The sequence below is a fragment of the Kitasatospora sp. NPDC002227 genome (assembly GCF_040296285.1).
In the GTDB taxonomy this organism is placed as follows: Bacteria; Actinomycetota; Actinomycetes; order Streptomycetales; family Streptomycetaceae; genus Kitasatospora.
In genome coordinates, this window is record NZ_JBEOWY010000040.1 from 1 (window position 1) to 54,314 (window position 54,314).

The 54,314-nt window shown below is 73.1% G+C and carries 60 protein-coding genes (1 of these 60 running past the window's edge); 20 read left to right on the plus strand and 40 right to left on the minus strand.

All coding sequences use genetic code 11. The features are described from left to right. Positions 1–135: 135 nt before the first annotated feature. The 3 genes from ABT095_RS27965 to ABT095_RS27975 all read right to left on the minus strand — a co-directional run bounded on the left by ABT095_RS27965 (position 136) and on the right by ABT095_RS27975 (position 2,178). Positions 136–327 (minus strand): hypothetical protein, encoded by a 192-nt coding sequence (locus tag ABT095_RS27965; RefSeq protein WP_350532302.1) that lies wholly within the window; start codon positions 325–327, stop codon positions 136–138. A 133-nt stretch (positions 328–460) separates the two neighbouring features. Next, positions 461–997 (minus strand): hypothetical protein, encoded by a 537-nt coding sequence (locus ABT095_RS27970; RefSeq protein WP_350532303.1) that lies wholly within the window; start codon positions 995–997, stop codon positions 461–463. A gap of 170 nt (positions 998–1,167) precedes the next feature. Further along, entirely contained in the window at positions 1,168–2,178 is a 1,011-nt protein-coding gene (locus ABT095_RS27975) for a LuxR C-terminal-related transcriptional regulator (RefSeq protein ID WP_350532304.1), read from the minus strand. 183 nt (positions 2,179–2,361) lie between these two features. Here ABT095_RS27975 and ABT095_RS27980 point away from each other — a divergent pair, with 183 nt between their 5' ends. Next, a complete protein-coding gene (locus ABT095_RS27980) occupies positions 2,362–2,556 on the plus strand; it encodes a hypothetical protein (protein ID WP_350532305.1) in 195 nt (64 codons plus the stop codon). 41 nt (positions 2,557–2,597) lie between these two features. Beyond that, the gene (locus tag ABT095_RS27985; RefSeq protein ID WP_350532306.1) at positions 2,598–2,843 is read left to right on the plus strand and encodes a response regulator transcription factor; all 246 of its coding nucleotides are present in this window, start codon (positions 2,598–2,600) and stop codon (positions 2,841–2,843) included. Positions 2,844–2,852: 9 nt separating this feature from the next. Here ABT095_RS27985 and ABT095_RS27990 read toward each other — a convergent pair whose 3' ends face one another. Together ABT095_RS27990 and ABT095_RS27995 are read right to left on the minus strand one after the other, a co-directional pair. Beyond that, entirely contained in the window at positions 2,853–3,242 is a 390-nt protein-coding gene (locus ABT095_RS27990; RefSeq protein ID WP_350532307.1) for a RidA family protein, read from the minus strand. Between the two features lie 69 nt (positions 3,243–3,311). Beyond that, on the minus strand, positions 3,312–4,055 hold the full coding sequence (locus tag ABT095_RS27995; RefSeq protein ID WP_350532308.1) for a Clp protease N-terminal domain-containing protein: 744 nt from the start codon (positions 4,053–4,055) through the stop codon (positions 3,312–3,314). A gap of 237 nt (positions 4,056–4,292) precedes the next feature. Between ABT095_RS27995 and ABT095_RS28000 the strand changes: the two genes are divergently transcribed. After that, complete coding sequence (locus ABT095_RS28000) at positions 4,293–5,381, plus strand: TolB family protein (protein ID WP_350532309.1); 1,089 nt, start codon at positions 4,293–4,295, stop codon at positions 5,379–5,381. On the opposite strand, the gene ABT095_RS28005 is transcribed toward ABT095_RS28000, so the two are convergent. The 3 genes from ABT095_RS28005 to lysA form a co-directional block, all read right to left on the minus strand. Further along, a complete protein-coding gene (locus tag ABT095_RS28005) occupies positions 5,382–5,960 on the minus strand; it encodes a hypothetical protein (protein WP_350532310.1) in 579 nt (192 codons plus the stop codon). It lies immediately after the preceding gene. Between the two features lie 46 nt (positions 5,961–6,006). Then, positions 6,007–7,611, minus strand: coding sequence for an alpha/beta hydrolase (locus ABT095_RS28010; protein ID WP_350532311.1), 1,605 nt, complete (start codon positions 7,609–7,611; stop codon positions 6,007–6,009). A gap of 115 nt (positions 7,612–7,726) precedes the next feature. Then, complete coding sequence (lysA, locus tag ABT095_RS28015; RefSeq protein ID WP_350532312.1) at positions 7,727–8,992, minus strand: diaminopimelate decarboxylase; 1,266 nt, start codon at positions 8,990–8,992, stop codon at positions 7,727–7,729. A gap of 160 nt (positions 8,993–9,152) precedes the next feature. Between lysA and ABT095_RS28020 the strand changes: the two genes are divergently transcribed. After that, complete coding sequence (locus ABT095_RS28020; protein ID WP_350532313.1) at positions 9,153–9,731, plus strand: DUF4291 domain-containing protein; 579 nt, start codon at positions 9,153–9,155, stop codon at positions 9,729–9,731. Between the two features lie 32 nt (positions 9,732–9,763). On the opposite strand, the gene ABT095_RS28025 is transcribed toward ABT095_RS28020, so the two are convergent. Both ABT095_RS28025 and ABT095_RS28030 read right to left on the minus strand, forming a co-directional pair. Further along, entirely contained in the window at positions 9,764–11,395 is a 1,632-nt protein-coding gene (locus ABT095_RS28025; protein ID WP_350532314.1) for an RICIN domain-containing protein, read from the minus strand. A gap of 164 nt (positions 11,396–11,559) precedes the next feature. Then, positions 11,560–11,799: a chaplin gene (locus ABT095_RS28030; protein WP_350532315.1), complete on the minus strand. Its 240-nt coding sequence runs from the start codon at positions 11,797–11,799 to the stop codon at positions 11,560–11,562. Between the two features lie 215 nt (positions 11,800–12,014). On the opposite strand from ABT095_RS28030, the gene ABT095_RS28035 reads away from it, so the two are divergent. From ABT095_RS28035 to ABT095_RS28050, 4 genes are all read left to right on the plus strand, one after another. After that, positions 12,015–12,266 (plus strand): chaplin, encoded by a 252-nt coding sequence (locus ABT095_RS28035; protein WP_350532316.1) that lies wholly within the window; start codon positions 12,015–12,017, stop codon positions 12,264–12,266. A gap of 128 nt (positions 12,267–12,394) precedes the next feature. Continuing rightward, positions 12,395–12,637 carry a chaplin gene (locus ABT095_RS28040; RefSeq protein WP_350532317.1) on the plus strand — a complete coding sequence of 81 codons (243 nt, stop codon included), beginning with the start codon at positions 12,395–12,397 and terminating at the stop codon, positions 12,635–12,637. A gap of 75 nt (positions 12,638–12,712) precedes the next feature. After that, a complete protein-coding gene (locus ABT095_RS28045) occupies positions 12,713–12,976 on the plus strand; it encodes a chaplin (RefSeq protein ID WP_350532318.1) in 264 nt (87 codons plus the stop codon). Positions 12,977–13,068: 92 nt separating this feature from the next. After that, a complete protein-coding gene (locus ABT095_RS28050; RefSeq protein WP_350532319.1) occupies positions 13,069–13,449 on the plus strand; it encodes a hypothetical protein in 381 nt (126 codons plus the stop codon). A gap of 69 nt (positions 13,450–13,518) precedes the next feature. Here the strand turns inward: ABT095_RS28050 and ABT095_RS28055 are convergent, their stop codons facing one another. Then, the gene (locus ABT095_RS28055) at positions 13,519–14,178 is read right to left on the minus strand and encodes a hypothetical protein (RefSeq protein ID WP_350532320.1); all 660 of its coding nucleotides are present in this window, start codon (positions 14,176–14,178) and stop codon (positions 13,519–13,521) included. A 281-nt stretch (positions 14,179–14,459) separates the two neighbouring features. On the opposite strand from ABT095_RS28055, the gene ABT095_RS28060 reads away from it, so the two are divergent. The 3 genes from ABT095_RS28060 to ABT095_RS28070 all read left to right on the plus strand — a co-directional run bounded on the left by ABT095_RS28060 (position 14,460) and on the right by ABT095_RS28070 (position 15,763). Next, a complete protein-coding gene (locus ABT095_RS28060; protein ID WP_350532321.1) occupies positions 14,460–14,804 on the plus strand; it encodes a rodlet layer protein in 345 nt (114 codons plus the stop codon). Between the two features lie 92 nt (positions 14,805–14,896). Beyond that, the gene (locus ABT095_RS28065) at positions 14,897–15,244 is read left to right on the plus strand and encodes a rodlet layer protein (protein ID WP_350532322.1); all 348 of its coding nucleotides are present in this window, start codon (positions 14,897–14,899) and stop codon (positions 15,242–15,244) included. Between the two features lie 201 nt (positions 15,245–15,445). After that, complete coding sequence (locus tag ABT095_RS28070; protein WP_350532323.1) at positions 15,446–15,763, plus strand: hypothetical protein; 318 nt, start codon at positions 15,446–15,448, stop codon at positions 15,761–15,763. Positions 15,764–15,841: 78 nt separating this feature from the next. Here ABT095_RS28070 and hemB read toward each other — a convergent pair whose 3' ends face one another. From hemB to ABT095_RS28105, 7 genes are all read right to left on the minus strand, one after another. Further along, positions 15,842–16,834: a porphobilinogen synthase gene (hemB, locus tag ABT095_RS28075; protein WP_350532324.1), complete on the minus strand. Its 993-nt coding sequence runs from the start codon at positions 16,832–16,834 to the stop codon at positions 15,842–15,844. A gap of 131 nt (positions 16,835–16,965) precedes the next feature. Next, the gene (locus ABT095_RS28080; RefSeq protein WP_350532325.1) at positions 16,966–18,609 is read right to left on the minus strand and encodes a bifunctional uroporphyrinogen-III C-methyltransferase/uroporphyrinogen-III synthase; all 1,644 of its coding nucleotides are present in this window, start codon (positions 18,607–18,609) and stop codon (positions 16,966–16,968) included. Beyond that, positions 18,606–19,595: a hydroxymethylbilane synthase gene (gene hemC / locus ABT095_RS28085; RefSeq protein ID WP_350532326.1), complete on the minus strand. Its 990-nt coding sequence runs from the start codon at positions 19,593–19,595 to the stop codon at positions 18,606–18,608. Before hemC ends, ABT095_RS28080 begins: the two co-directional genes overlap by 4 nt. Before the next feature lie 44 nt (positions 19,596–19,639). Beyond that, positions 19,640–20,992: a glutamyl-tRNA reductase gene (locus ABT095_RS28090; RefSeq protein ID WP_350532327.1), complete on the minus strand. Its 1,353-nt coding sequence runs from the start codon at positions 20,990–20,992 to the stop codon at positions 19,640–19,642. Between the two features lie 49 nt (positions 20,993–21,041). Continuing rightward, positions 21,042–21,905, minus strand: a complete 864-nt coding sequence (locus ABT095_RS28095; protein WP_350532328.1) for a redox-sensing transcriptional repressor Rex — start codon at positions 21,903–21,905, stop codon at positions 21,042–21,044. Between the two features lie 101 nt (positions 21,906–22,006). Beyond that, positions 22,007–22,738 (minus strand): 3'-5' exonuclease, encoded by a 732-nt coding sequence (locus ABT095_RS28100; protein ID WP_350532329.1) that lies wholly within the window; start codon positions 22,736–22,738, stop codon positions 22,007–22,009. Positions 22,739–22,897: 159 nt separating this feature from the next. Further along, positions 22,898–23,176, minus strand: coding sequence for a glutaredoxin family protein (locus ABT095_RS28105; RefSeq protein ID WP_350532330.1), 279 nt, complete (start codon positions 23,174–23,176; stop codon positions 22,898–22,900). Positions 23,177–23,294: 118 nt separating this feature from the next. Here ABT095_RS28105 and ABT095_RS28110 point away from each other — a divergent pair, with 118 nt between their 5' ends. The 3 genes from ABT095_RS28110 (at position 23,295) to ABT095_RS28120 (ending at position 26,910) form a co-directional block, all read left to right on the plus strand. Further along, positions 23,295–24,215 (plus strand): HAD family hydrolase, encoded by a 921-nt coding sequence (locus ABT095_RS28110; protein WP_350532331.1) that lies wholly within the window; start codon positions 23,295–23,297, stop codon positions 24,213–24,215. Between the two features lie 408 nt (positions 24,216–24,623). Further along, positions 24,624–25,472 carry an ECF subfamily RNA polymerase sigma factor, BldN family gene (locus tag ABT095_RS28115; RefSeq protein ID WP_350532332.1) on the plus strand — a complete coding sequence of 283 codons (849 nt, stop codon included), beginning with the start codon at positions 24,624–24,626 and terminating at the stop codon, positions 25,470–25,472. Between the two features lie 253 nt (positions 25,473–25,725). Next, the gene (locus tag ABT095_RS28120; protein WP_350532333.1) at positions 25,726–26,910 is read left to right on the plus strand and encodes a DUF5667 domain-containing protein; all 1,185 of its coding nucleotides are present in this window, start codon (positions 25,726–25,728) and stop codon (positions 26,908–26,910) included. 102 nt (positions 26,911–27,012) lie between these two features. Here ABT095_RS28120 and ABT095_RS28125 read toward each other — a convergent pair whose 3' ends face one another. From ABT095_RS28125 to proC, 9 genes are all read right to left on the minus strand, one after another. Further along, positions 27,013–27,672: a zinc ribbon domain-containing protein gene (locus tag ABT095_RS28125; RefSeq protein ID WP_350532334.1), complete on the minus strand. Its 660-nt coding sequence runs from the start codon at positions 27,670–27,672 to the stop codon at positions 27,013–27,015. A 37-nt stretch (positions 27,673–27,709) separates the two neighbouring features. Beyond that, positions 27,710–28,720 (minus strand): lysophospholipid acyltransferase family protein, encoded by a 1,011-nt coding sequence (locus ABT095_RS28130; RefSeq protein WP_350532335.1) that lies wholly within the window; start codon positions 28,718–28,720, stop codon positions 27,710–27,712. 7 nt (positions 28,721–28,727) lie between these two features. Next, positions 28,728–29,759 (minus strand): NAD-dependent epimerase/dehydratase family protein, encoded by a 1,032-nt coding sequence (locus ABT095_RS28135; protein ID WP_350532336.1) that lies wholly within the window; start codon positions 29,757–29,759, stop codon positions 28,728–28,730. A 187-nt stretch (positions 29,760–29,946) separates the two neighbouring features. Next, positions 29,947–30,063, minus strand: coding sequence for a 30S ribosomal protein bS22 (locus ABT095_RS28140; RefSeq protein ID WP_425311139.1), 117 nt, complete (start codon positions 30,061–30,063; stop codon positions 29,947–29,949). A 126-nt stretch (positions 30,064–30,189) separates the two neighbouring features. Beyond that, on the minus strand, positions 30,190–30,399 hold the full coding sequence (locus tag ABT095_RS28145; protein WP_104820917.1) for a helix-turn-helix domain-containing protein: 210 nt from the start codon (positions 30,397–30,399) through the stop codon (positions 30,190–30,192). A 258-nt stretch (positions 30,400–30,657) separates the two neighbouring features. Further along, positions 30,658–31,845 (minus strand): acetoin utilization protein AcuC, encoded by a 1,188-nt coding sequence (locus tag ABT095_RS28150; RefSeq protein WP_350532337.1) that lies wholly within the window; start codon positions 31,843–31,845, stop codon positions 30,658–30,660. A gap of 85 nt (positions 31,846–31,930) precedes the next feature. Further along, entirely contained in the window at positions 31,931–33,142 is a 1,212-nt protein-coding gene (locus ABT095_RS28155; RefSeq protein ID WP_350532338.1) for an MFS transporter, read from the minus strand. 92 nt (positions 33,143–33,234) lie between these two features. Then, positions 33,235–33,885 (minus strand): HAD family hydrolase, encoded by a 651-nt coding sequence (locus tag ABT095_RS28160; RefSeq protein ID WP_350532339.1) that lies wholly within the window; start codon positions 33,883–33,885, stop codon positions 33,235–33,237. Between the two features lie 11 nt (positions 33,886–33,896). Next, positions 33,897–34,718, minus strand: a complete 822-nt coding sequence (gene proC, locus ABT095_RS28165) for a pyrroline-5-carboxylate reductase (RefSeq protein WP_350532340.1) — start codon at positions 34,716–34,718, stop codon at positions 33,897–33,899. 175 nt (positions 34,719–34,893) lie between these two features. Between proC and ABT095_RS28170 the strand changes: the two genes are divergently transcribed. From ABT095_RS28170 to ABT095_RS28185, 4 genes are all read left to right on the plus strand, one after another. After that, positions 34,894–36,429, plus strand: a complete 1,536-nt coding sequence (locus tag ABT095_RS28170) for an extracellular catalytic domain type 1 short-chain-length polyhydroxyalkanoate depolymerase (protein ID WP_350532341.1) — start codon at positions 34,894–34,896, stop codon at positions 36,427–36,429. Between the two features lie 73 nt (positions 36,430–36,502). After that, positions 36,503–36,949, plus strand: a complete 447-nt coding sequence (locus ABT095_RS28175; RefSeq protein ID WP_350532342.1) for a hypothetical protein — start codon at positions 36,503–36,505, stop codon at positions 36,947–36,949. 105 nt (positions 36,950–37,054) lie between these two features. Beyond that, positions 37,055–37,462 carry an SCO2583/SCO2584 N-terminal domain-containing protein gene (locus tag ABT095_RS28180; protein ID WP_350532343.1) on the plus strand — a complete coding sequence of 136 codons (408 nt, stop codon included), beginning with the start codon at positions 37,055–37,057 and terminating at the stop codon, positions 37,460–37,462. A 99-nt stretch (positions 37,463–37,561) separates the two neighbouring features. Then, positions 37,562–38,755, plus strand: coding sequence for an SCO2583/SCO2584 N-terminal domain-containing protein (locus ABT095_RS28185; protein ID WP_350532344.1), 1,194 nt, complete (start codon positions 37,562–37,564; stop codon positions 38,753–38,755). Between the two features lie 9 nt (positions 38,756–38,764). Here ABT095_RS28185 and ABT095_RS28190 read toward each other — a convergent pair whose 3' ends face one another. The 7 genes from ABT095_RS28190 to ABT095_RS28220 all read right to left on the minus strand — a co-directional run bounded on the left by ABT095_RS28190 (position 38,765) and on the right by ABT095_RS28220 (position 46,406). Next, on the minus strand, positions 38,765–39,265 hold the full coding sequence (locus ABT095_RS28190) for a hypothetical protein (RefSeq protein ID WP_350532345.1): 501 nt from the start codon (positions 39,263–39,265) through the stop codon (positions 38,765–38,767). A gap of 82 nt (positions 39,266–39,347) precedes the next feature. Further along, positions 39,348–41,192, minus strand: coding sequence for a dihydroxy-acid dehydratase (gene ilvD, locus ABT095_RS28195; protein WP_350532346.1), 1,845 nt, complete (start codon positions 41,190–41,192; stop codon positions 39,348–39,350). Positions 41,193–41,288: 96 nt separating this feature from the next. Then, entirely contained in the window at positions 41,289–42,050 is a 762-nt protein-coding gene (locus ABT095_RS28200) for a class I SAM-dependent methyltransferase (protein ID WP_350532347.1), read from the minus strand. Between the two features lie 44 nt (positions 42,051–42,094). Beyond that, complete coding sequence (locus ABT095_RS28205; protein ID WP_350532375.1) at positions 42,095–42,898, minus strand: sugar phosphate isomerase/epimerase family protein; 804 nt, start codon at positions 42,896–42,898, stop codon at positions 42,095–42,097. A 389-nt stretch (positions 42,899–43,287) separates the two neighbouring features. Continuing rightward, positions 43,288–44,865: an LCP family protein gene (locus ABT095_RS28210; protein WP_350532348.1), complete on the minus strand. Its 1,578-nt coding sequence runs from the start codon at positions 44,863–44,865 to the stop codon at positions 43,288–43,290. Then, entirely contained in the window at positions 44,858–45,436 is a 579-nt protein-coding gene (locus tag ABT095_RS28215) for a DUF6542 domain-containing protein (protein ID WP_350532349.1), read from the minus strand. Before ABT095_RS28215 ends, ABT095_RS28210 begins: the two co-directional genes overlap by 8 nt. A 214-nt stretch (positions 45,437–45,650) precedes the next feature. Beyond that, positions 45,651–46,406, minus strand: coding sequence for an alpha/beta fold hydrolase (locus ABT095_RS28220; protein WP_350532350.1), 756 nt, complete (start codon positions 46,404–46,406; stop codon positions 45,651–45,653). A gap of 89 nt (positions 46,407–46,495) precedes the next feature. Between ABT095_RS28220 and ABT095_RS28225 the strand changes: the two genes are divergently transcribed. Further along, complete coding sequence (locus ABT095_RS28225; protein WP_350532351.1) at positions 46,496–47,455, plus strand: Ppx/GppA family phosphatase; 960 nt, start codon at positions 46,496–46,498, stop codon at positions 47,453–47,455. A 1-nt stretch (position 47,456) separates the two neighbouring features. Here the strand turns inward: ABT095_RS28225 and ABT095_RS28230 are convergent, their stop codons facing one another. The 4 genes from ABT095_RS28230 to ABT095_RS38895 all read right to left on the minus strand — a co-directional run bounded on the left by ABT095_RS28230 (position 47,457) and on the right by ABT095_RS38895 (position 50,423). Further along, positions 47,457–48,410 carry a cytochrome c oxidase assembly protein gene (locus ABT095_RS28230; RefSeq protein WP_350532352.1) on the minus strand — a complete coding sequence of 318 codons (954 nt, stop codon included), beginning with the start codon at positions 48,408–48,410 and terminating at the stop codon, positions 47,457–47,459. A 71-nt stretch (positions 48,411–48,481) separates the two neighbouring features. After that, the gene (locus tag ABT095_RS28235; protein WP_350532353.1) at positions 48,482–48,922 is read right to left on the minus strand and encodes a hypothetical protein; all 441 of its coding nucleotides are present in this window, start codon (positions 48,920–48,922) and stop codon (positions 48,482–48,484) included. Continuing rightward, positions 48,922–50,088: a WXG100 family type VII secretion target gene (locus ABT095_RS28240; protein ID WP_350532354.1), complete on the minus strand. Its 1,167-nt coding sequence runs from the start codon at positions 50,086–50,088 to the stop codon at positions 48,922–48,924. Before ABT095_RS28240 ends, ABT095_RS28235 begins: the two co-directional genes overlap by 1 nt. Before the next feature lie 20 nt (positions 50,089–50,108). After that, positions 50,109–50,423, minus strand: coding sequence for a DUF2563 family protein (locus tag ABT095_RS38895; RefSeq protein ID WP_502885031.1), 315 nt, complete (start codon positions 50,421–50,423; stop codon positions 50,109–50,111). Positions 50,424–50,545: 122 nt separating this feature from the next. Between ABT095_RS38895 and ABT095_RS28250 the strand changes: the two genes are divergently transcribed. Next, complete coding sequence (locus ABT095_RS28250) at positions 50,546–51,166, plus strand: hypothetical protein (RefSeq protein ID WP_350532356.1); 621 nt, start codon at positions 50,546–50,548, stop codon at positions 51,164–51,166. 16 nt (positions 51,167–51,182) lie between these two features. Here the strand turns inward: ABT095_RS28250 and ABT095_RS28255 are convergent, their stop codons facing one another. Both ABT095_RS28255 and ABT095_RS28260 read right to left on the minus strand, forming a co-directional pair. Then, entirely contained in the window at positions 51,183–52,460 is a 1,278-nt protein-coding gene (locus tag ABT095_RS28255) for an SUKH-4 family immunity protein (protein WP_350532357.1), read from the minus strand. Beyond that, positions 52,457–54,314: the 3' portion of a toxin glutamine deamidase domain-containing protein gene (locus ABT095_RS28260; protein WP_350532358.1), read on the minus strand. It continues 1,061 nt past the right edge of the window; 1,858 of the gene's 2,919 nt are visible here — the last part of the coding sequence; its start codon lies beyond the right edge, outside the window; its stop codon occupies positions 52,457–52,459. The genes ABT095_RS28255 and ABT095_RS28260 overlap by 4 nt, the downstream gene beginning before the upstream one ends.

A 54,314-nucleotide genomic window follows, 5' to 3' on the forward strand; every position in this document is an offset into this window, starting at 1 on the left:
GATGGCGGCGGCGACAGCGACGGAGAGGGCGGCCTGGCGGGTGAGGGCGGCGAACTTGGCCGGGGTCTCGAAGTTCATGATGATCTCCTTCTGGTTGAGGTGGGTCGAGCGAGGGGTCGAGCTGCGGGGCTGCGGTCAGATCACGTCCGGGTGGCACTCGCCGCAGGAGTCCGTGGTCACGTGGCCGGCGGTGACGGCGGCCGGCGTGGCGGCCATCGCCTGGGCGGAGGGCGCGAACACCGCGCCACCGATGGCGGCGGCGACAGCGACGGAGAGGGCGGCCTGGCGGGTGAGGGCGGCGAACTTGGCCGGGGTCTCGAAGTTCATGATGATCTCCTTCTGGTGATGGATGTGCCGAACTAGGGTGGTGATGTGGAGAGTTGGCGGCGCAAAAGTGGTGGCGCCGCTGCCGGGGCCCGGCCGCAGGAAGCAGGCCGGGTGCCCGGAGATCAGGGGTGGGTCAGGTGGTTGGCGTGCCCGTCGGGGGCAGGCTCAGCACCAGGGGGTGGACGGCCGGGCGGCCGTCCAGGGTGCAGCTCCAGCCGGGCGGCAGGAGCAGGGACTGCCCGCCGCGCAGCCGGAGGCGCGAGGCCGCCCGTCGAGCGGCGGCGGCAGTGGCCGCACCGACGGCGGGGTGGATCAGCAGGTCGCTGGCCCTGCGGCACTGGAGCAGGAGCAGATCGCCCTCGATTCCCGGCCGAGCCGGATCGGCCGGAAGGGCCGGAAGGGCCGCCCGCCCGGAGGCCCGCCGGAGATCCCGGACGGGGACCGGCAGGGCGTCCGAAGCCCGGCCGAGCAGAGACCCCAGGGCGGCGGCCACCTCGGCGGCGGCCTGTTCAGGCGTATGCATCAGCCCCCGGAGGGTACGGGCCGGCGGCTCGTACTCCGTCCACAGGACGGCTGGACCGCGCCCCAGTTGGGCCTTGACGAAGGCGGCCAACTCGGCGAGGTGGTTGTCGGCGGCACCAGCGTCGACCGGAGGTTGCTCCCACTGCACCTGTACCACCTCGTCTCCGCTCCATCCGGCCTGTTCGGGCCGCTCGCCCCTTCGGCGATGGCTCAATGCTGCGGCAGACGGCTGGACTTGGGAAAGTCACGGGATTCCGGTCCAGGAATGCCTGGACCTGTGCACAGGCCAGGTCCGCCGGGCCAGGAGCGGGGCGTCGGTCAGTCGTCGAGCAGCCCCGCGCGGGCGGCGGCGACACCGGCCTGGAAGCGGCTCTCGGCGCCCAGCTGCTCCATGATGTCGGCGATGTGACGCCGGGCCGTACGCAGCGAGAGGCCGACCCGGCGGGCGATCGTCTCGTCCTTGAGGCCGCCGGCCAGCAGCCGCAGGATGGTGCGGTCGATCTCCTGGGCGACCTGCCCGAGGCCTTCCTCGGCCGCCGTCACGAACGGACGGGCCACCGCCCAGGCCTGGTCGAAAATCTCGCAGAGGTACGCCACCAGCGACTCCTCGGTGACCACCACCGCGCCCATGGAGCCGTCGCGGAGCGGGACGAAGGCCCGGCGGCGGTCGAAGACGATCAGCCGGCCGAAGAGTTCGTGCAGGGTGCGGTATTCGGCACCGAGCTCGGCGGCGGCCTCCACGTACGCCTGGCTGGGGCCGTTGAAGCGGGCGGTGTGGTGGTAGAGGGTGCGCATCCTGACCCCCCGGGCCAGCAGCGCGCGGTCGCGGCGCAGCGCTTCCTGCATGGCCTCGGGCACCCGGGCACCCCCGCCTGGCTGACTGGCCAGCACCTCGCTGCGGCACTCGTCGGAGGCGCGGTCGAGGGCGGCCCGGACTTCGGGGAGGGTGGCGATGATCCGGCAGCCGTCTCCGGACGGCTGCCGGTCGCCGTCGAGGTAGTACGGGAGGAAGCTGGCCAGCCGGGCCTTCCCCTCGGCCAACTGCTGCTGACAGCTGGCTATCTGCGCCTCGATCGGGCCGGTGAGCAGGTCGACGGCGACCGAGGGCCCGACCGCGCGGCCCCGGGCCGGGTCCTGCGGGTCGGAGTGCACCAGGCCCCAGCCGGCCAGCCGGGCCAACGCCGGGGCGGCGGCGGCCGGGGCGAGCCCGATCGAGGCGAGGTGTTCCGCGAGCGCGTCGGGGTCGAGCCGGCCGTGCGCCAGCACCCAGGCGTAGGCGGCGGCATCGACCGGATCGGGGGCCGCGAGGGCCAAAGGCGGTACCGACATGTCCGTTACGTCCCTCGCTCAGGTTGCTGCCAGCGCAATTGGTGAGGTGGCCACTTGATGGAATCCGGGCCTCCTATTGCCCATGCTAGGGACATGTCACCGGCTGCCCCCGGGGATGCCCCCAAGGTCGTCACCTGTCTGCCCGGCCCGCCTCGTCCGGCGTGTCACCCGGAAGGTTCACCCATGAAGCGCACGCTCGTCATCGCCACCCTCGCCGCCGCCCTGTTCGGTTGCCTGGCGCCCACCGCCCCGGCCGCTCCGGCGGTGGCACGGATCGTCGCAGACGACACGGTGGCGCATCCCGCCATCGTCCTGATGGACGGTGACACCTCCTGGGGCGGTGCCTGCGAGACCCCGCAGTGCAAGCCCCTCTCCTGACCCGCACACCCCGGCCGTCCGACCCCCGAAGGAGCCCGACCGTGACCCCGAACGCCGCCGGCCCCGCTGCCTCCAGGACCGAATCGACCCTCAGCCGCCGCGAGTCGGAGGTGCTCGCCCTGCTCGCCCGCGGTGCCACCTACGCCGCCATCGCCCGCGACCTGCGACTCAGCCCGCACACCGTGGACACCTACCTGCGCCGGATCCGCGCCAAGACCGGCGCCACCGGCCAGGTCCAGCTCACCCTGCTCGCCTACCGGCTCCACGGGTTCCCGGCAGCCGCCTGAGCCTCGCCGCTACGCGGGGAGCACCGCGAGGGCGTCGATCTCCACCCGCCAGAGCGGGTGGACCAGGCCCCCGACCTGCACCAGCGAGCAGGCCGGGGGCCGTTCGGCGTCCTGGTGCTCGTCGCGGACCTTGCGGAAGGCGGGCAGGTCCGCCAGGTCGGTCAGGAAGACGGTCAGCTTGACCACGTGGGCGAGGTCGGTGCCCGCCGCCGCGAGCGCGGTGGCCAGGTTCGCGTAGACCTGGCGGAGCTGGGCCTCGGCGTCGCCCTCCCCCACCAGCTGCCCGGCCGCGTCCACCGGCACCTGGCCCGAGACGGCGACCATCGGGCCGGAGAAGAGCACGGCGTGGCTGTAGCCGTTGACCGGCGAGGCCCCTTCGGGCCGGACGAAGTGCTGCATCTGCTCCCCCTGAACGCCGAACACGGCCACCGGCCCGGGCACTCCCGGGCCGGTGGCCATTATGCGAGGTCAGCTCTCCGAGCCGGCCTTCAGGGCGGCGAGGGTCTGGGCGACGAAGGCCTCCACGGCGGGCTTTTCGAGCCCGGCGGTGGCCAACGGGCCGGTGCCCGCCTCCTGTTCGAGCAGGGCGAGCAGGATGTGCTCGGTGCCCACGTAGTTGTGGCCGAGCCGCAGGGCCTCCCGCATGGTCAGTTCGAGCGCCTTGCGCGCCCGCGCGTCGTACGGGATGAGCTCGGGCAGCTCGCCCTCGGCGGCGGCCGGGAGCGCGGCGGCGACGGCCTCGCGCAGCGCCGCCGGGGTGACGCCCTGGGCCTGCACCGCCAGCACGGCAAGCCCTTCGGGCTCGGCGAGCAGGCCGAGCGCCAGGTGCTCGGGGCCGATCTCCGGGCTGCGGGCGGCCTGGGCCTCGTTGTGCGCGGCCGTCACCACGTTGCGGGCGCGCGGGGTGAAGCGGCCGAAGCCCTGGGCGGGGTCGAGCTCGCCCGGCTCGCCCTTGGGGACGAACCGCTTCTGGGCGGCCTGCCTGGTCACCCCCATGCTGCGGCCGATGTCGGTCCAGGAGGCGCCGGAGCGGCGGGCCTGGTCCACGAAGTGGCCGATCAGGTGGTCCGCCACCTCGCCGAGGTGGTCGGCCGCGATCACGGCGTCGGAGAGCTGCTCGAGGGCGTCGGAGTGGACCTTCTTGATGGCATCGATCAGATCGTCGAGCCGTACGGAAGGCGTCAGCTGGAGCGGAGAAGTCGGATTCGCCATGCGTCAACCTTAGGTTGACACCCCCGCGACTGTCAACCATCGGTTGACAGTCGCGGGGGTGCCGGCTCAGTTGCACGGCTGTGACAGGAGAAGGACCCTTCGGGGACGTACCAAGCTGCACACTTCTCATGTCGCACAGAGGACACCGAGCACCAGCGGGCCGCAGGGCCCACCGGGGGGAGCAAGGCTCTGGCGCAATCCACCTGACCGCATGCCAGTTCCTTGGGGGGAACACTCATGTCCGCTCGCGCCCGCCGCCGCTCCGCCGCCATCGCCTTCACCGTCGCCGTCACCAGCGGCGCCGCCCTGATGCTGACCGCCTGCGACCCGTCCGCCGCCCCCGCCGGCAGCTCCTCGGCCAACGCCGCCGCCGGCTCCGCCCCGCAGAGCGCGGCCCCCGCCGCCCCGGCCGCGGCCCGCCCGAGCGCCGCCGCGCCGGCCACCCCCACCACCCGCCCGGCCGCCGACACCACGCCGGCCCGGCAGGCGCCGAAGCCCGAGCTGCCCACCGGCGCGGCCCTGGGCGGCCTGACCATCAGCGACGGCTCGCGGTACGTGGTGGTGAACGGCGGCCGGGTCGACTTCGGCACCGAGGTCCGCGACCTGGCGTGGTCCCCGGACGGTCACCGGGCCGCCTTCGTCAACGGCGCGGGTGACCTGGTGGTCTCCCGTCCGGACGGCAGCGACAAGGTCGTCGTCGCCAAGCACCCGGCGGGCGAGACCTGGTCCCACCCGGCCTGGCAGGTCGCGGCGGCCTCGCCGCAGGGCTACTTCCGCGCCAAGGACAACCTGTTCTTCGTCGCCGCCAAGGGCGGGGTCACCCGGCTGGAGAAGGTGGCCGCCACCGGCGGCACCCCGGAGCCGCTGCGCCTGGGCACCTACTCCGACGACAACGTGCAGCCGAACCCGGAGACCGGCAACCTCTGGCCGTCCGGCGCCGGCGGGCAGGGCTCCGCCGTCTACGCGAACAGCGGGACCGGCGAGGTCTTCGTCCGGGACGAGAACCTGCGGCAGCAGGGCGGCCCGGTGACCAAGGGCTCCGAGCCGGCGCTCTCGCCCGACGGTCACGAGATCGTCTTCGTCCGCTCGGTGGACGGGCACGACCACCTGTTCGCCCTCGACAGCGTCACCTACCCGCTGCCCGCCGCGCGGGACCTGACCCCGCACGCCACCACCGACTACACCGAGCCGGCCTGGTCCGCCGACGGCCGCACCATCGCCGCCCGCACGCCGGACGGCATCGTCACCCTCCCCGCGCACGGCTCCGCCGCGCCCGTCCTGGTCTCCACCGACCACGGCCTGCCGGCCTACCGGAACCAGGGCTGATCAGCTGCGGGCGAGCTCCGCCCGCAGCTCCTCGAGGTGGGTGTCCGCGGTGTCGTGGGGCAGGTACTCGACCAGGTCGAGGAAGCGGAACAGCACCTGACTCGACGTCACCGCGAACTCGTAGTCCGCGAAGCCGACCACCGCGCCGAGCGCGCCCCGGGCGGCGCCGCGGACCACGTGCTCGGTCAGCTCGTCCGGCTGCTCGGCGGTGAGGCCGCGGCGGGCGTTGGGCCGGGCCAGGTAGGGGCAGACCATCGAGGCGTACAGCATGCAGGCCCGGTGGCCGGGGGCCTCCAGGGTCGGGGCGAGGTTGCGGTACGGCCGCCCGGCGGCCAGCGCCTCGCCGATCGCCGCGCTCTCGGCGGCCCCGACCACCCGCCACACCGGCCCGCGCGGCATCAACTTCCGGCAGACCGAGCACAGCCGCTCGCGCGCGCACTCGGCGCTGCGGCCGTGGTCGGTCCGCGCGAACCGGGGTTCGCCGTCCTCCCACGGGGTGATCGCGGGTACGGGGTACCCGCGATCGTCCCGCGGTCGGTCCTGGACGGTGGGCGGCATGGGAACGAGGTCGAAGCGCACCCGCCCATACCTACCACCGTCCGGACCACACGTCAGCAGCGGGCCCTCAGACGGCCGGGAAGGCGTCCGCGTCGGGCTTGAGCAGCTGGCCCGCGGCGGGCACCTTGCCGTCGACCAGGTACGAGCTGACCATGCCGTTCAGCACCTTGCTGCTGCCGATCGCGCAGTGCTGGATCATGTCGACGCTGACCAGCACGGAGTTGCCCAGCTCGCGCTGCATGTTCCGGGCGAACTTGTACTGGGTGGCCGGGTCGTAGAGGTTGCCGATCACCATCACCGGGTTGGCGGTCTTCCGGTTCCACGGGCCGGAGAAGCGCTCCACGTCCTTGGCCCGGGACGGCCAGGTCGCGCACGGCGGCGCGTCGAAGGCCTGGTACCGCCCGAAGGTCGGCGCGTCCTTCTCCCAGGCGCCCGCGACGTTCGCGAAGACCTTGGGGTTGGACGGGTACGGCTTGTCCAGGCAGTTGACGCCGTAGTACGAGTCGTCGGCGGTGTACGCGGTCTCCGGCAGGGCCTCGCGCAGCGCCGCCGGGGCGGGCTGTGCCAGGGCGCTCGCGTCCGCGACCGACGCCGACGGCGCGAGCGAGGGGTGCGCACCGGCCTTGACGGCGGTGTCGAGCGCCTGCAGCGACTTGGCCAGCGGGGCCAGCTTGGACTGCGAGTAGAGCGCACTGGCGACCTGGCCGGTGAAGGTGCTCAGGGTGACGGTCGAGCCGTCCGGCAGGGTCACCGGGCTGGTGCGCAGGTGATCCCGCAGGGCGTCGAACTTCGCCCGGGTGTCACCGTCGCCGAAGGCGCAGCGCGGCGCGCCCGCGGCCTGGCAGCGCTTGAGGTACTCGTCCAGCGCGATCTCGAAGCCGGAGGCGCGCTCGCGGTCGTACTCCAGGCCGTTGTGCAGCCGCAGGTTCGGGTCGACGTTGCCGTCGATGATGACCGCCCGGACCTTCTTCGGGTACATGTTGGCGTAGGTCGAGCCGATCAGCGTGCCGTAGGAGAAGCCGACGAAGTTCAACTGCTTGTCACCGACGGCCTGCCGCATCCGGTCCAGGTCGCGCACCACGTTGATGGTGGACATGTGCGGCAGCAGCGCGCCCGCGTTCTTGCCGCAGGCGGCGGTGTAGTCCTTCATCGCGGCCAGCGTGTCGGAGATCTCGGTCTGCGTGACGGGCACACCGGTCATCCGGTTGCCGACGGCGTCCGCGTCCTCCTGGGTGGTGAAGCACTGCAGCGGGTTGCTGCGGGAGACCCCGCGCGGGTCGAAGCCGACCAGGTCGAAGCGGTCCTGCACGCTCTGCTCGAAGCGGGTGGTGGAGGCCCACAGGTAGCCGCTGCCGCCCGGGCCGCCCGGGTTGAGGAAGAGCGAACCGATGCGCTGGGCCGGGTTGTTGGCCCGGTGGCGCAGCATCGCGATGCCGATCGTCGGGCCCTTCGGGTGCGCGTAGTCGAGCGGCACCTGGTAGGTCGCGCAGTCGAAGGTCTTCGGGTCGGGCTTGGCGGGGAAGGGGTTGCACGGCTGCCAGTCGACCGGTGCGACCTTGGCCTCGGCCACGGCGTCGGGGTCCACGGGCGCCGCCGAGGCCGACACGGCCACACCGGGGACGAGTATCAGAGCGGTCGCCGCCGCCATCGCCACGGTCCTGGTACGGGACAAGGATTCCTCCTGGGGTTCTCATCGAACTCTCAGCTGACCGCCGGTCAGCCTGTCAGTTGATCGTTCGATGAGACAGCCCCGGTGCCAGGCGGACCCTCGCCGTGGCAGGAAACTGTCACGATGCCAAATCGGCCTCCAGCGCCAGGAGTTCTCCGATGCTCTGGCGGCGGCGGATCAGCCGGGTGCGGCCGCCGTCCACCAGCACCTCGGGGATCAGCGGCCGGGAGTTGTAGGTGGAGGACATGCTGGCGCCGTAGGCCCCGGTGTCGTGGAAGACCGCGAGGTCGCCGATCCCGCAGGCCGGCAGCGGCACGGACACCACCTCGCCGCCCGCCTCCTGCGTGAAGACGTCGCCCGACTCGCACAGCGGGCCGGCCAGCACGGTGTCGCGCGGCCCGCCGGCCAGCGGCTCCCCGGCCCGGCCGAGCAGCGTGACCCGGTGCCGGCTGCCGTACATCGCGGGCCGCATCAGGTCGTTGAAGCCGGCATCCACCAGCACGAAGTGGTTGCTGCCGACCGGCTTCTGGGCCCGGACCTCCGAGACCAGCACCCCGGCGTTCGCCACCAGGAACCGCCCGGGCTCGATCTCCAGCCGTACGGGGTGGCCGAGTTCGGCCGCCAGCTCCCGGCGGGCGGCGTCCCAGATCCGGTAGTACCGCTCGGTGTCCACCTCCGGCTCCCCGGGGGCGTACGGCACCGAGAGCCCGCCGCCGGCCGAGATCGCCCGCAGGTCGTGGCCGCTGAGCCGGGCCTGCTTGAGCATGGTCTCGCAGACGGCCTCCAGGTGGCCGTAGTCGACGCCCGAGCCGATGTGCATGTGGAAGCCGACCAGGTCCAGCCGGTGCGCGGTGACCAGGTCGAGCGCCTCGGCCAGGTGCTCGTGCCAGATGCCGTGCTTGCTGTGCTCGCCGCCGGTGTTGGTCTTGCGGCTGTGACCGTGGCCGAAGCCGGGGTTGATCCGGATCCAGACCTTGTGGCCCGGGGAGGCCTGCCCGAGCTGATCGAGCATCTGCGGGGAGCCGGCGTTGACCGGGACGCCCAGCTCGACCACCCGGCGCAGGGTCGGCCGGTCGAGCAGGTCGGCGGTGAGCACCAGCGGCTCGTCCTCGCCCTCGGGGCGGTACCCGGCGGTCAGCGCGCGCTCGATCTCGCCGAGCGAGACGGCGTCCACGTGCACGCCCTGCGCACGCATCAGCCGCAGGATGTGCACGTTGGAGCAGGCCTTCTGGGCGAAGCGGATCACGTCGAAGCCGCGCAGCTTCTCGATCTGCGCCCGGATCGCCCCGGCGTCGTAGACCCAGGCCGGGGTCCCGTACCGCTCGGCGGCCTCGGCCAGCAGTGCGCCGTCGATACCGCCCGGGAAGCTCCCCGCACCGCCCATGCCCTGCCCCGATCGCTCACGGCGGCCGGCGGCCGCGCCACGGGCTCGATCCTGCGCGACAAGGGGCCTTCGCCGCCGAACTGTCCACCAGCCGGATGCCGTCCGTCCCACGCCTGAAAAACTTGTTGTCCGAGCGGGCCGCTGCGGCAGGATGAGCGGTATGCCCAGACCCGTACGCCAGATCCGCGCCGCTCACGACGAGCGGACGATCACGGTCTACCAGGCCTTCTCCCCCGAGATCGCCGGCCCGGCGGCCGAGCTCGGCAGCTTCCCCGCCGCGTTCAACCGGGAGCGGATGACCTGGATCAAGCCCTCGTTCCTCTGGATGATGTACCGCAGCGACTGGGGCCGCAGCGCCGGCCAGGAGCGGGTGCTGGCGGTGACCATCCGCCGCCAGGGTTTCGAATGGGCACTCGGCCAGGCCGAGTTGAGCGGCTACGAAGCCGAGCTGCACCGCTCCCGGCAGGAGTGGCGGCGGGCCGTACGGCGGGCTCCCGCCCGGGTCCAGTGGGACCCTGAGCGCAACCTCGCCCTGCAGCCGCAGCGCTGCCGATCGCTCCAACTGGGCCTGCGCGGCGAGGCGGTCGAGCGCTACCTGGACGAGTGGATCGAGCGGATCGAGGACGTCAGCGCGCTGGCCGAGCGCGTCCGGCTGGAGCGGGACGCGGCGCTGCTCCCGGCCGAGCGGCCCTACCCGCTCCCGGCCGAGCTGGCCGCACGGATCGGGGCCGACGGCTGAGACTCCGGCCGCCGGCCCCGCCGTCATGACACTCAGCCGTGCAGGTACACGATGCCGAGCTTGGTCAGCTGCCACTGCTGGGCGCTGGAGCCGGAGTCGGCGGCCAGTGCGACCAGCGGGTTGCCCTGGGCGTCGGCCGCCGGGCCCGCGGTGGCCACCTTGGACTGGTCCTGCGAGTCGGCCAGCTCGTAGACGCCGGTGGCGGTCTGCTTGAAGACCCAGTGCTGGTTGCCGCCGCCGTTGCAGCCCCACTGCTCGAGCCGGGTGCCGGGGGCGGTGGAGGCGCCGGTGGCGTCCAGGCACATGTTCCGGTTGCCGCTGAAGTCCAGCTCGTAGCTGCCGCCGGCCTTGGCCTCCAGGACGAAGGACTGGTTCAGCCCGCCGGTCGCCGGGTACGTGATCGCGGCCCGGCCGTTGGTGCTGTCACCGTAGGTGCCGCCGCCCGTGAGGTCGAGCGCCTTGCCGGTGGCCAGGTTGGTCAGCTGGTACCAGGCACCGTCCTCCGGCCTGTCCGGGAAGGGCTGGCCGGGGGTGAGCGGTTCGATGGAGGTGCCGTCCTGCTGGTTCAGGGTGCAGAACGCCTCCTTCTGGTCCGGCTGCTGGTAGAACTGCGCCAGGCAGCCGCCCTCGCCGTGGTAGCCCGCGACCCGCAGGTGGTAGGACTGCCGCACCATGTTCATGCAGACGCCGGGGATGGAGATCTGCGAGTCACAGCCGTTGCGGGTCTTCTCCGAGGTGTCGATCACGTCGCCGTTGGTGTACTCGTACGGCGAGCTGGTCCACTCCGCGCAGACCTCGTGGCCGTAGCTGACCCGGCGCTGGTCGAGGTAGCGCACCCCGGGCACCTGCGAGGCGGCCGTCCGCAGCGCGTCGCTCAGCTGCGGCACCACCCAGTTGTGGCCCCAGGCCAAGTCCTCGGGGAAGGCCGGGCAGCCGTCGGCGATCTTGCCGATGTAGTCGTTGCGCCGGATGTCCGGGGTGATCGGGGTGAAGTAGGACTGGAACACCAGCTGGTAGGAGGAGTCGTCGTACCCGGCGGTGCGCATCGTGTTGCGCACGTCGGTGAGGGCGGCGACCACCTTGGGGACCACCTTCACGGCCCGCTGGCGGATCGAGTCGCTGCCGATGGTGTCGCGGCAGCCCTGGGACTGCGGGATCGGGAAGTACTGCGCGAGGCAGCTGAGCATGATCCCGCTGAAGTCGAAGTCGTCGTTGGCGCCGATCGTGACGACCACCATCTTCACGTTGTACTGGGCGGCGGTCTGGGCGAGTTTGACGTCCTGCTTGGGCTCGCCGAAGTCGCCGCTGCCGCCGCCGGTGATCTTCGCCAGCTCGGGGTCGCTGACCAGGTCACCGGTCTGGGCCCCGGAACAGGCCAGGTCGACCGGGGTGACGCCCGGCAGGCCGGTGACGTAGATCTCCGACCTGTCGTGCCGGTGGCAGTAGTTGGTGGGGGTGTCGGTACCGGCCTGGTAAGCGTCGCTGGTGTCGGTGCCGGCGCCCTCGCCGGAGATGGCGCTGTCACCGAGCGCCACGATCGCGGCCGGGCGGCCGTCGCGCAGCGAATCCGCATGCGCGGCAACCGAGTTGGGGATGGTCGAGAGAGCGAAGGCGGCTATCAGTCCGGCTGCGGTGAGCAGCGCGCGGGGCTTCGACCTGATCACGCGTGACTCCTTGCTGGGGTGGGGGGAACCGCTACAAAGATGAGCCAGGCTCACATGCTAGGTACTGACAAGTAATGCAACAAGAGTTGTGACAGCGAGCAGTTCGGGACAACGCGAAGGCCGCCGCCCCGAGTTGGGGGCGGCGGCCTCGAAGCGGCGTGAGGTCAGCCGACGTTGGCGCAGGAGTTGCCGAACGCCGGGTTCAGGGCGCCGATCACGCTGACGCTGTTGCCGCACAGGTTGACCGGGATGTGAATCGGAACCTGGACGTTGTTGCCGGAGATCACACCGGGGGAGTTGGCGGTGACGGCCTCGGCCTCGGAGCTGGCCACGGCGGAGCCCGCCCCGGCGGCGACCAGACCGGCGACGGCGGCGCCGACAGCGGCGGCCTTCTTGATGCTCATTTGATCTCCAGTGAGTAGTCAGGGGGGTGGAAACGGACGTGCGCCATCCTCAACGGGAGCCGGCTCCAACAGTTGTGCCCCGCAGGGGACATTCACCCGCAGGTAGCAATCAACGGCATTCGGGTGATCACGAAAGGCACCCGTTTCCCCTCGGGCACTGCGTCGTTCTTCCTGGCGAAACAGGCTTCACCCAACCCCAGAAATGAGAAGGCATCATGCGCAAGCTCGCCTACGGTGCGTTCGGCTCCGCGGCCACCGCGGCCCTGCTGCTCGGCGGCGCCGCTGCCGCTTCGGCCCACGCCCATGGCGCGTCGGCCGAGGCCGCCACGGTGAACTCCCCGGGCGTCGGCTCCGGCAACAGCATCCAGGTCCCGGTGGACATCCCGGTCAACCTGTGTGGCAACACGGTCGACGTGATCGGCGTGCTGAACCCGGCCTTCGGCAACTCCTGCGCCAACGTCTACTGACCCTGGCGTGCCGACGGCCGCCCCTCGGGCGAGCTGAGCAGATGCCCCCAGTACATCGGGCGACGGCCACCGCCGCGCCCGGCACCCGACCGGTGACGGCCGGGCAACAGAGCGAAGGAAGAAACACCATGCGCAACTTCAAGAAGGCTGCCGTCCTCTCGATCGCCGCCGCCGGCCTGGTGCTCGGCTCGGCCGCCGCGGCCACCGCCTCCTCCGAGGCCGAGGCCGTCACGGCCAACTCCCCCGGCGTGCTCTCGGGTAACAGCATCCAGGTCCCGGTGCACATCCCGCTCAACGTCTGCGGCAACACCGTCAGCGTGATCGGCCTGCTGAACCCGGCGTTCGGCAACTCCTGCGCCAACGTCGGCTGACCGAGCCCCCACTCGACGGTGCCCCGCTCCGGCGGGGCACCGCTCTCCGCACCATCAACTAGGAGAACCACTCCCATGCAGAACGTGAAGAAGACCGCCGTCATCTCCGCCGCCGCCGCCGGCCTCGTGCTGGCCGGTGCGGGCACCGCGCTCGCCTCCGCCGAGGCCGAGGGCGTCACCGCGGGCTCCCCCGGTGTCATCTCGGGCAACAGCGTCCAGGTTCCGGTGCACATCCCGGTCAACCTCTGCGGCAACAGCGTCAACGTGATCGGCCTGCTCAACCCGGCCTTCGGCAACTCCTGCGCGAACGTCGACGCCGGCAACGACGACGACTGCTGAGTACGCCCCCGCGTGACCCACTGCCCCTCGGCCACCCCAGGCCGGGGGGCAGTTCGGCTTCCGACCGACCACCGCCCCCGGAAGGATTTCTGATGACCCGTAGGACCAGCGGGCTGGGCCTGGCCGCCGTCGGCGCGGCCCTGCTGCTCGGCACGGCCGCCGCACCGGCCGCCGAGGCCGCCGACCAGCCCGAACTGCCGACGCCCTCGGCGCACCTGTCCAAGACCGACCTCGCGGCCGGCCTGCACGGCACCACGAGCGCCCTCGGGTACGCCTTCGCGCCCGCCAAGTCGCTCCGGCTCGACCCGTTCGCCCAGTCCTCCGCCGACATGCTCAACAACGTCGTCGCGGTCAAGCCCGACCAGGGTCTCGCCCCGGTCAGCACCGAGACCGTCACCGGCCCGCTCAGCAACGGCGGCGGCGCCAAGGACCTGGTCGGCGTCGGCCCGGCGCTCGGCCTGCTGCCGGGCTGAACCGCCCCAGGGCGTACGCGGGGCCCGGCACCAGGGGAGACGGTGCCGGGCCCCAGCCGCGCCGGGCGGTCAGTCCGTGGCGTTGAGCACCTCGGCCGTGGTGCCGGTGGCGGTGGCGGCCAGGTCCTCCATCGCACCGGTCACCGAGATGTGCTTGTCCGGGCTGCCCAGGGTGGCCTGGGCGCCGGGCACGGCCTGGACCGGAGCCGTGATCACCTGCGGGTTGAGGTCGCCGAAGGCGATGTCGCCGTCCTGCCGCCCGTCCGGACCGTCCACCAGGGACAGCGGCTGGCCCATCGTCAGGGCGGGGCCGGCGGTGTGCAGCGGCGCGGCGGGCGCGTCCAGCAGCAGCTTGCCCAGCTCGGCGCTGCGGTCGGCCGCGGGCAGCGGCACCGCGGCCTCCAGGGACGGGCCGACCCGGCTGGTGTTGACGGCCGGCACCACGTGGTCCGGGATGAGCTGGTGCTTGGCGTGCTCCTCCGGCACCGGCGGCATGACCAGCGAGGTGGGGATGCCACCGGAGATCTTCCCGCCCTCGGGCAGCACCCCCAGCTTGTCGGTCGCGCCACCCAGCGGGATCTCGAACGGCACCTCCCTGGTGGACAGCTCCTTCTCGACCGCCGCGACCTGACCGGGCGTCATGTCCGCCGCGGCGGCCAGCCCGGGGGCGGCGACGACACCGGCACCGGCCGCGAGAAGCAGGGCACCTGCCCGCTTGGAGAGCTTCATTCGATTCACCGTTCTGTCTGTCGGTCTGTCGGTAGCTGGGGATCTGCGAGAGCCGCAATCAATCGCTCAACGAGACAGCCACGGGCGGATTGCGAGGGTTAACCGGTTCGGACTAATAGTCAGACCGGCGAGTGGGCCGAAGGGTGATCCGGAAAGAGTCCTCCGGAAATCCGCGTAACTTTCCCGGCGGTCATTCTTTGATTGAGGTGTCGCAGCCACGGCGGCGGCAGGGTCGGGAAATCCGCCCCTCGGCTCGCCGGAAATTCAGAGAGGTTCTCCCCATGCTCAAGAAGACTTTCGCGACCGTCGGTCTGGTCGCCGCCGCCGTGGCCGCCGCGGCTGCGCCCGCCAACGCGATCGGTGACCACGACGGTTCGGCCGGCTCGATGCAGGGCAACGGCGGCACCAACGCGACCGGCACCTGGGGCAGCCACAGCCCGAACTTCCACTTCGCCGACAACCCGAACATCTGCCTCCCCGAGATCCACAACATCGGTGTCGCGGTGCTCGGTGTCGCGGTGCCGGTCGAGGTCAACGCCCTGAGCAACCAGCCCCACCAGACCTGCGTGGTCGGCGAGGGCACCCAGGGCAGCGGCGACGGCGGCGTCTCCCACCTGGTCGGCTGACCAGTCGGTCCCCAGAACGGCCGTACCGCCAGTCCGGCCCGCTCTTCGAACCACCCCGCTCCACTCATCCAAGATCCGAAAAGGACAGAACAATGATCAAGAAGGCTCTCGCCACTCTCGGCGTTGCCGCTGCCGGTCTGGCCATGGCCGCCTCCCCCGCGATGGCCATCGTCGACTCGGACGGCTCCGCCCAGTCCACCCAGGGCAACGGCGGCACCAACGCGACCGGCACCCAGGGCAGCCACAGCCCGAACTTCCACACCCTCGACAACCCGAACATCTGCCTGCCCGAGGTCCACAACATCGCTGTTGCGGCGCTCATCGGTGTCGCGGTGCCGGTCGAGGCCAACGTCCTCAGCAACCAGCCGAAGCAGATCTGCGACGTGGGCCAGAACACCCAGGCCTCGGGCGACGGTGGCGTCAGCCACCTGATCGGCTGATCTGCCGCAGCACCAGCCGCAGGGCCCGGGGGAGCGTCCCCCCGGGCCCTGCGGCCTTTCGCCGTCCAGGCCGAGGCGTCACTCCGGTGCCTCGGCGCGGCACTCCGCCAGGCCGTCACCTGATGTGACAGCCTGCTCACACAGCCTTATCACCGCAGCTCAGAACCCCTGCCGGGTGAGCTGCACGAGAGAGGACAGACCATGAAGAGCAAGCTGGGCAAGGCCCTGCTCGTCACCGTCGGCGCGCTGGCCCTGGCCGGTGTCTCGGCCCCCGCGTACGCCCACGTCGCCGCCGGTGGCGGCGGCGAGTTCTTCGCCACGGCCGAGTGCCCGTTCCTCGCGGGCGAGCAGCACGGCTGGGGTGCGACGGACCACGTCTTCGCCGCGGGCGAGCAGCACGGCTGGGCCACCGACCACTCGATCGGCGGCGGTCAGGAGGGCATCGCCATCATCCACGACCACCACGGCGGCATGATGGGTGGCGGCGACATGGGTGGCGGCGGCGAGGACGACTGCTGACGCAGCCTCACCGAGAACTCCGGAGGCCGGGCCCCGCTGTGGGGAGCCCGGCCTCCGGCCTGTCGTCGTACGGGGCCCTCAGCGAATCCCGGCGGTCAGCATCCGGGCGGCCTCGACCGCCCAGTAGGTCAGGATCTGCTCGGCGCCCGCGCGGCGGATCGAGGTGAGCGTCTCCATGATCATCCGCTCGCGGTCCACCCAGCCGTTGGCGGCGGCCGCCTCGACCATCGCGTACTCGCCGGAGACCTGGTACGCGGCCACCGGCACCGGGGAGGCGTCGGCGACCTGCCGCAGGATGTCCAGGTAGGCCATCGCCGGCTTCACCATCACCAGGTCGGCGCCCTCGGCGACGTCCTGCTCCAGCTCGCGCAGCGACTCCCTGGCGTTGGCCGGGTCCTGCTGGTACGACTTGCGGTCACCCTTGAGCGAGGAGCCGACGGCCTCGCGGAACGGGCCGAAGAAGGCGGAGGCGTACTTGGCGGTGTAGGCCAGGATGCCGGTGTCCTGGAAGCCGGCCTCGTCCAGCGCGCGGCGGATGACGCCGATCTGACCGTCCATCATCCCGGACGGGCCGACCAGGTGGACGCCCGCCTCGGCCTGCACCAGGGCCATCTCCCGGTACCGCTGCAGGGTGGCGTCGTTGTCCACGCTGCCGTCCTCGGCCAGCACGCCGCAGTGCCCGTGGTCGGTGTACTCGTCCAGGCAGAGGTCGGACATCACCACCAGGGCGTCGCCGACCTCGGAGACCACGTCCCGGATCGCGACCTGCAGGATCCCGTCCGGGTTGGTGCCCTCGCTCCCGACGGCGTCCTGCACCTCGGGCACCCCGAACAGCATGATCCCGCCGAGGCCGGCCTCGGCGGCCTCGACCGCGGCGCGGCGGAGGGTGTCGCGGGTGTGCTGGACGACTCCCGGCATCGAGCCGATCTCGCGGGGCTCGGTGATCCCCTCCCGGACGAACGCCGGGAGGATCAGCTCGGCCGGGTGGAGCCGCGTCTGCGCGACGAGACGCCGCATCGCGGGGCTCTGCCGCAGACGGCGCGGCCGCACATGGGGGAACTCAGCGGGCATCACTTTCTCCTCTTACAGCAACCAGAGCAGGGGCGCGAGGCTGTGCTTGATTCACTGCGTGCGCGCGCAACCGTGCACCTTCGTGAGTGCCTGGTCGCGCAGTTCCTCGCGCCCCTGGGTGGTGCAACTGACTAGCGAGCTTTCCTGCGGCTCCCCGGCCGCCGCTCACTCGGACGGTACACCGGCTCGCCCGCCGCGACGGCGGTGTCGCGGCGGCCCGCGCCGAACTCCGCCAGCGCCTGGGCGAGAGCGGCCGCGGAAGGCGCGGGCGCCATCACGTCCACCCGCAGGCCGTGCTCCTCGGCCGTCTTGGCCGTGGCCGGGCCGATGCAGGCGATGATCGTGACGTTGTGCGGCTTGCCGGCGATGCCGACCAGGTTGCGGACGGTCGAGGAGGAGGTGAAGAGGACGGCGTCGAAGCCACCGCCCTTGATCGCCTCGCGGGTCTCGGCCGGCGGCGGCGAGGCGCGGACGGTGCGGTAGGCCGTCACGTCGTCCACCTCCCAGCCGAGCTCGACCAGGCCGGCCACCAGGGTCTCGGTGGCGATGTCGGCGCGGGGGAGCAGGACGCGGTCGATCGGGTCGAAGACCGGGTCGTACGGCGGCCAGTCCTCCAGGAGGCCGGCGGCCGACTGCTCGCCGCTCGGGACGAGGTCGGGCTTCACACCGAAGTCGACCAGGGCCTGGGCGGTGGTCTCGCCGACCGCGGCGACCTTGATGCCGGCGAAGGCACGGGCGTCGAGCCCGTACTCCTCGAACTTCTCCCGGACGGCGCGCACGGCGTTGACCGAGGTGAAGGCGATCCACTCGTAGCGGCCGGTCACCAGGCCCTTGATCGCCCGCTCCATCTGCTGCGGGGTGCGCGGCGGCTCGACCGCGATGGTCGGGACCTCCTGCGGGACGGCGCCGTAGCCGCGCAGCTGGTCGGAGAGGCCGTGGGCCTGCTCCTTGGTGCGGGGCACGAGGACGTTCCAGCCGAACAGCGGCTTGGTCTCGAACCAGGAGTGCGAGGACCGGTGCGCGACCTGCTCGCCGACCACGGCTATGACCGAGGTGGCGGGGTCGACCGGGGCCGAGACCGGCGAGGGCAGCACGCGGGCGGCCTTCAGGTCGGCGGCGATGGTCGACAGGGTGGCGGTGAAGGTCCGCTGGCGGGTGGTGGTGCCGGAGAGGGTCGCGCAGAGCGCGGCGTCCGGCTTGCGGCCCTGGGCGACCAGCGCGTTGGCGGTCGCGGGCAGCTGGCCAAGCGTGGTGCGGACCACCAGGGTGGTCTCCGGCGCGCCGAGGTCGAGCAGGGCGCCCGCGAGCAGCGCCGCGCCGTCCACGAAGCGCACGTCCGCGCCCTGGCTGCCGCGCAGCGGGACACCGGCGTAGGCCGGGACGCCGACGGACTGGGCGACGCCGGGGACGACCTCGAAGGGGATCTCGGCCTGGGCGCAGCGCAGCATCTCCTCGGCGGCGCAGCCGTCGAGGCCCGGGTCGCCGTCGACGGTGCGGACCACGTGCTTGCCCGAGCGGACGGCCTCGGCGACCAGCTTGGCCACGTCCAGGCCGTCCTCCTCGCACGGGGTGTGCACCTGGATGCCCGCCGGGCAGTGGGTGCGCACCGCGGCGGCGGTGAGCGGGTCGGCGATCAGGATGTCGGCGGAGGCCAGCACGTCGACCGCGCGCAGGGTGAGCAGTCCGGGGTCGCCGGGGCCCGCTCCGAGGAAGGTGCAGCGACCTGCCGGGGTGGCCGGCGTGGTGGTCGGGCTGGTGGCGGCGGTGGGGCTCATCGGGCGCGCTCCCCCATGAGAGTGGCCGCACCCGCGTCGAGCAGCCGGGCGGCGAGCGCGTGGCCGAGGGCCGTCGCCTGCCGTTCGGCCGTCTCGTCGAGGAGCAGCGGGCCAGTGGCGGTCATCTTCAGCAGGGTGGCGCCGTCGACGGTGCCGACCACGCCCTCCAGCCGCAGTTCGGTGCCGTCCCAGGCCGCGAGGGCGGCCACGGGGGCGGAGCAGCCGGCCTCCAGGGCGGCCAGCAGGGCGCGCTCGGCCGTGACGGCGGCGCGGGTGGGGGCGTGGTCGAGCGCCGAGAGCCCGGCGGCCAGCTCCGGGGAGACGCACTCGATGGCGAGCGCGCCCTGGCCGGGGGCCGGGAGCATCAGCTCGGTGTCCAGGTGCTCGGTGATCTCGGTGCTGCGGCCGAGCCGGTTGAGGCCGGCGGTGGCGAGCACCACGGCGTCCAGCTCGCCCTTGGCGACGTAGCCGATCCGGGTGTCCACGTTGCCGCGGATCGCCACCGTCTCCAGCGCCGCGCCGCGCTCGGCGGCCCAGGCGTTGAGCTGGGCCATCCGGCGCGGGGAGCCGGTGCCGATCCGGGCGGTGTGCCCGGCGGTACCTTCCGCGCGGCTCTTCTCCACCAGCTCCTCGAGCGTGAGCCCGTCGCGGGCCACCAGGGCGTCGCGCGAGTCCTCGCGCTCCGGCACGGCGGCCAGGATCAGGCCCTCGGGGGCGGCGGTGGGCAGGTCCTTGAGGGAGTGCACGGCCAGGTCGATCTCACCCGCGAGCAGTGCGTCGCGCAGGGCGGAGACGAAGACGCCGGTGCCGCCGATCTGGGCCAGTGCCTCACGGGAGGTGTCCCCGTAGGTGGTGATCTCCACCAGCTCGACGGGCCGCCCGGTCACCCGGATGACCTCGCGGGCGACCATGCCCGACTGCGCCATGGCGAGGGCGCTGCGGCGGGTGCCGAGGCGCAGCGGCGCGGCTGACTCTTGACCATTCATCAGGTGATCGTCCCGGTCGTGCTCGTGGGGGTCTGTCGGGTGGTTCATCTGGGGCTCCCGCCGGTGACGGGAGTGGGGGGTCCGGCCTGGGCGCCGATGGGGGTGCCGGAGACAGCCTGCACCGCAGCGAGATCCAGGTCGAACAGCTCGCGCAGCGCGTCGGCGTACCCGGCGCCGCCGGGCTCGGCGGCCAACTGCTTGACCCGCACGGTGGGGGCGTGCAGCAGCTTGTCGACCACGCGCTTGACCGTCTGCGAGACCTCGGCGCGGGTGCGCTCGTCCAGGTCGGGCAGCCGGGTGTTGAGGCGGCCGAGCTCGCTCAGCACCACCTCGGAGGCCATCGCGCGCAGCGCGACGACGGTGGGCGCGATCCGGGCGGCCCGCTGGGCCGCGCCGAAGGCGGTGACCTCGTCGGCGACGATGCCGGTGACGGCGTCCACGTCCCCCGCGCCGGGCGCGGCGGCGTCGGCCTCGGAGAGGCTCTCCAGGTCGACCAGGAGCGCGCCGGGCAGCTCGTGCAGGGCGTGGTCCACATCGCGCGGCATCGCGAGGTCGAGGAAGGCCAGCGGGGTGAGGCCCTCGCGGGCCGCCGCCGCGTCGGCGACGTCCTCGGCGGTGATCACCACGCCGGCCGCGCCGGTGCAGGAGATCACCAGGTCCACCTCGCCCAGGGCCTTGGGCACCTCCGCGAAGTCGATCACGCTCGCGTGCGCGACGTCGAGGATCTCCGCCAGCCGCTCGGCCCGCGCCCTGGTCCGGTTGGCGATTCTGAGCTCGCCGACGCCCGCGCGCACCAGGGTGGCGGCGGCCAGCGAGCTCATCGAGCCGGCGCCGACCACCAGGGCCCGCATGCCGGCGATGTCACCGGTGGTCCTGGCGATCTGGTCGAGCCCGAAGGTGACCAGCGACTGGCCGGCCTTGTCGATCCCGGTCTCGCTGTGCGCCCGCTTGCCGACCCGCAGCGCCGTCTGGAACAGCTCGTTCAGGCCGCGCCCGGCGGTGTGCTCCTGCTGGGCCCGGGCCAGCGCGTCGCGCAGCTGGCCGAGGATCTGGCCCTCGCCGACCACCATCGAGTCCAGGCCGCAGGCCACCGAGAAGATGTGGTGGACGGCGCGGTCCTCGTAGTGGACGTACAGGTGGGAGGTGAGCTCCTCCAGGTCCACGCCGCTGTGGTGGGAGAGCAGCAGGGAGAGCTCGGCGACGCCCGCGTGGAACTTGTCCACGTCGGCGTAGAGCTCGATCCGGTTGCAGGTGTTGACCAGGGCGACCTCGCCGACCGTCTCGTTCGCGGCGGCGTCGCGCAGCAGCAGGGCCGGGGTGTCACCGGTCAGCGCGGCGCGCTCGAGCACCCCGACGGGGGTGGTGCGGTGGCTCAGTCCAACGACGAGAAGACTCATGCCCGCCCCTTGTCCGTACAGCCGCTGTGGTTCTGGTCGCGATGGCCGCTCATGCGGGCATCACCGCGGAGAGGTCGCCCTCCTGGCCGGGCTTGCCGCCCTTGCCGGAGTCGGGCTTGGCCGGGCCCCCGCCGGCGGCGCGGCGGAGCTTGGCGGCGGCGGCGCGGACCGGGCCGGGGGCGCGGTCGAGCACCGAGTCACCCCGGTCGGGCTCCTCGCCGGCCTTGCGCTGCTCGTGGAAGGCGAGGATCTGCAGCTCTATCGACAGGTCGACCTTGCGGACGTCCACGCCGTCCGGCACCGACAGCACGGTGGGCGCGAAGTTCAGGATGCTGGTCACACCGGCCTCCACCAGGCGGTCGCAGACCTGCTGCGCGGCGCCGGGCGGGGTGGTGATCACGCCGATCGAGACGTGCTGACCGGCGACGATCTCCTCCAGCTCGTCCATGTGCCGCACCGGCAGGCCGGCGGCGCTGCCGCCGACCACGGCCGGGTCCGCGTCGAGCAGAGCGGCCACCCGGAAACCGCGGGAGGCGAAACCCCCGTAGTTGGCCAGCGCGTGCCCGAGGTTCCCGATGCCGACGATGACGACCGGCCAGTCCTGGGTCAGGCCCAGCTCGCGGGAGATCTGGTAGACGAGGTACTCGACGTCGTAGCCGACCCCACGGGTGCCGTACGAGCCGAGGTAGGAGAAGTCCTTGCGCAGTTTGGCGGAGTTGACCCCGGCGGCGGCGGCCAGCTCCTCGGAGGAGACGGTCGGCACCGAGCGCTCGGAGAGCGCGGTGAGGGCCCGCAGGTAGAGCGGGAGCCGGGCGACGGTCGCCTCCGGGATGCCCCGGGCACGCGAGGGTCGGCGCGAGGCGCCCTGGTCGGGCCCCTGCGAACTGCTCTGTGGTGATCGGCCGATTGCCACGGTGCTCCTGTGGGTGAAGCTGGGCTTTGGCAGCCAGGCTATGCGTTTGTGAACGTGTGCACAAAGATGGTGTCCGATTTGTCCCCGCACAGTGATGCGCATCACTCGCCATCCAGTGCGGTCAGCACCAGGGCCGGGTGCTCGCCGCCCTGCGGCCACGGGCCGAAGGCGGCCTCCCGCCGGATCAGCGCGGGCAGCCCCGGGCGGGGGCGGGGCACCGGGCGGTTCAGCCGCGGCCAGGGCACCTCGGCCGCCGCGCGCAGCGGCTCGGCCCAGTCGGCGGGCGGGCAGTGCAGGGTACGGACGCAGTGCCGCAGCAGATCGGCGGTGGCCCGGGCGTCACCCAGGGCGGTGTGCGCCGGGTACCAGCCGAGCCCGGCCGCCTCGACGCAGGCCGCCAGGCCGTACCCGCCGGCCCCGGCCAGGTGGCCACGGGCCAGCCGCATGGTGCACAGCAGCGGCACCGGCGGCAGGACTATCCCGATCCGGGCGAACTCGCGGGCCAGGAACGCCTGGTCGCAGCTGACGTGGTGGCCGACCAGGACCCGGCCGGTCAGCCGCTCCAGCAGGTGCGGGGCGACTTCGCGGAAGCGCGGGGCGCCGACCACGTCCTCCTGGGCGATCCGGTGCACATGGGTCGGCCCGACCGGCCCGAGCGGGTCGAGCAGGGTGGAGAACTCGCCCTCGGGCCGCAGCTGCTCGTCGAGCAGCACCACCGCGACCTCCACCACCCGGTGGCGCCACGGGCTCCGGCCGGTGGCCTCGATGTCGACCACGGCGTAGCCACGGCTGCTCCCCCAGCGGGGAACGGCCAACTGCCGACCAAGAGGCATGAAGCACTCCTCTGTCTCCAGGCCCCCGGCGGACAAAACGTTTAGATCGTAAGCCGACCAATGCAGGAGGAGAAAAGCCTTTCAGGCACACCACGGCAACGATTCGGCGACTCACCCCCGCCGTCCGGCGGGGGCGCACGGGGGCGCCAGGCGGCGCGGCTAGGCTCCGAGCGCCGAGCGCAGGCGCTGCTCGTCCACCCGCCAGAAGTCGTGCTGCCGCCCGTCCACCAGGGTCACCGGGATCTGCTCCCAGTACGCGCGGTACAGCTCCTCGTCCTCGGTGATGTCCTTCTCCTCGAAGGCGGCGCCCAGCTCACCCGTCACCTTGAGGATCACCTCGCGGGCGTCGTCGCACAGGTGGCAGCCGGGCTTGCCGATCAGGGTGACCGTGCGGTCGGCGGGCTTCTTCTTGGGGTCGCGTCGCAGCAGTGGGCTCACCGGCCCATTGTCGGCCACAAGGACAGGCCCTACGGGCCACACCCCGGACGCGGGCTGTTAACGACTGGGGCATGCCGCGGCCATGGGGGGATTAAGCCGGGCTGACTATGCTCGGTGCATGGCCGCGTTGCGAAGGCTCACCCAGGCAAGGCGTACCCCGACCGAGCGGACCGCCCTCGCGGGCGAGGCCGCCGCCGAGGCGGCCGAGGCCGCGCTCCGGGCCGTGCCCCGGCGCGCGCCCAAGGAGGACCACACCCCGACCCCGGGTGATCCGCAGGCCGCCGCCTTCTTCGACTGCGACAACACCATCCTGCGCGGCGCCGCGATCTTCTACCTCGGGATCGGCCTCTACCGCCGCCGCTTCTTCAGCCGCTGGGACGTGGTCCGCTTCGCCTGGCAGCAGGCCTCCTTCCGCCTGCTCGGCTCGGAGGACCCGGCGCACATCGCCGACGCCCAGGACACCGCGCTCGGCCTGGTCGCCGGCAAGCGGACGGCCGAGCTGGAGCAGATCTGCGAGGAGATCTTCGAGCAGGTCATCGCCGAGAAGATCTGGCCGGGCACCCGGGCGCTGGTCCAGCTCCACCTGGACGCGGGGCAGCGGGTCTGGCTGGTCACCGCCGCACCGCTCGAGGTGGCCCGGATCATCGCCCGCCAACTCGGCATGACCGGGGCCCTGGGCACCGTGGCCGAGGCCGTCGACGGCGTCTACACCGGCCGGCTGGTCGGCGGCCTGCTGCACGGCGAGGCCAAGGCCGCCGCCGTCTCCGCCCTGGCCCGGCGCGAGCAGCTCGACCTCTCCCACTGCGCGGCCTTCAGCGACTCCGCCAACGACATCCCGATGCTCGCCCTGGTCGGCCACCCGTACGTGGTGAACCCGGACGCCACCCTGCGCCGCCACGCCCGCCGCATGGGCTGGCGCATCCGCGACTTCCGCACCGGCCGCAAGGCCGCCCGCATCGGCCTCCCCGCCGCAGCCGCCCTCGGCATCCTGGCCGGCCTCGCGGCCATCACCCTCGCGGAGCGGAGGAAGCGGCGGTAGGCCGCGCCCGGTCACGCAACGTCACGCTTACGGGCGAAAAAACCGACCTGCTCCGATCCCGCTCGGGCCTGACCGATTCCGATCGTTCGACTCCTCGCCAAACTCGGCGGTTGCCGAGCGCCTGGACGGGGAAACCGCCGCCTCACCTGCCAAATCTGTCACTTGGGGTGCACACTCGATCACTTGGAGCGGAACCTCGCCTGCCAGGTCCGGTCAGTTCCAGCTGAATATGCACGCGAAGCGGATCTCAAACGACCACTTCGGCCACAGGGTGTAGCTGTCATTGCACAAAGCGTTATTCTCTCCTGGATGCACGCCACCCACGCGTCCCGTGTGACGGGGGGTCAGGAAGTGTGCTCTCCGCGCAGGCGGAGGTGATCCGTCCACAGTTCTGCCTCTGGGAGTCCCGTGTACCCACCCGTCCGGAACGACGCGCCTGCCACCTCCCGCCCGTCGCCCGCCCCCCTGCGCTCCCGTGCGCGCGTCGACCGGCTGTGGGCCGCGATCCGCGAGTTCGAGCTGTACGTGCCCCAGGTGGCGCCCCAGCCGGCGCTCGCGGGCGGCACGTTCGGGGCGGCCCCGCCGGGCGCGCTGCTCCGCTCGACCGCCACCAGCGGCACCGGGACGGCCGGCTCCCGCAGCCGCGGCACCACCATCGGTGGCAGTCGCAGCCGCGCCCGCACCACCCCCAGCCCCGGGTTCGAGACCGAGCACAACCCGATCATGGAGCTGGTCGAGAAGGCGCAGAACGGCGAGAGCGAGGCCTTCGGCCGCCTGTACGACCACTACTCCGACACCGTGTACCGGTACATCTACTACCGGGTCGGCAGCAAGGCCACGGCCGAGGACCTCACCAGTGAGACGTTCCTGCGCGCGCTGCGCCGGATCGGCACCTTCACCTGGCAGGGCCGGGACTTCGGCGCCTGGCTGGTGACCATCGCGCGCAACCTGGTCGCCGACCACTTCAAGTCCAGCCGGTTCCGGCTCGAGGTCACCACCGGCGAGATGCTCGACTCCAACGAGTGCGAGCGCAGCCCGGAGGAGTCCGTCCTGGAGTCGCTCTCCAACGCGGCCCTCCTGGACGCCGTCCGGCGCCTCAACCCGCAGCAGCAGGAGTGCGTCACGCTCCGTTTCCTGCAAGGGCTTTCGGTCGCGGAGACGGCCCGGATCATGGGCAAGAACGAGGGGGCCATCAAGACCCTCCAGTACCGCGCCGTCCGTACCCTGGCACGTCTGCTGCCCCCCGACGCGCGGTGACTGCGCCGATAACGATTCATGTCGTCCGGCCGTCATCGGCGCAGGTCGGACGACACGTGCGGGTGAATGAGCGATCACATGATCAGCCGTGCGTAACCAGCACCGGGCGCCGCTCGTTGGCCAGCATGCAAACCCCCACCGGCCCAACGGTCAAGCAAGGTCAGGGACTGTCACCCGATGGTGTGGTTTTGGCTTGCCGGAGCAACCGTCCGGTGGGCCGGGGTGTCGACAACGACGAAGGGAGGTGTGGCCCGTGACGGCAAACGTGCTGGAGCACCGGCGGGCGAAGGCCTTCGCCGAGGCGCTGGAGGCCCACCGGAGGGAGCATCTGGCGGTACCGGACGACGGTGCCGCCGAGGCGAGTTCGCCCACCGGCGCACTCGCGGAGCTGCTGTCCGTGGCGGACGAGCTGGGTGGCCTGCCCAGGCCCGAGCTGAGCGGGGAGGCCCGGGCGGTCCAACGCGCCCGGCTGATGGCCGCGTTCGAGCAGGAGTGGGCCGGCGGCCAGACGGCCCGGGTGCCGCAGCAGCGCAAGCACCGGGGCATCCGGGCGGCGCGGCGCGGGCGTTGGGGGCGCAGGCTGGCAATCGGCGGCCTGGTGGCCGGAGTTGCCGTCGGCGGCTTCACCGGCGCGGCCTTCGCCAGCTCGAACGCCCTGCCGGGGGACGCGCTCTACGGCATGAAGCGCGGCCTGGAGGGCCTGCGGCTCGACCTGGCGGGCTCGGACACCGAGCGCGGCGAGCTGCTGCTCGACCAGGCGTCCACCCGTCTCGAGGAGGCCCAGAGCCTGCTCGGCCGGGCCGGCACCACCTCGGGGCTGAGCCCCGATTCGGTGGAGCAGGTCCGCCGGGCGCTGGACGACATGCACGCCGAGGCCGCCCGCGGGCGGGACTTGCTGCGCTCCGTCTACCGCAGCAACGGCTCGCTGGCGCCGATGCGCAAGCTCGCCACCTTCGCGGACGGGGAGGACGGCCGCTGGGCCGCGCTCCAGGGCCAGCTGCCCCCGCAGCTCACCTCCCAGGCCAGCAAGGTCGACCAGCTCTTCGGTGACATGAACGAGGACGTCGCTCCGCTGCACCTCGACCAGCCGCAGGGCAAGCCGGCCTCCCAGGGCACCGCCCCCGCCCCGTCGCTGAGCGGCCCGGCCGCCCAGGACGAGCCGCAGACGAGCGAGGCGCCCACGGCGGCGGGTGGCGGTGGCAGCGCAGCCACCAGCCAGCAGCCGCAGCAGGGCGGCGTGGTGGGCGATCTGGTCCACTCCCTGACCGGCCCGCTCACCGGTGGCGGCACGGCCCCCACCGGCAACGGAGCAGGCGGCCCGTCCGCCAAGTCCGCCCCCAGCTCGGCGCCTTCGGCCGCCCCGGCCACCCCGGAGGGCGGCCAGGGCCTGACCATCCCGCCGCTCCTGCCCGGTCTGCTGCCGGGCCTTCTCGGCTAGGGGAAGTTGCACCCACCCAGGGGCGCGGGGAACTGCGCGAAGTCGGATGGCGACGACCTGTTGCCTCCCGCAGCGCGCAGGGCCTCGCGCCCCTTGCCGTGGCTACCGTCGTGTCCCGCAGGTGGGGCAGAAGGCGGAGCCGTCCGGGACGGTCGCCTGGCAGGACGTGCAGTTGCTGGGCTGGGCCAGGCGGTAGCCGCAGGCGCCGCAGAAGGCCGAGCCGTGGGTCTCGTGGTTGCACTGGGGGCAGACCAACTGCCGGGGTGCCGAGACGTCGTAGGCCTGGCCGGCCTGCTGGCCGGCCCCGTAGGCGTTCTGCGTGACCATGTCGTTGACGCCCCGCTGCCGGGCCGCCTCGGCCTCCGCCGCCGTGTCCGGGGCGCAGTTGTGGCAGAGCCCGACCTGCGGGCTGTAGCAGCGCTCGCACACGTACGAAGTGCACCGCGCGCAGCGCTTGAAGTGCCCCTGGGCCTGGGTGATGGCCCGCTGGAACGCGGAGTCCCGCGAGTTGCCCCAGGTGGCGCCCGCGAGGCCGTCGGCCGCGTTGGAGATGGTGCCGCCGTTGCCGCCCAGCACGCTCCAGGCGGCGGAGACGCCCTTGCTCACCCAGCTCGCGGCCCGGCCGGTGGTGAAGGCCTCGAAGCCCGAACGCCAGGTGTCGTAGCACCGGGAGCAGTGGAACTCGAACTGGAAGCCCGCGCCGGTGCCGTACTGCTCGCACAGGTCACGGTAGTTGTTGCTGAAGTAGATCTCGTTGCTCATGAGCCGAACGCCCCCACAGAGGTGACCAGAGAGAGGCTCAGAAGAATACCGATCGCCGCTGCATCAGCAGCTTGTAGAGCGTGTGCTGAATTGTTTCCCGCACCTCGTCGGTGAGGTTGAAGACCAGCATCGGGTCGTCCGCGGCCTCGCGCGGCAGGCTGTCGGTGGGGATCGGCTCGCCGAACTGGATGGTCCACTTGGTCGGCAGCGGCAGGGCTCCGAGCGGGCCGAGCCAGGGGAAGGTGGGGGTGATCGGCAGGTAGGGCAGGCCGAGCAGGCGGGCCAGCGGCTTGAGGTTGCCGATCATCGGGTAGGTCTCCTCGGCCCCGACGATCGAGCAGGGCACGATCGGCACCTGGGCCTTGATCGCGGAGGCGACGAAGCCGCCGCGGCCGAAGCGCTGCAGCTTGTACCGCTCGGCGAAGGGCTTGCCGATGCCCTTGAAGCCCTCCGGCCAGACGCCGACCACCTCGCCGCGCTCGAGCAGGGCCTGGGCGTCCTCGTTGCAGGCCAGGGTGTGGCCGGCCTTGCGGGCCAGCTCGCCGATGCCGGGCAGCACGAAGACCAGGTCGGCGGCGAGCATCCGCAGGTGACGGCGGTTCGGGTGGTGGTCGTGTATGGCCACCTGGGTCATCACGGCGTCCAACGGGATGGTGCCGGAGTGGTTGGAGACGATCAGCACGCCGCCCTCGGCCGGGATGTTCTCGATCCCGCGGACCTCGATCCGGAAGTACTTCTCGGCGACCGGCCGCAGCACCGAGAGGATGACCTCCTCGGTCAGCTCCTGGTCGAAGCCGAACTCGTCCACCTCGTAGTCGCCGGTGAGCCGGCGGCGCAGGAAGGCCAGGCCGCTCGCGGCGCGGTCCTCCCAGCCCTTGCCGAGGGCCCGGTCGGCGGCGGCGCCCAGCGGGCCGGCCAGGGCCCCGCCCACCGCGCCCGCGATCTTCTCGGCCAGGCCGGCGCCGGACGTCCCGGTGCCCTGCCAGCTCGGGGCGGACTCGATCGGGATCACCCGCGCCTCGGCGGCCTGCTCTCTCGCGGCGGTCATCGCAGCCTCAGCTCCTCGGCAGGTGGTGGGTGTGGTCGGTGGGGAGCAGCCCGGTCAGCCGGTCGGTGACGGCGGTCAGCCGCTCGGGCGGCAGCAGGCCGGAGCGCTGGGCGGCGGCGAACTCGGCGAAGGTCTCGGCGGTGGAGCGGCGCGGCAGGCCGTCGAAGGCCGAGCGCAGCGCGGTGGTGTCCACCACCCGGCCGTGGGTGAGCAGCTGGAGCTGCTCGGGGGAGATGTCGGCGATCCGGGTCTGCCGGGCCAGCGCGGCGACCACCCCGAGCGCGGGGGCCGGCAGCGGCACGGTGGGCCGCCCGAGCCGGCGGGCGCACTGGGAGAGCAGCAGCACGCCCTCCCCGGCCACGTTGAAGGTGCCGGGCCGGTCCTCCTGGGCCGCGATCCGGAGCACCTCGATCACGTCGTCCTCGTGGACGAACTGCAGTCGGGGGTCGTGGCCGAGCACGGTCGGCAGGACGGGAAGCGCGAAGTACTCGCCGAGCGGGGTGTCCCCGGCCGGGCCGAGGATGTTGGCGAAGCGCAGCACCGTGACGGCGCAGTCCGGGCGGCGGCGGGCGAAACCGCGCACGTAGCCCTCGGCCTCGGTGGCGTCCTTGGCGAAGCCGCCCCGGGGCAGGTTCTTCGGCAGCATCCGCTCGCCGAGCACGGCCGGGTCACGCGGGGCGGAGCCGTACACGCCGGTGGTGGACTTCACCACCAGCCTGCGCACCCCGGGGGCCTTCTGGCAGGCGCCGAGCAGCTGCATGGTGCCGATGACGTTGCGCTCCTTGACGGCGGCGCGGCCGCCGGGGCCCACCGCGCTGACGTCCAGGTGCACGACGGTGTCGACCTCGTGCTCGGCGATCACCCGGGCCACCGTGGGCCGGCGCAGGTCGAGCCGGTGGAAGACGTAGCCGGCCTCGCCGGCGGGCTCGCGGGCATCGACACCGACCACCCGGTCGACCCCGGGGCACCGGCTCAGCTCGGCAGCGAACCGGTCGCCGAGGCGCCGGGCGACCCCTGTGACGAGCACGACCTTGCCCACCTGCAGCACCCTCCTCGCACGCTCCCCCGGCCTTCGGCCGGGAGGTCCCCCCGGCAGCACCGTACCGCGCGGACGATTGAGCGCCGCTAACGCGGGCCCGGATGTCTGAAGTCTCCGAGAGCCGCGGAGACAGCACTGCCCGCCCCGGCTGGTGCCGAGGCGGGCAGAAGAAGCGTCTACCGCAGTATTACTTCTTGTTGCGACGCTGAACGCGAGTCCGCTTCAGAAGCTTGCGGTGCTTCTTCTTGGCCATACGCTTGCGACGCTTCTTGATGACAGAGCCCACGGAACAACCCTCGCTCACTGAGACTCGCGCCCGTGAGAGACGGAGTCCATACGACTGACGGAGGGCCTAGCCTACCTTCCGTGCGCCCAGCACCGTAATCGTGTCCCCAACGAGTGGGAAACCGGTGGTGGACTACGCGGACTTCTAGGCGCTCTCGAGGCGCACGTAGGACTCCTTGAGGTAGTCGTGCACCGCCTGCTCGGGCACCCGGAAGGAGCGGCCCACCCGGATCGCCGGGAGCTCTCCGCTGTGCACCAGGCGGTACACCGTCATCTTGGACACCCGCATGACCGAGGCAACCTCGGCCACGGTCAGGAAGACGACCTCCTGCAGGGGGCGTTCGCCGGAACTCATGACCCTCACCCGACCCTTAACCCGTGTGCAAGGCACCGGCTTCCCCTCCGGTGACTCCACCGGCACACGTGTATCCCCAGAGTAGTTATGGGTGGTACCAGTGGGAAGAGGGAGAAGCCCAGTCTCTGTACGGTGCGAGATGCGTCTGTTGCAGTACGTAGTCACTCGACGGGTTGGCGCAATCCGGGTACGCACCGAGCTCCACCGGCGCGGGCGCCGGGCGTGCACGCCCTCACCCCTCGGTGCGAGCGGGGCCGGTCAGGGCAGCAGGCCGTGGTGCGGGTAGACCGCGCGGCGGGCGGCGAGGATCGCCTGGTCAAGGCGGTCGCCGGGGTCGTAGCCGGCGTCCTCGAAGTCCCGCCAGTGCGGGGTCGCGCCGTCGGTCATCCGGGCGGGGGCGGTCCGTCCGGTCGTACGCCGCACCTCCGCGCGCCAGGCCTCGGGGGTTTCGGCGGCCGGGTCGAGGGGGTGGCCGGCGGCGGTTGCGACCAGGTGCGTCCACGCCCGGGGCACCACCTCCACCACCGCGTACCCGCCCCCGCCGAGCGCCAGCCAGCGGCCGTCGGCGTGGGTGTGGGCCAGCTCGTGCACGGCGGCCGCCGCCACCCGCTGGGCGTCCAGGCTGACGGCCAGATGGGCGAGCGGATCGTCCACATGGGTGTCGGCACCGTGCTGGCTCACCACCACCTGCGGCCGGAACGCCGCCAGCAGGCCCGGCACCAGCCCGTGGAAGGCCCGCAGCCACCCGCTGTCACCCGTCCCGGCCGGCAGCGGCAGGTTGGCCGCCGAACCGGGCGCCCCCGCGCCACCGGTCTCGGTGGCCCAGCCGGTCTCGGGGAAGAGCGAGGCGGGCGTCTCGTGCAGCGAGACCGTGAGCACCCGGGGGTCGTCCCAGAAGGCCTGCTGCACGCCGTCGCCGTGGTGCACGTCCAGGTCCACGTAGGCGACCCGCTCGGCGCCCAGCTCGAGCAGCCGGGCTATCGCGAGGGCGGCGTCGTTGTACACGCAGAAGCCCGAGGCCCGGTCGGGCATCGCGTGGTGCAGGCCGCCCGCGAAGTTCACGGCGTGCCGGGCCGAGCCCGCCCAGACGGCCTCGGCGGCGGCCACCGACTGGCCGGCGATCAGCGCGGCGGCCCGGTGCTGTGCGGCGAAGGCCCAGTTGTCGTCGGTGCCGAGGCCGTGGCGCGGATCGCTCCGCGAGGGGTCGGCGGCCACCCGCTTCACCGCCTCGACGTACTCGGCGGAGTGCACCAGCCGCAGGGTCGAATCCCCCGCCGCAGGGGCAGCCTTCACCGCCACCCCGGGCGCCACGTCGAGGCCGAACGCCTCCACCAGCCGCATGGTCAGCGCCAGCCGCGTCGGGTCCATCGGGTGCCCGGGGCCGAAGTCGTACCCGGTGACACCCTCGTCCCAGTACAGCTGAAGGCCACACTCAAGCTCGGACATGCCACCACCGTAGCCCTAGGCACCGGAGCAAGTTGCACCGCCTGGGGGCGCGAGGAACTGCGCGAGGCGGTAGACCTCAGGCCTGTCAGCTTCCGACTTCGCGCAGTTCCTCGCGCCCCTTGGTGAGTGCAACTGTCCCTCCGCCGAAGTGCGAAGCCAGTGGCAGGACCGCCAGGACCAGCAGCATCGGCGCCAGCATCGCCAGCCGGTACGACGCCGCGTCGGCGATCGCGCCGACCAGCGGTGCGCCGATCAGGAAGCCCACGTAGTTGAAGAGGTTCAGCCGGGCCACCGCCGCGTCCGAGTCGGCGGGGAAGAGCCGGCCGCCCGCCGCGAAGACCTGGGGGATGATCGCGCAGATGCCGAGCCCGAGCACGGTGAACCCGGCGATGCCCGCCCACGCCCCGGGCGCGGCTGCGGCCAGCAGGAAGCCCAGCGCCGCCACGGCGGAGCCGGCCCGCACGACCACCCCAGCCCCGAACCGCTGCACGGCCCGGTCCCCGACCGTCCGCCCGAGCAGCAGCGCGACCATGTAGCCCAGGTAGGAGAGCTTGGCCAGGTCGTCCGGGCTGCCCAGCCCGTCCGTCAGGTACTTGACGCTGTAGTTGGAGACCGAGGCGTCCGCGATGTACGCGAAGGCCATCACGGCGCACAGCGGCAGCAGCGGCCGCCACGGGATCGACCGGGCCGCCGCCTCGGCGGCCTCGCGGACGGCGTCGCCCAGCTCGGCCCGCCCGGCGAAGCGGGTGCCGACCAGCAGCGCCAGCGGGACGAGCACGGCGGCGGTGAGCCCGAACAGGGTGCGCAGGCCCAGGTCGTAGTGCGAGCCGAGCCCGGCGATCGCCGCGCCGAGGATGCCGCCGAGGCTGAACGCGGCGTGGAAGCCGAGCATGATGCTGCGCCCGTACCGGCGCTGCAGGCCGACCCCCAGCATGTTCATGCTGGCGTCCAGCGCACCGACGAGCAGGCCGAACCCGCCGAGGGCGAGCGCCAGTTGCCACAGGGTGTCGCCCAGGCCGGCCCCGGCCAGCGCCAGGCAGACGGCGGGCTGCACCACCCGCAGCACCGAGCGGGCGCTGCTGCGCCGCACCAGCCACTCCGAGCTGATCGAGCCGACGCCCGCCAGGATCGGCACCGCCGCCAGGAAGACCGGCAGCAGGCCGTCGCTGAGGCCGTACTGTTTCTGGATCTCGGGGATGCAGGTCACCAGCACCGCGAAGGTGGTGCCCTGCAGCAGGAAGCTGACCGCGAGCGCGGCCCGCGCCTGCCGTAGGCGCGGGGTGATGTCCTCCGCCATGACCAAACCTCGCTACTCGCCGGTACGTTGATGTTGGCGAGAGCGTAGGTGCTGGAACGGATTTGCGGGAGGGGTCCGGCAGGCAGAGTTGTTCAGACCAGGAGCTCCAGCACCTGGTCCAGACCGGTCAGCAGGCCGGTGGCCCCGGCTCCGGTGAGCTTGGCCGGGTCGGTGAGCGCCGCGTAGCCGTACACGTCCATCCCGGCGGCCCGGGCGGCGAGCACGCCGTTGCGGCTGTCCTCGATCACCAGGCAGCGGGCCGGGTCCGCGCCCAGGGTGCGGGCGGCGTGCAGGAAGAGGTCCGGGGCGGGCTTGCCGACGCCCACGTCCTGGGCGCTGAAGATCCGCTCCTCGGCGTGGTGGGCACGCAGGCCGGTGAGGTCAAGGGCGGTGCGGATCCAGGAGTGGTGCGCCGAGGAGGCCAGGCAGTACGGCACCCCGTCGCGCTGGAGCGCCTTCAGCAGCTCCTCCGCCCCGCGCACGGGCGCAAGCTCCCGCCCGAAGGCCGCGAACACCCGCGCGTGGAACAGCTCGTCGAAGCCCTCGGGCAGCTTCGCGCCGTACCGCTCGGCGACCACGTCGTGCACGGTGTGCGCGGCGCAGCCCATGAAGTCCCGGTACGAGTCCTCGATCGTCGTCGGGTACCCCAGCTCGGTCAGGTACTCGGCGAGCACCCGGTTGGAGATCGGCTCGCTGTCCACGAGCACACCGTCGTTGTCGAAGATCACCAGGTCGTATCGCATGATCCCTGAGATTACTTGCCGCCGGAGGCGAGCTCCCGCGAGCGGTCGCGGGCGGCCTCCAGGGCGCCGAGCAGGGCGGCCCGGACGCCGTGGTTCTCCAGCTCGCGGATGGCGGCGATGGTGGTGCCCGCCGGGGAGGTGACGGCCTCGCGGAGCTTGACCGGGTGCTCGCCGGAGTCCCGGAGCATCACCGAGGCACCGATCGCGGACTGCACGATCAGGTCGTGGGCCACGTGCCGGGGCAGGCCGAGCAGGATGCCCGCGTCCGTCATCGCCTCGACCAGGAAGTAGAAGTACGCCGGGCCGGAGCCGGAGAGCGCGGTGGCCGCGTCCTGCTGGGCCTCGGGCAGGCGCAGCGCCTTGCCGACCGAGCGGAAGATCTCCTCCGTGCGCAGCAGGTGCGCCTCCGTCGCGTGCGAGCCGCCGGAGATCACGCTCATGCCCTCGTCCACCAGCACCGGCGTGTTGGGCATCACCCGGACCACCGGGGTGCCCGCCGCCAGCCGGGCCTCGAACCAGGCGGTCGGGATGCCGGCCGCCGCCGAGATGACCAGCCGGTCGGCGCCCACGTGCGGGGCCAGCTCCTCCAGCAGGGTGCCCATGTCCTGCGGCTTCACCGCGAGGATCAGGGTGTCCGCGAGCTTGGCGGCCTCGGTGTTGGAGACGACGGTGGCGCCGTAACGGGCGGTCAGCTCCTCCGCCCGCTCCGGGCGGCGGGTGGTGACCAGGACGTCGGCCGGATCGGTGCCCGCGCGCAGCAGCCCGGAGAGCAGGGCCTCGCCGATCTTGCCGGTGCCGAGGAACGCGATCTTCTGTCCGGACCCGCTGCTCATGTCCGCTCCTTCGTGTCGGTACGTGCCGCCATCCTCGCACCGGCCCGCACCGGATCGCGGCTGCGTCCACGTGGTGAGCCGCCACCGCGCCGCGCCGCCGGGTGTCCGCCCGTACCGTCCCCGCGCCTTCCCGCCGGCCGTACCGTCGCGGCACCCCCACAAAGGAGCAGCCCCCATGACGCGTACCGGAAAAGGGTGGCCCGCCCTGGCGCTGCTGAGCCTGCTCGCCGGGCTGCTGGCACTGCTGCCCGGCCGGGCCCAGGCCGCCACCCTCACCCAGGTCACCGGCTTCGGCTCCAACCCGGGTGCGCTGCGGATGTACCGCTACGTGCCGGACGGGCTGCCGAGCGGCCGCCCGCTGGTGGTCGCGCTGCACGGCTGCACGCAGTCCGCCGCCGCCTACGACGACGCCACCGGCTGGACCCGGTGGGCCCGGCAGTGGGGCTTCGCCCTGCTGCTGCCCGAGCAGACCAGCGCCAACAACCCCAACAGCTGCTTCGACTGGTACACCCCGGGCGACTTCTCGCGTGACCAGGGCGAGGCGCTCTCGATCCGGCAGATGGTCGACCGGATGGTTTCCGACTACGGCAGCACCTCGGTCTACGCGACCGGCCTGTCGGCGGGCGGCGCCATGACGGCGGCCCTGCTGGCCGACTACCCGGACGTGTTCGCGGGCGGCGCCGTCGTGGCCGGGCTGCCGTACCACTGCGCCACCACCGTGGTCGAGGCGAGCACCACCTGCATGACCACCGGCCGCAGCCAGACCCCCGCCCAGTGGGGCGACCTGGTCCGCGGCGCCGACCCGGGCTGGACCGGGCCGTACCCCAAGGTCTCGATCTGGCAGGGAAGTTCGGACTCGGTGGTGAACCCCGCCAACCTCACCGAGCTGATGAAGCAGTGGACGGACGCCGACGGCACCGGGCAGACCCCGGCCGTCTCCGAGACCGTCGCCGGCTACCCGCACCAGGTCTACGCCGACGCGAACGGGCAGGCCCGGGTGGAGACTTGGTCGATCACCGGAATGGACCACGGGCAGCCGGTGGACCCGGGCAGCGGGGCCGCCCAGTGCGGCACGGCGGGCGCCTACCTGCTGGACGTCAACATCTGCGCCTCCTACTGGATCGCCAAGTTCTGGGGCCTGGACGGCAGTTCGACCACTCCGCCGCCCACCACTCCCCCGCCCGCCACCGGCTCGGTGACCCTCGCCGACGACACCGCCCACGACGGCTACGTCAAGGCCGCCGCCGACGGCAGCTCCCCGAGCGTCGGCACTCTGGCCGACTACCTCGGCCTGGCCGTCGGCCGGGGCGCCGACGGACTGCAGAACCGCGCCCTGCTCTCCTTCGACACCTCCGCCCTGCCGGCCGGCGCCGTGGTGACGGCGGCCCGCCTCACCGTCGGCTGGGCGAGCGGCAGCGGCAACCCCTTCGGCGCCGCCCACCTGGTGGTCGACACCCGCACCGGCTGCTTCGGCACCACCTGCGCCACCGCGCCCGAGGACTGGCAAGCCGCCCCCACCACCCCGGCCACCGCCACCCTCGCCCCCTTCACCTCCGGCACCCGCACCTCCACCGACTTCACCCCCGCCGTCACCCCCGGCACCCCCCTCCAACTCCGCCTGCGCTTCGACCAGCCCCTGCCCACCACCGCCTACCTCTTCCTCCAGCGCGGCACCCACGCCACCCTCACCCTCGACTACCGGCTCCCCTAGGGGCTGTGTGGCGGGGAAAACTCAGGGTCGGCCCCTATGGCTTCCGGCCTGCGGCAGGAGCACCGTGGAAGGCATGGGACACGGAGATTTGTCGCGGAGTGAGAGCAGGCAGCTCGCCGTCGCATCGGCGACGCTCGGGCCCTGGAAGACGGCGGCCGGGGTCGGCGCGGTGGTCGGCGGGGCGGCGCTCGGGATCGACCTGATCACCGGGCACTGGTCGACGGACATCCTGGCGGGGCCGGTCGGGCTGGCGCTGTTCTTCTTCTTCCTGGTCGGCACCGTCGGCGGCCGGGTGCGGGAGAGCGGCGACCGGCGGCTGCACCGCTGGGCCGAGCAGCACCCCTGGGAGTCGGCGCTGCCGGCCGCCGGGGCGCTGCTGGTGCTCAACACGCTGGCGCTGACCCTGCTGGGCAGCTGGGGCCTGTTCGGGGCGGTCTTCGCCTCGCTGCTCCCGGCCGGCCTGCTGCTGGTGATCGCCGGCGTGGTCGGCTCGGTCAAGCAGGCCCGCAAGGCGGGGTAGGGCCCGGGGCGGAAAGCGGAGGTACCGGTACGCATTGCTCACCGGGCCTCCGCATTCTGCTGCCTTCACTCCCGTTCGGGCCGGAGTGATCTGCATACTGGCGGCGTGCCGATCGCCGATGACCCAGACGCCCGCCCCGAGCCCGACCCCTTCGACGGCCTCGTGCTGGACGAGGACTTCGTCCGCGCCGCGACCGTCAAGGAGCAGTCCGGCCGCGCCCGGATGCTCGCCGCGAAGTGGAAGCGGGAGCCTCCGGAGCCCGTGCCGCCGCACGGCCACCCGGCCCCCCAGCCGCCCGGCCCCTCCCGCCGCCTGGGCGACCGGCTCGGCCGGCACTGGAAGACAGTGCTGATCGTGCTCGCCGTCTGCGCCATGGCCGTCCTCGGCCTGCAGCTGGGCGGCACCGCGAAGCCCGCCCCGACGCCGGCCCCCAGCACGGTGGTCACCACCCCGTCCGCACCGGCCGACGGGCCCGCGACCCCGACCGCCACGGCCGTCCCCAAGCTGATCTGAGGCGCGAACCGGGCGCTACCACCACAGAACGATCACGATGGCCGCCCAGCTCTCCCACCCACCTGCCACGGTGTCTGCGCACCTCTGCATACTGACCGCGTGCCGACCACCGAAGACCCAGACCAGCGCCCCGCCGAGGACCCGTTCGACAGCCTCGTCCTCGACGAGGACTTCGTCCGGGCCGCCTCCGTCAAGGAGCAGTCCGCCCGTGCCCGGATGCTCGGAGCTCGCTGGAAGAAGGAGCCCCCGCAGGACACGGCCTGGCGTTCGCCGACCGAGATCCGGCGCCGCCGGTTCGGCCGCCGGGCAAAGGTGGTGAGCCCGTGGGGCAGGCGGAAGCGGAACTGGCAGACGCCGCTGTACGTGGTGCTCGCCGCCGCCGTCGTGCTGGCCGCACTCAACACGAGTCGGCTGCACGACTGGTACGCGGACCGCTTCGGCGCGCAGGACGACACCACCAGCACGGTTGCCGCCAAGCCCGGCCCGAAGCCCTCGCACACCGTCGCCCCCGAGACGGCGGCGCCGACAGCCGCCCCGTCCGACGTCCCGGAAGGCCAGCCCACCGTGGACCACCCCTGGACGGGCTCCCCCGCCGCCGACTGGCCGGTCGGCGCGGCAGCGATCGTGCTGCCGCAGGCCAAGGCGATCGGCGCCTTCGACGCGGACGAGGTCACCGCACGCCTCCAGCGGGTCAAGGACTACCTGGTCGCCACCAACCTCGATCCGGCCGCACTCGCCGGCGGCTCCCCGCAGGCCGCCCTCGACGTGATGGACGACCAGGGGCGGGCCCACCTGGAGAACGCGCTGGGCAAGCCGACCAAGGAGCTCAACCCACTCGGCTGGGTCACCCGGATAGCCCCGAAGGAAGGGGTGCTGGTCGGGTCGACGGTGAAGGTCCAGGGCTGGACGAAGATCGAGGGTGACGGGGCGAACGGGCTGCTCGTCCACACCGACTACACGTACGTCTACCCGGTCCGGCCGAGCACCGACTCGCACCCGAGCGGCTCCACCTGGACCACCCGGGTGATCGAGCGGCGCGCCATCGACTTCCGCTTCTACGACCCCGCGCACTACCGGGTGGACCCGGAGAAGCTCTACCAGGCGCAGTCCAACAGCGACAGCGCGGGCGCCGCCTGCAACGACGACGACGGCTTCCTGCACCCGGACTTCCCCAAGTACAGCTTCGGCGACTCGATGCCGACGGCCACCGGCACCCCGTCCGACCCGTACGACCACACCAAGCCGCTCACCCCGGACCCGAACCCGACCTGCGGCACCGCCTCGCGGGTCTGACGCCCTGCCTCAGGCCTTCCGCTTCCGGTCCGGGCGGCCGGTGCGGCCCGCCTGGCGGCGCTCGTACGCCTGGACGGCCTGGTCGTAGCTCGCCCGCTTGACCGCCTCGCCCGGGGCCTCGACCAGGCTGCGGAGGAAGTAGGCGAGCAGGGAGCCGACGCAGCCGATGGCGAAGAGCGCGCCGAGGGACTTCTCCTCGGCCATCCAGCCGGTCAGGTTCTCCCGGCCCTCGGTGAGCAGCTTCCACATCCGCAGCGCCGCCAGGCAGGAGCAGACGGCGATCGCCGCGACCAGCAGCCCGTAGACGAACCCGCCGGCGTCGGACATCCGCACCCCGTCGACGCCGAACTTCAGCACCACGGCCACGGCGGCGGCCGCGAGCAGGGCGCCGACCGGCACCAGCACCCGCCGCAGCCGGTAGTCACCGCCGCGCTCGACCCAGCTGGTGCCGAACCAGCGGATCGGCTCGGGGGCGGGGGAGGTCTTGCGGGCGCTCTGCTGCTCGGTCACGGTTCCGATTATTACGCGGTGGCTCACTTGCACTACTTAGGGGCGCGGGGAACTGCGCGCCCCTAAGTAGTGCAACCGCAGGTCAGCCCAGACGGCTGACGTCCCGCACCGCGCCCTTGTCGGCGGAGGTGGCCATGGCGGCGTAGGCCCGAAGCGCTGCGCTGACCGGGCGGACGCGGTCCTTGGGCCGGTAGCCGGTGCCCGCCTCCAGCTTGAGGCGGCGCTCGTGGAGCTCCTCGAAGGAGACCTTGAGCTCCACCGTCCGGGCGGGGATGTCGATGGCGATGATGTCGCCGTCCTCGACCAGGGCGATGGTGCCGCCGGAGGCGGCCTCCGGGGAGGCGTGGCCGATGGACAGGCCCGAGGTGCCGCCGGAGAAGCGGCCGTCGGTGATCAGCGCGCAGGCCTTGCCGAGGCCGCGGCCCTTGAGGAAGGAGGTCGGGTAGAGCATCTCCTGCATGCCGGGTCCGCCCTTGGGGCCCTCGTAGCGGATGACGACCACGTCGCCCTCCTTGACCCGCTTGGTCAGGATCGCGTCGACGGCGTCCTCCTGGGACTCCAGCACGACGGCCGGGCCGCTGAAGGTCCAGATCGACTCGTCCACCCCGGCGGTCTTGACGATGCAGCCGTCCTCGGCGAGGTTCCCGTACAGCACGGCGAGGCCGCCCTCGACCGAGTACGCGTGCTCCACCGAGCGGATGCAGCCGCCGGCCGCGTCGGTGTCCAGCGACTCCCAGCGCTCCGACTGCGAGAACGCGGTCGCCGAGCGCACGCAGCCCGGGGCGGCGTGGAAGAGCTCGACGGCCTCCTCGGTGGCGGCGCCGCCGCGGATGTCCCAGTCCCCCAGCCACTGCTCCAGCGAGGGCGAGTGCACGGTGTGGACGTCCTTGTTGAGCAGCCCGCCGCGGTGCAGCTCACCGAGGATGGCGGGGATGCCGCCGGCCCGGTGGACGTCTTCCATGTAGTAGCTGCCGTTGGGGGCGACCTTGGACAGGCAGGGCACCCGGCGCGAGATGGCGTCGATGGCCCGCATGTCGAAGTCCAGCTCGGCCTCCTGGGCGGCGGCGAGCAGGTGCAGGATGGTGTTGGTCGAGCCGCCCATCGCGATGTCCAGGGCCATCGCGTTCTCGAACGCGGCCCGGGTGGCGATCGCGCGCGGGAGCACCGAGGCGTCGTCCTCGAAGTAGTGGCGCTTGGTGATCTCCACGATGGTGCGCCCGGCGTCCTCGTAGAGGGCCTTGCGGGCGGTGTGGGTGGCCAGCACCGAGCCGTTGCCGGGCAGGGCCAGGCCGATCGCCTCGGCCAGGCAGTTCATCGAGTTCGCGGTGAACATGCCCGAGCAGGAGCCGCAGGTCGGGCAGGCGTTCTCCTCGATGATCGCGATGTCCGCGTCCGAGACGTTCTCGTTCACGGCGTCGGAGATCGCGTTGACCAGGTCGAGCTTGCGCACCGTGCCGTCGACCAGGGTGGCCTGGCCGGCCTCCATCGGGCCGCCGGAGACGAAGACCACCGGGATGTTGAGGCGCAGCGCGGCCATCAGCATGCCGGGGGTGATCTTGTCGCAGTTGGAGATGCAGACCAGCGCGTCGGCGCAGTGGGCGCTGACCATGTACTCGACCGAGTCGGCGATCAGGTCGCGCGAGGGCAGCGAGTAGAGCATGCCGTGGTGGCCCATGGCGATGCCGTCGTCCACCGCGATGGTGTTGAACTCGCGGGGGATGCCGCCCGCCTCCTTGATCGCCTCGGAGACGATCCGGCCGACCGGCTGGAGGTGGGTGTGCCCGGGGACGAACTCGGTGAAGGAGTTGGCGACCGCGATGATCGGCTTGCCGAAGTCCTCGCGGGCTACGCCGGCGGCCCGGAGGAGCGCCCGGGCGCCTGCCATGTTGCGACCGTGGGTGACCGTACGGGACTTCAGCTCGGGCACTGTGACTCCACTCCTTCGGTGGCGGCTGTCGACAGCCGTGGGTCTGACGAGCCTACGCCCGCCGTCCACCCGGCGGACGCGCCGTCCGGCATGCGGTCACCCCTTGGTGGCCACGGTGAGGTCCAGGCGGTACGGCTCGACGATCCGCCCGTCCGGGAAGAGCCCGAGCAGGACGGCCCGCTCGTGCTCCAGCAGCCGCTCCCGCGCCTCGGGCTCGACCACGGCGAAGTAGGACTTGGACCGCAGATCGGTGATCGCGCTGTCCACCGTGACGGTGCGCTCCCAGTGCAGCACCGCGGTGGCGGTGGTCAGCTCGTAGGCGTCGAGCGGCTCGGTGACGGCGTTCATCGTGCCGTAGTAGTGGTACGAGGGCAGGGTGGCCGCGAAGCGGTCCTCCTGCTCCTGGAGCCAGGGCGCCGCCTCACGGTCCTTGAGGTTCCACCACAGGGCCAGCGAACCGCCGGGGCGCAGCACCCGGACCGCCTCGGGGACCGACTTCGCCGGATCGGTCCAGTGGAAGGCCTGGGCATACGTGACCAGGTCGGCCGAACCGTCGTGGAAGGGCAGCTCGTCACCGCCGGCCTTGACCACCGGGAAGCCGGGGGTGACGGCGCGCAGCTGGTCGGCCATGCCCTGGCTGGGCTCGACGGCGATCACCCGGGCGCCGCGCGCGGTCAGCAGGCGGGTGGCGATACCGGTGCCCGCGCCGACGTCCAGCACGTCGGCGTCCTTGAGCGGCCGCCCGGTGAGCCGCTCGATCTCCTCGAACAGCGCGTCGGGGTAGGAGGGCCGGGCCGCGTCGTACTCGGCGGCGACGGCGCCGAAGGACTCGGCGTGCTGCTGGTGGACGTCCGTCATGTTCTCCCCCAAGGAACGGTGTACGACCAGCCTAGCCAGCGGGCTCAGCGCCGGCGGGCCGGGGTGGCGAGGTGCAGGCGGGTGAAGGCGAGGGCCTCGGCCAGATCGGCCTCGCGTTCGGCGGGGGAGGTGGCGCGCCGGGTGTTGACCTCGAGCACCACGTGGCCGCCGAAGCCCGTCCGGGCGAGCTGCTCCAGGAGCTCGGCGCAGGGCTGGCTGCCCCGGCCGGGGATCAGGTGCTCGTCCTTGCCGGAGCCGAGGCCGTCGGCCAGGTGGATGTGGGCCAGGCGCTCCCCCATCCGGTCGACCATGCCGAGGGCGTCCACCCGGGAGGTGGCGGCGTGCGAGAGGTCGATGGTGAAGTGCCGGTAGTCCTCCTCCGTGACGTCCCAGCCGGGGGCGTAGGCGAGCATCTCGCGGTCCCGGTAGCGCCAGGGGTACATGTTCTCGACGGCGAAGCGGACGTCGGTCTCGCCCGCCATCCGGCCGATGCCCTCGACGAACTCCCGGGCGTAACCGCGCTGCCAGCGGAACGGCGGGTGCACCACCACCGTGTCGGCGCCCAGCTTCTCCGCCGCCGCCCGGGCCCGGACCAGCTTGGTCCACGGGTCGGTGGTCCAGACCCGCTGGGTGATCAGCAGGCAGGGGGCGTGCACGGCGTGGATCGGCATCCGGTGCGCGTCGGCCAGGCGGCGCAGCGCCTCGATGTCCTGGCTGACCGGGTCGTTCCAGACCATCACCTCGACCCCGTCGTAGCCGAGCCTGGCGGCCAGTTCGAAGGCGGTGACGGTGTTCTCCGGGTAGACGGAGGCGGTGGAGAGCAGCACCTTGGTGTCGGGCACGTGCAGTTCGGGGTGCGGCGGCAGGACGAGCCGGTCGGTGGTGCGCAGCAGCGGCGCCGCCTTGGCGGCCCGAGCGCGCTTGACGGCCTTGACCGCCTGGACGGCCTGCGAGGTCTTCGCCGACTTCACGGCCTTGGCGGACTTCACGGCGGTGGCGGCGCGGGCCGCCTTCACGGCCTTCACGGCCTTGGCCGCCCGCTTGGGCTCGGCCTCCGGGCCGCCGTCGCCCTGCGCGGCGGCCCGGCGCCGGCGGGCCGCCCGCGGCTGCTCCTCGGCGCCACGGGCTTCCCGCGACCTGTCCTCGTCCGCTGGTTCCGCCACGGGAAACAGCGTATGCGGCCCTCCGGCCGAATGGGACCGCACCCGCCCGACCCCGGTCACTCTGTCAAAGGGGGTCAGTTGACGCAGGGGATACCGCCCGCCTTGACGGCCGGGCCCTGCATCGGCAGCGAGTCCGAGGACTGCCCGGGCCCGTCCGGACCGCCCGAGGCGGAGGGGGCCGCGCCGCCGGGGGCGGTGTAGTTGGCGCCGAGGGTGACGGTGACGTGCCCGGCCGCCGTGCTGCCCAGCGGGGTGGCCGTGGTGCCGTAGCGGGCCGCGACCGCCTCCGCCGCGGCCTTGGCGCCGCTGCCGTACGTGACGGTGGTGGCCTTCGGGCGGGTGGTGGCGGTGCCGATCCGGCCCTCGGTCAGGCCGAGCGCGGTGAGCGCCTTGGACTCGGTGCCGGCCGCGCGGGCGACCGAGGAGCCGTTGAACACGTCGACCGTGCCGCTGAGCCGCTCGGGCGAGGAGCCGGCGCTCTCGGCAGCGGCCGAGGGGCCGGCCGAGGAGGGCGCCGAGGAGGGCGCGGCGCTGCCTGCGGGCGCCGGGTCGTGGCCGGTCAGCTGGCGGACGATCCGCTTGATCAGGTCCGGGTCGACGGTGTTGACGTCCTCCCCGTTGATCGTCTTGAAGCCGGTGATCGGCAGGGTGTTGAACTCGACGTTGCCCCCGGTGAGGTTGGGCGCCTGCTGGGCGAAGTCGAGGATGTTCCAGGAGTCGTCTATCACCACGTCCTTCTTCACCACGTCGAAGAGCGACTGCAGCTTGCCCAGGTCACCGAAGATGCCCTGCTGCTTGAGCTTGTACTCGACGGAGGAGATGAAGGCCTGCTGCCGGTGGGTGCGGTCGAGGTCGCCGCCGGGCAGGTTGTGCCGCTGGCGGACGAAGGAGAGCGCGTCGGCGGCGTTCAGGCTGGAGATCCCGGCGGGCAGCTTGAGCCCGGTGCCGCCCCCTTCGTGGGTGGCGGTGCGGGCCACGATCGGGTCGCTCACCGCGTGGTTGAGGCAGACCTGGATCGGCTCCAGCGCCTTGGCGATGTCGTAGAAGCCGATCAGGTTGACCTCGGCGAAGTGGTCGATCGGGATGCCCAGGAACTGCTGCACGGTGGCCAGCGTGGCCGCCCGCCCGGCCTCCCGGCTCTGCCGCTCCAGCTGGGCCTTGGAGAGCCCCTTGCCGCCGAGCTTGGCCTCGGCGCGCGACTTGGCGATGTCGTACGCCTCCTTGATCTTGTGCATCCTGCCGTCGGCGCCGACGGTCTGCACGTAGTCGTCGCGCGGGATGGACAGCGCGGTGACCTTGCCGCCGTTGGCGGGGATGTGCAGCACCATCAGGGTGTTGGTGTTGTAGCCGCCGATGTCGCTGGAGGAGCCCGCGTGCAGCTCCTCGGAGACCACCTGCGAGGGCAGGTCGTTGCCGTCCATGTCCTTGCGGCTGTCCAGGCCGATCAGCAGCAGGTTGACCGAGTTGTCCAGGTGCGGCGGGGCGCCCTTCTTGAGGCCGTTCAGCGCCCCGGACTTGGTCAGGCCGTCGTTCAGCGCGTGGTACTCGTACCAGGTGAAGCCGCTGGCTCCGAGCACGGCGGCCGAGACGGTGCAGGCCAGGGCGCGGCCGAGCAGCAGGCCGGGGGCACGGCGGGAGCGTCGGTCAGCCACGGCGGGCCCCCTCGCCCCGGCGGCCGTCCTCGCCGCGCCGGCTGACGGCGCGGCGGACGGCCGCCCGGCGCAGCCGGAACAGCACCACGAGCAGGGCGGCGGCCAGCGCGGCGAGCATCACCGGGAAGCCGTCCACGGCCCAGCCGATCGCGCCGGCGCCCACCGCCTTGGCGCCCTGGTACTTCTCGGCGTCGCCGACCAGCTCGGCCACCGCCGTCACGGCGAGCACCACCGGCGGGGCCGCCGGCACCACCCACCACCAGCCGGGGCGGGACACCACTGCGGTGGCGGCGCCCGTGCCGAGCACCGCGCAGACGGCGAAGACACCGCCGACCCCGGGGCCGGTCGCCTCGTCCACGGCCGCCCCGAGCAGGGGCAGGCCGAGCAGCAGCAGGGTGGCCGGCGGGCCGGTCCGGCGGCGGGCCTGCGGGCGGGGGCGGCGGCCCGGGGTACGGCCCGCGGGGTGTGGCGCGGGCCGGCCGCCGTGCGCCGCTCCGGCCGGCGCGGGCACCCGCTGCTCGCGCCGGAGCGCGGGCGCCGGGGCGGCCTGACTCCTCCGCTGGTCACTCACGTCACTACCCCTGTCCGGTCGGCCGACGAACGCGGCGGCAGCCGTCGGCCCGGCCGCCCGGGCCGGGGCAGCCACCCCTTCCAACCCGGACGCCGGACACGCCGACGCCGGTTGCGCCGGGCCCGCTGCCCACCGCACCCTTAACGACCCCGTGCACGGTAGGTGTCAGAACCGCCCCCGTCCCCGAGCCGCGCCGGGGCGGCCCCCGGCCGGGCTAAGAGCCGAGGAACGCTTCGAGGGTGGTGGCGAAGGCGACCGGGATCTCGTACATCGGGTAGTGGCCGGAGTTGGCCAGCACCTCCAGCTCGGCGGCCGGGTAGTGGGTGAGCCAGGTGCCCTGCATCGCCTCGGGGGTGAGCGCGAGGTCGTGCTCGCCGACGAAGACCTTGACCGGGAGCTTGGCCCCGGCGATCCGGTCGGCGAAGTCCTGGGTCGTCCAGTCCTCCAGGTAGGCCTGGACCGCCTCCGGGCGGGAGGTGGCCACCGACTGCGCCGTCATGCTGTCCAGCCAGACGCCGGTGGCCCGCTGCCCGGTGACCAGGTCGAGGATCGCCCTGCGGTTGGCCGGCTGCGCCGCGGCGCCGTGGAACAGGCCGTACGCCTCGCCCTCGAGCACGTACGCCGAGGCCGGCACCGGCGCCACCCCCACCAGCTTGCGCACCCGCTCCGGCGCCTCGGCCAGCACCCGCTGCGCCGCCTTGCCGCCCATGCTGTGGCCGATCAGCGAGAACTGCTGCCAGCCCAGCTGGTCGGCCAGCGCCAGCGCGTCCGCGGCGATCTCGGCCAGTGTGAACTCGCCGGCCACCTCGGCCCGCTCGCCGTAGCCCCGGTAGTCCAGGAAGGCGTAGCTGAACCGCTCGCCGTCCAGGTGGTCGAGGAACGCGCCCCAGCCGGCGGCGGTGCCGAACCAGTCGTGCAGGGCGATCACCTTGTGCGGGCCGGTGCCGACGGTGCGGTGGCTGATCGTCATGAAGCTGCTCCCGAGGGTGGCGTAAAGGTCGGCAGGGAGCTACCCATGCGGCTCCGGCCGCAACCGGGGATCGCGTAGCGTGGGCGGTTATGCGACTCGGTGTGCTCGACGTAGGTTCCAACACCGTCCACTTCCTCGTGGTGGACGCCCACCCCGGTGCTGCCCCGCTGCCCGCGTACTCGCACAAGGCGGAGCTGCGGCTCGCCGAGCTGCTGGACGCGGACGGCGCGATCACCGAGGGCGGGGTGAGCAAGCTGGTCGGCATGGTCGCCTCCTCGATCCGGGTGGCCGAGGACAAGGGCGTGGTGGACCTGCTGCCCTTCGCCACCTCCGCCGTCCGGGAGGCGGCCAACGGCGAGGCCGTGCTGCGGCGGGTCGCCGAGGAGACCGGGGTCGAGCTGCGGGTGCTCTCCGGGCAGGACGAGGCCCGGCTGACCTTCCTCGCCGCGCGCCGCTGGTTCGGCTGGTCCTCCGGGCGGCTGCTGGGCCTCGACATCGGCGGCGGCTCGCTGGAGATCGCCTGCGGCCTCGACGAGCAGCCGGACGTGGCCTGCTCGCTGCCGCTGGGCGCCGGGCGGCTCACCGCCCGCCTGCCGGGGGACGTCGCGGACCCGGACGACGTCCGCGAGCTGCGGCGCTACATCCGGGCCGAGATCGCGCAGGTGGCCGGCGAGTTCGCCCGGCTCGGGGCGCCCGACCACGCGGTGGCCACCTCCAAGACCTTCAAGCAGCTGGCCCGGATGACCGGCGCCGCCAGTGCCGAGGCCGGTCCGCTGGTGCCGCGCCGGCTGAGCCGGGCCGGGCTGGGGGCCTGGGTGCCGCGGCTGGCCGCCATGACGGTGGCCGAGCGGGCCCGCATCCCCGGGGTCTCCGAGGGCAGGGCCAGACAGCTGCTCGCCGGGGCGCTGGTGGCCGACGCCGCGATGGACCTCTTCGGCCTCGACGAACTGACCATCTGCCCCTGGGCCCTGCGCGAGGGCATCATCCTGCGCCGCCTGGACGCCCTGGACTCCCCGTCCGAACGCCGCCCGGCGCTGACCACGGGCTGAGTCAGCGGCGGTAGCGGTCGGCGAAGCGGGGGTCGGTCTCCCACCAGGGGCGGTCGCTCTCCGGCTCCTCCTGCTGAACGGGTACGGCGACCGCCTCCTGGGCGTCCAGGGCGCGGTCGACCTCCACCGTCCGGGCCCGCTCCTCGCGGATCACCCGGACGATCAGCGCGACCATGAACGGCAGCCCGGCGATGTCGCCGAGGCCCCAGAGCACGGCCCCGCCCCACTGCTGGTCCAGCTGCGGGCCCATCCCCCAGGGGCGGGCCAGCTGGGCCCAGTAGTCGGGCACCAGCTGGTGCGAGCCGAAGACCAGCACGAAGCCCAGCGCCGCGTCGAAGATCACCTCGACCACGGTGATCACCACCCCGACCATCGGGTGGTAGTGCCGCCCGACCGGGTCGAGCTGCAGCCGGGGCCAGAAGTAGGCCAGGCCGAACAGCACGAAGGACACGTGGAAGACGGTGTTCCACAGGCCCGAGGTGAGCGAGAGCCGGTACCAGTCGGTGAAGTAGAGCAGCCACGGCGGCACCACCAGCACCACCGTCGACACCAGCGGGAACATCAGCACCTTGGAGACCCGCCCGCGCAGCGCCGCGAGCACCCGCTCCCGGCCCTGTTCCCCGGCCAGCTCGGCCAGCACCGTCACCGGCGCGCCCATCGCGAGCAGCAGCGGCACCACCATCAGCAGCACCACGGCCTGCACGGCCCGGTCGGTGAAGAACAGCTTCTCGTACACCCCGAGCCCCGAGCTCACGGTGAACAGCCAGAGCACCACCCCGAGCACGAACGCCAGCGTCCGGCCCGGCGCCCACGCCTGCCCGCGCGCCCGCAGCCGCCCGAGCCCGGCCAGGTACCCGCCGAGCCCGAGCAGCGCGAGCGCCGTCACCACCGGCTCGAACTGCCACTCGGTGAAGACCCGCCCGAGCGACCACTCCGGCGGCAACGTCCCGATCACAACCATCACACCCTTGTACTCCGGCCAGCCCGTCGATTCTGGCACCAGGCCGGCCGGAGTCCGGACGGCCCCTACGGCCTACCGGGGGTGTGCGGACCGAAGCAGACCAGGTAGTCCCGGCGCTTGTGGCCCGAACGGTACGAGCCGGAGTGCTGCCCGATGGTGCCCGGCACGCCCTGGCAGCTGCGGGTGATCGGCAGCACGTCGAACCGCTTCAGGACGATCGCGTTGGCGGTCGGCGCGGAGCACTTCACCACCTTCTGGAAGTGGCGGCCGGCCGCGTCGTACTGCACGCAGTTGCCGGTGATCGGGCCCTTGCTGCCCTTGAACAGGAAGGAGTAGGCGGACCACCCGGCGAGCCCGAGCACCAGGACGCCCAGGAGGACGAAGCAGCCGCAGCCCTTCCCGAAGAACCGCTTCTTCTCCGGCGGCGCCGACGGTGGCGGGGTCTGGTACGGCGGGCCGAACTGCGGCGAGCCGTACGGGTCGCCGGGGGGCATCGGGTTGCTCATCAGCCGAAGGCCGTCTCTATCCGGGACCGGTCCACCCGGTACGGCTGCGGGTCCTCGTCACCGAGCGCGTCCCCGACCACCGTGCCCTGGAGGCGGTAGCCGATCTCGCCCTCGACGGCCTGCTTCACGGCCGGGTCCCTGCGCGTGTCCTGGACGACCCCGAGCACGGAGTCCTTCACCGCGCCGGCGAGCCCCGTCGGCCGCTCGTCCTCCTCGCCCTCCGGCGGCTTCGGGCCACGGCGCAGCCGCCCCTCGGCGGAGACGCGGTCGTCGTCGGCGTCGCCGAAGAGCGTGTGCTTGACCCCGTCCTCGACGTGGCTGGTGAGCTGGTCGGTGAGGTAGCCGTCCAGCTTGCCCGCGGCCTTGCGGGCCGCGAGGTCGGCCAGCTTGCCGCCGACGCCCTCGAGGGACTTGGCCTCCTTGGCATCCTTGGCGATCTTGCCCAGGCCCTCGCCGCCCTTCTCCACGTCCCGGACGGCATTGAGGGCGGTCTTCACCTCCTTGAAGGCGCTCAGCGCCTCCTTGGCGTCCTTCAGGCTGCGGACGGCCTTGACGGCGGTGTTCAGCTCCTTCAGCGCCTCGACCAGCTTCTCCAGGCTGGTCGCCAGCTCCTCGGAGACCTTGGCGACCCGGGCGATGAAGGCGGAGATCTCGACGGCGTCCAGCATCGCGCCCGCGATGGCGCCGAGGCCGAAGGTCAGCACGGTGATCACGGCCTCGGCCGCCAGCGAGGCGGCCAGCGCCTCGATCGCCTCGCTGATGATGTCGACCACCATGCCCTCGGCGAGCGCGCACATCGTCGCCGCCTGGTTGATGATCTGCGCGGTCTGATCCATGCCCTCGGCGGTGGAGTCGAGCGCCTCGACCACCTCGCCCATGTGCCGGCCGAAGGCGTCGGAGGCGTCGCCCTCCCACTGCGCGGCCACCGAGTTGCCCTCGGCCCGCAGCTGCTCGGAGACCGCCCGCACGGCCCGCGCCTGGGCCTGCCACTCCTCGGCGGCCGCGTTCAGCGCGTCGAGGTCACCGGTGACCTTCTCCAGGTAGTGCATCAGGCCGCTCGCCTTGAGCGCAGCCTCCACCTTGCCGTCCAGCCAGCCCGTCAGCCCGCCGTGGGAGGGCTTCTGAGCCGGGGTCAGCGGCGCCGTGGGCTGCGGACAGGGTGCCATGGTCCAGGCGTAGGCCTCGCTCACTGCGCACCCCCGAGCCCCTGGGCGAGCTGCTGGTCGTGCCGGCCGTAGCTGTCGACGGTGGCGCTCAGCCCTTCGCCCGTCATCCCCAGCGCCTCCACCAGATCCGCCAGATTCTGCACATTGGCCTCGGCGTGCTGGGCGTACATCTGGTGCAGATGCCCGGCATTGGGCAGATGACCGAATGCGCCCCCCGGGAGTGATATGCCCGCTATTGCCGAACGGGCTTGTGACAATTGCCCGTTCTGCTCCCCCACCACCGAGGCATATCGCCCCAATGCTTCAGTATGCACCCGAAATCCCGTGCCCCCCATGGGCGTTGCTCCCACTCTTCAGTTCCGTCGAAAGCAGCACATCGTACTGGATGACGGGCAAAGGGCTTCCCTCTAAGGTAGTTCGGTCGCACTGAACTAGGAGATTCACCCTGAACCCGCACGTGAACCAACAACTCCGCCACGGCGAGACCGTTTTCGGCAGCTTCGACCTCGCCCTGGACCGGCTGCTGCCGCTGTACTTCGACCCGGAGCGGTTCGCGGGCGATGTGCTGCTGATGCCGTTCCGCTGGCTCTGGGACGGCATCCGGTCCGTCCTGACGGCCGCGATACCCCCATGGGTGCGCGAACTGCTCGGCCTGGACCGGCGCTACCGCCAGTACGGCCTCTACCCCTGGAGCCGGTTCTACCGGACGGTCCGCCGACCGCTGCACGGCGGCTCCTGGCACGGCGGGCGGGGGAGCACCGCCGGGCGGCTCTGGCTGGCTGTCCGCACCTCGCCCGCGCGGCTGTCGCCCGACCACCGCGACTTCACCCTGGTGCTGACCGACCAGCGCCTGCTGGCCTTCAGCCGGGTCCGCCTGAGCGACCCCCGGCCGGTCTTCGAACTCCCCCGCGGCTCCTACCGCCTGCGCCCGGACACGCCTGGCTCCTGGTGGAACCGGCGGATCGACCTGGCCTTCCCCGACGGCTCCTGGATCGCGCTCAGCGCCGCCTCCTGGTTCTTCGGCTACACGGACCAGGAGGAGGCGAAGGTGAAGGCGCTCACCGACCTGCTGCGCTGAGAATGGTCGGTCTGAGTCAGAGCAGCCCGTCCCAGAGCTGCTCGACGATGACGGCCCACCAGTTCTCCGGGTCGGCGAACACCGTACGGTCCAGCCCGGCCAGGCCCCACTGGAGTTCGGCCACGGCCGGGCCGGCCGCGTACGGGTGCAGGCCGGCCAGCCGGGGCAGGCGCTCGGCGAACAGGGCCAGGCAGCGGACGAAGGCGGTGAGGTCGGCGTTGACGTAGCGGGCGGTGGCGTCCTGCGGGTCGACGGCGTGCAGCCGGCCGGCGGCGGCGTCCACGGTGAGCTGGGCCCAGCCGTCGGTGCCGATCACGTGGTGGCCGAGCAGGGCGGACCACGCGGCCTGGGTGGCCCGGCCTCCACCACCGCCCTCGGCGAGGTGCGCGGTGGCCTCGGGCAGCACCGGGCCGACCTTGCTGCCGTCCGCGATCCCGTCCGCCAGCGGGTGGTGCACGGCGAAGAAGCGCGGCACCTCGACCGGCAGGCCGACCCGGGTGAGCACCCCGGCCGCTCCCTCCGGCAGGTCCGCCGCGAGCACCTCGGCCGGGCCGAACCGCCGCAGGCCCTCCGCGCCGAACAGCGCCGCCAGCCGCGCGGCCAGCTGCTGCTCGCCCTCCGGCTGGGCGGGCGGCACCGCGAGCGGGAAGGGCACCCGGTTCGGCCGCGGGTCGGCCTTCACCTGCCGTACGGCCTCGGCCCGCTGGTCGAACCGCGGGCCGTAGAGCAGGCCGTGGCTGAGCCGCGCCTCGGGCAGCTCGGCCGCCAGGTCGGCGGCGGTGTAGTTGCCGGGCAGCATCGGCAGCCGCAGGTCGGTGTGCACGCTCTGCACCTGCTCGGCCTTGACGCCCTGCTGCTGCAGCTGCCACCAGCCGCGCAGGGCCGGGTGCGGGCGGCCCGGCTCGGAGCGCAGGGTGAGGGTCTGCGGCTCGCCGGCACCGTCCAGGTAGCCGAACAGCACCTGGGCCCCGGGGCCGGTGACCGGCGGCAGCGCCGGGTCGTAGCGGCCGGCGCCCAGCTTGTCCCGGTAGAGCCGGACGATCTCGGCCACCGGGGCGGACGGCCAGACGCTCAGCTCGCCGGTCGCCCGGTCCACCACCGCACTGGCCGCCCCGATCTCCTCGGGCGCCCGCCGCCCGCCGGTCAGCGGATCGACCTGCACCGCCGCCGGCTCGGGCCACACCACCCAGCCGAGCTCGAACTCGTGACTGCGGACCGCACGCGCCCCCTCCTGCGGCAGCTCGCCGTTGATCCAACGGTGAGCGATGTCCAGCGCCTGCTCGCGGGTGGTCATCGGTGCTTGCTCCTGGTGCGATGGGCGGTCAGCCGCGAGCGCGGCGGGGCGGGCTGGTCCTCGGGGGCCGCCGCGGGAGCGGCGGGGGCCACCGCGGCGAGGGCGCGGACGCCGTCGAGGTCGAGCGGGCGGGAGTCGGCGTCCAGCGCGATCGCCCACAGGCCCTGCTCGGCGGGGTGCAGCGGGGCGGCGCCCTGACGGCCCGACTGGAAGTCGAGGTAGGTCAGGCCGGAGCCCGCGAGCACCGCGTTCCAGGTGTGCGAGCGGCCGTACTCGTCCAGGGTCAGCAGCACCGCCTGCGCACCCGAGCCGGAGCGCCGCAGCGCCAGCGCGAGCTGCTCGAAGGCACCGTCGCCGTCGCCGAGGTCGCGGAAGCGGGTGCCGAGCTCGCGCTCGATCCGGTCCCGCCCGCCGCGCTCGCCCGCCGGGCCGTCCGGCAGCCGGGGCGCGGCGCAGGTGGGCTGCCCGGCGAAGGTCCGCACGCCGGAGAGGGCGAGGTCCACGCTGGTGTTGGCCCGGCCGCTCTCCCGGGGGCCGCCGCCGTTCAGCGCCTCGGCCCAGTCGCCCGCCCGCGGGTCCGGGTGGGTGGCGTAGCCGCCGTCGGCGGCCCGGGGTACCCGGCGCTCGACCTCGCGCTGGTGCGCGGGGTCGACCGGTCCGAGCCCGCCGGGCAGGCCGTACGGGCGGCCGTCGCTCTCCACCGCGCGGCGGCGCGGCTCGGCGGGCATCGCGGCCGGCAGGCGGTAGGCATTCACCACCAGGTAGGCGGCCGAGACCTGGCCGGGCTCGACCGGGGCGGTCCACGCGGCGGGGCGCCGGACGTCACCCTGCTCGTAGCCGCGCAGCGGGGCCGGGCCGGTGTGCGGGCCGCCCGGCACGACCGGGGTGCGGGCGGCGCCCGCCCGGGCGTCCTGGACGGGGATGTTGACCAGCGCACCGGTCTGGGTGCTGCCCACCGGGGCCGCGCCGGGCGTGCCGGAGCCGGCCACCGGGCCGAGCGGCACCGCGCCACCGGGCGCACCCGGTGCTCCGGCGGCTCCGGGCACCACCGGCGGCGCGGTGGGCGCGACCGGCCCGAGCCCGGCACCGGCCGGCGGTGTCACGACCGGGCCCGCGCCACCCATGGGGCCCCCGACCGGCGGCATGCCGCTCACCGGGCCGCCGCCGAAGCCGCCGACCGAGCCGCCGCCGAGGCCGCCGTTCAGCCCGCCGCCCAAGCCGCCCAGACCACCCGAGCCGCCCGGGCCAGCACCCGGGTCGGGGCGGTAGCCGCCGGAGGCGGAGGCCGGTGCGTCGACGGCGCCCCACGGGTCGCCGGCCGGCGTCGGCGCGGTGGCCGCGGGCGGCGGCGCGACCAGGCCGACCGAGTCGGTGTGCACGGTGGGCGGGCCGAGCGGGGCCGGGGGCGTGTAGGGCGTGCTGTCCTCCCCGCCGCCACCGCCGCCGTAGCCGCCACCGCCGCCGCTGTAGCCGCCGCCGTGTCCGTAGCCGTTGCCCTGGGAGTTGCCGCCGCCGCGGTGGCCGTAGCCGTTGCCGTTGCCGTTGCCCTGGTAGTTGCCCTGGGAGTCCCCGTCACCGGCGGAGACGTCCACCGACAGCGGGGCGGCGGAGGGCGAGAGCGGGGCCGACACGTCGACGTGGACGGGCCCGAGACCGACCTTCAGGTGCGGGTTGCCGGGCGTCGTCCGGGTGGAGTCCGGGTCGGCCGGCCCGGCGCTCGGGTCGGTCACCGGCAGCGGGTCGCCGTGCTGGTCGTAGCGGGGCTTGCCGTCCAGACCGGGCAGGGTGCTGCCGGGGGCCGAGGTGGTCGTGGTGGTCGAGGTGGTGGCGTCCGGCTGAACGGGCTTGCCGTGG

Bases quoted from the DNA above. Each gene is read 5' to 3' on its own strand.
- ABT095_RS28090 (WP_350532327.1), bottom strand. From the start codon at position 20,992: ATGAGTCTTCTCGTCGTTGGACTGAGCCACCGCACCACCCCCGTCGGG.
- ABT095_RS28040 (WP_350532317.1), top strand. From the start codon at position 12,395: ATGCGCAACTTCAAGAAGGCTGCCGTCCTCTCGATCGCCGCCGCCGGC.
- ABT095_RS27980 (WP_350532305.1), top strand. From the start codon at position 2,362: ATGAAGCGCACGCTCGTCATCGCCACCCTCGCCGCCGCCCTGTTCGGT.
- ABT095_RS28050 (WP_350532319.1), top strand. From the start codon at position 13,069: ATGACCCGTAGGACCAGCGGGCTGGGCCTGGCCGCCGTCGGCGCGGCC.
- ABT095_RS38895 (WP_502885031.1), bottom strand. From the start codon at position 50,423: ATGGGGGGCACGGGATTTCGGGTGCATACTGAAGCATTGGGGCGATAT.
- ABT095_RS28110 (WP_350532331.1), top strand. From the start codon at position 23,295: ATGGCCGCGTTGCGAAGGCTCACCCAGGCAAGGCGTACCCCGACCGAG.
- ABT095_RS28255 (WP_350532357.1), bottom strand. From the start codon at position 52,460: ATGACCACCCGCGAGCAGGCGCTGGACATCGCTCACCGTTGGATCAAC.
- ABT095_RS28070 (WP_350532323.1), top strand. From the start codon at position 15,446: ATGAAGAGCAAGCTGGGCAAGGCCCTGCTCGTCACCGTCGGCGCGCTG.
- ABT095_RS28145 (WP_104820917.1), bottom strand. From the start codon at position 30,399: ATGAGTTCCGGCGAACGCCCCCTGCAGGAGGTCGTCTTCCTGACCGTG.
- proC (WP_350532340.1), bottom strand. From the start codon at position 34,718: ATGAGCAGCGGGTCCGGACAGAAGATCGCGTTCCTCGGCACCGGCAAG.
- ABT095_RS28160 (WP_350532339.1), bottom strand. From the start codon at position 33,885: ATGCGATACGACCTGGTGATCTTCGACAACGACGGTGTGCTCGTGGAC.
- ABT095_RS28200 (WP_350532347.1), bottom strand. From the start codon at position 42,050: ATGACGGACGTCCACCAGCAGCACGCCGAGTCCTTCGGCGCCGTCGCC.
- hemB (WP_350532324.1), bottom strand. From the start codon at position 16,834: ATGCCCGCTGAGTTCCCCCATGTGCGGCCGCGCCGTCTGCGGCAGAGC.
- ABT095_RS28080 (WP_350532325.1), bottom strand. From the start codon at position 18,609: ATGAGCCCCACCGCCGCCACCAGCCCGACCACCACGCCGGCCACCCCG.
- ABT095_RS28000 (WP_350532309.1), top strand. From the start codon at position 4,293: ATGTCCGCTCGCGCCCGCCGCCGCTCCGCCGCCATCGCCTTCACCGTC.
- ABT095_RS28155 (WP_350532338.1), bottom strand. From the start codon at position 33,142: ATGGCGGAGGACATCACCCCGCGCCTACGGCAGGCGCGGGCCGCGCTC.
- ABT095_RS28175 (WP_350532342.1), top strand. From the start codon at position 36,503: ATGGGACACGGAGATTTGTCGCGGAGTGAGAGCAGGCAGCTCGCCGTC.
- ABT095_RS27995 (WP_350532308.1), bottom strand. From the start codon at position 4,055: ATGGCGAATCCGACTTCTCCGCTCCAGCTGACGCCTTCCGTACGGCTC.
- ABT095_RS27965 (WP_350532302.1), bottom strand. From the start codon at position 327: ATGAACTTCGAGACCCCGGCCAAGTTCGCCGCCCTCACCCGCCAGGCC.
- ABT095_RS28125 (WP_350532334.1), bottom strand. From the start codon at position 27,672: ATGAGCAACGAGATCTACTTCAGCAACAACTACCGTGACCTGTGCGAG.
- ABT095_RS28020 (WP_350532313.1), top strand. From the start codon at position 9,153: ATGCCCAGACCCGTACGCCAGATCCGCGCCGCTCACGACGAGCGGACG.
- hemC (WP_350532326.1), bottom strand. From the start codon at position 19,595: ATGAATGGTCAAGAGTCAGCCGCGCCGCTGCGCCTCGGCACCCGCCGC.
- ABT095_RS28235 (WP_350532353.1), bottom strand. From the start codon at position 48,922: ATGAGCAACCCGATGCCCCCCGGCGACCCGTACGGCTCGCCGCAGTTC.
- ABT095_RS28225 (WP_350532351.1), top strand. From the start codon at position 46,496: ATGCGACTCGGTGTGCTCGACGTAGGTTCCAACACCGTCCACTTCCTC.
- ABT095_RS28060 (WP_350532321.1), top strand. From the start codon at position 14,460: ATGCTCAAGAAGACTTTCGCGACCGTCGGTCTGGTCGCCGCCGCCGTG.
- ABT095_RS27990 (WP_350532307.1), bottom strand. From the start codon at position 3,242: ATGCAGCACTTCGTCCGGCCCGAAGGGGCCTCGCCGGTCAACGGCTAC.
- ABT095_RS28170 (WP_350532341.1), top strand. From the start codon at position 34,894: ATGACGCGTACCGGAAAAGGGTGGCCCGCCCTGGCGCTGCTGAGCCTG.
- ABT095_RS28150 (WP_350532337.1), bottom strand. From the start codon at position 31,845: ATGTCCGAGCTTGAGTGTGGCCTTCAGCTGTACTGGGACGAGGGTGTC.
- ABT095_RS28045 (WP_350532318.1), top strand. From the start codon at position 12,713: ATGCAGAACGTGAAGAAGACCGCCGTCATCTCCGCCGCCGCCGCCGGC.
- ABT095_RS28035 (WP_350532316.1), top strand. From the start codon at position 12,015: ATGCGCAAGCTCGCCTACGGTGCGTTCGGCTCCGCGGCCACCGCGGCC.
- ABT095_RS28065 (WP_350532322.1), top strand. From the start codon at position 14,897: ATGATCAAGAAGGCTCTCGCCACTCTCGGCGTTGCCGCTGCCGGTCTG.
- ABT095_RS28130 (WP_350532335.1), bottom strand. From the start codon at position 28,720: ATGACCGCCGCGAGAGAGCAGGCCGCCGAGGCGCGGGTGATCCCGATC.
- ABT095_RS28220 (WP_350532350.1), bottom strand. From the start codon at position 46,406: ATGACGATCAGCCACCGCACCGTCGGCACCGGCCCGCACAAGGTGATC.
- lysA (WP_350532312.1), bottom strand. From the start codon at position 8,992: ATGGGCGGTGCGGGGAGCTTCCCGGGCGGTATCGACGGCGCACTGCTG.
- ABT095_RS28240 (WP_350532354.1), bottom strand. From the start codon at position 50,088: ATGGCACCCTGTCCGCAGCCCACGGCGCCGCTGACCCCGGCTCAGAAG.
- ABT095_RS28030 (WP_350532315.1), bottom strand. From the start codon at position 11,799: ATGAGCATCAAGAAGGCCGCCGCTGTCGGCGCCGCCGTCGCCGGTCTG.
- ABT095_RS28055 (WP_350532320.1), bottom strand. From the start codon at position 14,178: ATGAAGCTCTCCAAGCGGGCAGGTGCCCTGCTTCTCGCGGCCGGTGCC.
- ABT095_RS27975 (WP_350532304.1), bottom strand. From the start codon at position 2,178: ATGTCGGTACCGCCTTTGGCCCTCGCGGCCCCCGATCCGGTCGATGCC.
- ABT095_RS28100 (WP_350532329.1), bottom strand. From the start codon at position 22,738: ATGCCTCTTGGTCGGCAGTTGGCCGTTCCCCGCTGGGGGAGCAGCCGT.